The organism is Sodalis sp. RH20 (assembly GCF_047324205.1).
GTDB lineage: Bacteria > Pseudomonadota > Gammaproteobacteria > Enterobacterales > Enterobacteriaceae > Acerihabitans.
Genome location: NZ_CP178733.1, coordinates 57,672 through 115,342 on the forward strand (window position 1 = coordinate 57,672; position 57,671 = coordinate 115,342).

The 57,671-nt window shown below is 59.3% G+C and carries 50 protein-coding genes and 1 pseudogene (2 of these 51 cut by a window edge); 15 read left to right on the plus strand and 36 right to left on the minus strand.

Annotated elements, in window-relative coordinates:
• From cho to urtA, 10 genes and pseudogenes are all read right to left on the minus strand, one after another.
• Positions 1–779, minus strand: partial view of an excinuclease Cho gene (cho, locus tag ACL2XM_RS00280; RefSeq protein WP_410013796.1) — the 5' portion only. The gene continues 85 nt to the left of window position 1, outside the view; the window shows 779 of its 864 coding nt (coding positions 1–779); the start codon lies at positions 777–779; the stop codon falls past the left edge of the window.
• 105 nt (positions 780–884) lie between these two features.
• Complete coding sequence (locus tag ACL2XM_RS00285; RefSeq protein ID WP_413721293.1) at positions 885–1,670, minus strand: energy-coupling factor ABC transporter ATP-binding protein; 786 nt, start codon at positions 1,668–1,670, stop codon at positions 885–887.
• A gap of 29 nt (positions 1,671–1,699) precedes the next feature.
• On the minus strand, positions 1,700–2,563 hold the full coding sequence (gene cbiQ / locus ACL2XM_RS00290) for a cobalt ECF transporter T component CbiQ (protein ID WP_413721292.1): 864 nt from the start codon (positions 2,561–2,563) through the stop codon (positions 1,700–1,702).
• A 3-nt stretch (positions 2,564–2,566) separates the two neighbouring features.
• Positions 2,567–3,646 carry a cobalt transporter CbiM gene (gene cbiM, locus ACL2XM_RS00295; protein ID WP_413721291.1) on the minus strand — a complete coding sequence of 360 codons (1,080 nt, stop codon included), beginning with the start codon at positions 3,644–3,646 and terminating at the stop codon, positions 2,567–2,569.
• 319 nt (positions 3,647–3,965) lie between these two features.
• A pseudogene (gene nikR / locus ACL2XM_RS00300) lies at positions 3,966–4,370 on the minus strand (nickel-responsive transcriptional regulator NikR); the annotation flags it as partial.
• 78 nt (positions 4,371–4,448) lie between these two features.
• Positions 4,449–5,147, minus strand: a complete 699-nt coding sequence (gene urtE, locus ACL2XM_RS00305; RefSeq protein WP_410016740.1) for an urea ABC transporter ATP-binding subunit UrtE — start codon at positions 5,145–5,147, stop codon at positions 4,449–4,451.
• A gap of 85 nt (positions 5,148–5,232) precedes the next feature.
• A complete protein-coding gene (urtD, locus tag ACL2XM_RS00310) occupies positions 5,233–6,030 on the minus strand; it encodes an urea ABC transporter ATP-binding protein UrtD (protein WP_410013800.1) in 798 nt (265 codons plus the stop codon).
• Positions 6,027–7,103 (minus strand): urea ABC transporter permease subunit UrtC, encoded by a 1,077-nt coding sequence (urtC, locus tag ACL2XM_RS00315; protein ID WP_410013801.1) that lies wholly within the window; start codon positions 7,101–7,103, stop codon positions 6,027–6,029. The genes urtD and urtC overlap by 4 nt, the downstream gene beginning before the upstream one ends.
• Positions 7,103–8,689 carry an urea ABC transporter permease subunit UrtB gene (gene urtB / locus ACL2XM_RS00320; protein WP_413732069.1) on the minus strand — a complete coding sequence of 529 codons (1,587 nt, stop codon included), beginning with the start codon at positions 8,687–8,689 and terminating at the stop codon, positions 7,103–7,105. The genes urtC and urtB overlap by 1 nt, the downstream gene beginning before the upstream one ends.
• Positions 8,690–8,834: 145 nt before the next feature.
• Positions 8,835–10,103 carry an urea ABC transporter substrate-binding protein gene (gene urtA / locus ACL2XM_RS00325; protein ID WP_413721289.1) on the minus strand — a complete coding sequence of 423 codons (1,269 nt, stop codon included), beginning with the start codon at positions 10,101–10,103 and terminating at the stop codon, positions 8,835–8,837.
• 437 nt (positions 10,104–10,540) lie between these two features.
• Here urtA and ACL2XM_RS00330 point away from each other — a divergent pair, with 437 nt between their 5' ends.
• Positions 10,541–11,050, plus strand: coding sequence for a ferritin-like domain-containing protein (locus ACL2XM_RS00330; protein WP_410013804.1), 510 nt, complete (start codon positions 10,541–10,543; stop codon positions 11,048–11,050).
• Positions 11,051–11,367: 317 nt separating this feature from the next.
• Here the strand turns inward: ACL2XM_RS00330 and ACL2XM_RS00335 are convergent, their stop codons facing one another.
• Positions 11,368–11,865, minus strand: coding sequence for a ferritin-like domain-containing protein (locus tag ACL2XM_RS00335; protein ID WP_410013805.1), 498 nt, complete (start codon positions 11,863–11,865; stop codon positions 11,368–11,370).
• 393 nt (positions 11,866–12,258) lie between these two features.
• Positions 12,259–13,380, minus strand: a complete 1,122-nt coding sequence (locus ACL2XM_RS00340; RefSeq protein WP_410013806.1) for an NADH:flavin oxidoreductase — start codon at positions 13,378–13,380, stop codon at positions 12,259–12,261.
• A gap of 102 nt (positions 13,381–13,482) precedes the next feature.
• On the opposite strand from ACL2XM_RS00340, the gene ACL2XM_RS00345 reads away from it, so the two are divergent.
• Complete coding sequence (locus ACL2XM_RS00345) at positions 13,483–13,899, plus strand: winged helix-turn-helix transcriptional regulator (RefSeq protein ID WP_410013807.1); 417 nt, start codon at positions 13,483–13,485, stop codon at positions 13,897–13,899.
• A gap of 49 nt (positions 13,900–13,948) precedes the next feature.
• Here ACL2XM_RS00345 and epmB read toward each other — a convergent pair whose 3' ends face one another.
• The 4 genes from epmB to ACL2XM_RS00365 all read right to left on the minus strand — a co-directional run bounded on the left by epmB (position 13,949) and on the right by ACL2XM_RS00365 (position 17,553).
• Complete coding sequence (gene epmB / locus ACL2XM_RS00350) at positions 13,949–14,971, minus strand: EF-P beta-lysylation protein EpmB (protein WP_410013808.1); 1,023 nt, start codon at positions 14,969–14,971, stop codon at positions 13,949–13,951.
• Between the two features lie 366 nt (positions 14,972–15,337).
• A complete protein-coding gene (locus ACL2XM_RS00355) occupies positions 15,338–16,126 on the minus strand; it encodes a fatty acid desaturase family protein (RefSeq protein ID WP_410013809.1) in 789 nt (262 codons plus the stop codon).
• A 445-nt stretch (positions 16,127–16,571) separates the two neighbouring features.
• Positions 16,572–17,021 carry a DUF421 domain-containing protein gene (locus ACL2XM_RS00360; protein WP_410013810.1) on the minus strand — a complete coding sequence of 150 codons (450 nt, stop codon included), beginning with the start codon at positions 17,019–17,021 and terminating at the stop codon, positions 16,572–16,574.
• Positions 17,022–17,031: 10 nt separating this feature from the next.
• The gene (locus tag ACL2XM_RS00365; protein ID WP_410013811.1) at positions 17,032–17,553 is read right to left on the minus strand and encodes a hypothetical protein; all 522 of its coding nucleotides are present in this window, start codon (positions 17,551–17,553) and stop codon (positions 17,032–17,034) included.
• Between the two features lie 355 nt (positions 17,554–17,908).
• On the opposite strand from ACL2XM_RS00365, the gene ACL2XM_RS00370 reads away from it, so the two are divergent.
• A complete protein-coding gene (locus tag ACL2XM_RS00370) occupies positions 17,909–18,235 on the plus strand; it encodes a glucose PTS transporter subunit EIIB (RefSeq protein ID WP_413721287.1) in 327 nt (108 codons plus the stop codon).
• Between the two features lie 62 nt (positions 18,236–18,297).
• On the opposite strand, the gene ACL2XM_RS00375 is transcribed toward ACL2XM_RS00370, so the two are convergent.
• The 4 genes from ACL2XM_RS00375 to ACL2XM_RS00390 form a co-directional block, all read right to left on the minus strand.
• Positions 18,298–19,950 carry an ABC transporter permease gene (locus ACL2XM_RS00375; protein ID WP_413732070.1) on the minus strand — a complete coding sequence of 551 codons (1,653 nt, stop codon included), beginning with the start codon at positions 19,948–19,950 and terminating at the stop codon, positions 18,298–18,300.
• 8 nt (positions 19,951–19,958) lie between these two features.
• Positions 19,959–20,891 (minus strand): ABC transporter substrate-binding protein, encoded by a 933-nt coding sequence (locus tag ACL2XM_RS00380; protein ID WP_410016741.1) that lies wholly within the window; start codon positions 20,889–20,891, stop codon positions 19,959–19,961.
• A 71-nt stretch (positions 20,892–20,962) separates the two neighbouring features.
• A complete protein-coding gene (locus ACL2XM_RS00385) occupies positions 20,963–21,655 on the minus strand; it encodes an ABC transporter ATP-binding protein (protein WP_413732071.1) in 693 nt (230 codons plus the stop codon).
• A 297-nt stretch (positions 21,656–21,952) separates the two neighbouring features.
• The gene (locus ACL2XM_RS00390; RefSeq protein ID WP_413732072.1) at positions 21,953–23,233 is read right to left on the minus strand and encodes a Gfo/Idh/MocA family protein; all 1,281 of its coding nucleotides are present in this window, start codon (positions 23,231–23,233) and stop codon (positions 21,953–21,955) included.
• 158 nt (positions 23,234–23,391) lie between these two features.
• Between ACL2XM_RS00390 and ACL2XM_RS00395 the strand changes: the two genes are divergently transcribed.
• Positions 23,392–24,960: a hypothetical protein gene (locus tag ACL2XM_RS00395; RefSeq protein WP_410013816.1), complete on the plus strand. Its 1,569-nt coding sequence runs from the start codon at positions 23,392–23,394 to the stop codon at positions 24,958–24,960.
• Positions 24,961–25,267: 307 nt separating this feature from the next.
• Here ACL2XM_RS00395 and ACL2XM_RS00400 read toward each other — a convergent pair whose 3' ends face one another.
• Positions 25,268–25,615 carry a helix-turn-helix domain-containing protein gene (locus tag ACL2XM_RS00400; protein WP_413727788.1) on the minus strand — a complete coding sequence of 116 codons (348 nt, stop codon included), beginning with the start codon at positions 25,613–25,615 and terminating at the stop codon, positions 25,268–25,270.
• Between the two features lie 613 nt (positions 25,616–26,228).
• Here ACL2XM_RS00400 and ACL2XM_RS00405 point away from each other — a divergent pair.
• Positions 26,229–26,867 carry an RpiB/LacA/LacB family sugar-phosphate isomerase gene (locus tag ACL2XM_RS00405; RefSeq protein WP_410013818.1) on the plus strand — a complete coding sequence of 213 codons (639 nt, stop codon included), beginning with the start codon at positions 26,229–26,231 and terminating at the stop codon, positions 26,865–26,867.
• A 77-nt stretch (positions 26,868–26,944) separates the two neighbouring features.
• Complete coding sequence (locus ACL2XM_RS00410; protein ID WP_413732073.1) at positions 26,945–27,274, plus strand: DHCW motif cupin fold protein; 330 nt, start codon at positions 26,945–26,947, stop codon at positions 27,272–27,274.
• Positions 27,275–27,288: 14 nt separating this feature from the next.
• Here the strand turns inward: ACL2XM_RS00410 and ACL2XM_RS00415 are convergent, their stop codons facing one another.
• Together ACL2XM_RS00415 and ACL2XM_RS00420 are read right to left on the minus strand one after the other, a co-directional pair.
• Positions 27,289–28,383 (minus strand): LacI family DNA-binding transcriptional regulator, encoded by a 1,095-nt coding sequence (locus ACL2XM_RS00415; RefSeq protein WP_413732074.1) that lies wholly within the window; start codon positions 28,381–28,383, stop codon positions 27,289–27,291.
• Between the two features lie 81 nt (positions 28,384–28,464).
• Positions 28,465–29,040 carry a S1 family peptidase gene (locus ACL2XM_RS00420; RefSeq protein WP_413732076.1) on the minus strand — a complete coding sequence of 192 codons (576 nt, stop codon included), beginning with the start codon at positions 29,038–29,040 and terminating at the stop codon, positions 28,465–28,467.
• A gap of 499 nt (positions 29,041–29,539) precedes the next feature.
• Between ACL2XM_RS00420 and ACL2XM_RS00425 the strand changes: the two genes are divergently transcribed.
• The gene (locus ACL2XM_RS00425) at positions 29,540–29,740 is read left to right on the plus strand and encodes a hypothetical protein (RefSeq protein ID WP_410013822.1); all 201 of its coding nucleotides are present in this window, start codon (positions 29,540–29,542) and stop codon (positions 29,738–29,740) included.
• A 1,023-nt stretch (positions 29,741–30,763) separates the two neighbouring features.
• Here ACL2XM_RS00425 and fucO read toward each other — a convergent pair.
• Complete coding sequence (gene fucO / locus ACL2XM_RS00430) at positions 30,764–31,915, minus strand: lactaldehyde reductase (protein WP_413721278.1); 1,152 nt, start codon at positions 31,913–31,915, stop codon at positions 30,764–30,766.
• Between the two features lie 491 nt (positions 31,916–32,406).
• Here fucO and treA point away from each other — a divergent pair, with 491 nt between their 5' ends.
• Positions 32,407–34,059, plus strand: coding sequence for an alpha,alpha-trehalase TreA (gene treA / locus ACL2XM_RS00435; protein WP_413732078.1), 1,653 nt, complete (start codon positions 32,407–32,409; stop codon positions 34,057–34,059).
• Positions 34,060–34,125: 66 nt separating this feature from the next.
• Here treA and ACL2XM_RS00440 read toward each other — a convergent pair whose 3' ends face one another.
• Both ACL2XM_RS00440 and ACL2XM_RS00445 read right to left on the minus strand, forming a co-directional pair.
• Positions 34,126–34,929 carry an SDR family oxidoreductase gene (locus ACL2XM_RS00440; RefSeq protein ID WP_413732079.1) on the minus strand — a complete coding sequence of 268 codons (804 nt, stop codon included), beginning with the start codon at positions 34,927–34,929 and terminating at the stop codon, positions 34,126–34,128.
• Positions 34,930–34,956: 27 nt separating this feature from the next.
• Positions 34,957–35,778 (minus strand): alpha/beta fold hydrolase, encoded by an 822-nt coding sequence (locus tag ACL2XM_RS00445; protein ID WP_413727792.1) that lies wholly within the window; start codon positions 35,776–35,778, stop codon positions 34,957–34,959.
• 127 nt (positions 35,779–35,905) lie between these two features.
• On the opposite strand from ACL2XM_RS00445, the gene ACL2XM_RS00450 reads away from it, so the two are divergent.
• The 3 genes from ACL2XM_RS00450 to ompC all read left to right on the plus strand — a co-directional run bounded on the left by ACL2XM_RS00450 (position 35,906) and on the right by ompC (position 39,661).
• On the plus strand, positions 35,906–36,556 hold the full coding sequence (locus ACL2XM_RS00450; RefSeq protein ID WP_413732080.1) for a TetR/AcrR family transcriptional regulator: 651 nt from the start codon (positions 35,906–35,908) through the stop codon (positions 36,554–36,556).
• Between the two features lie 326 nt (positions 36,557–36,882).
• Positions 36,883–38,448: an MFS transporter gene (locus ACL2XM_RS00455; protein ID WP_410013825.1), complete on the plus strand. Its 1,566-nt coding sequence runs from the start codon at positions 36,883–36,885 to the stop codon at positions 38,446–38,448.
• A gap of 124 nt (positions 38,449–38,572) precedes the next feature.
• A complete protein-coding gene (gene ompC, locus ACL2XM_RS00460) occupies positions 38,573–39,661 on the plus strand; it encodes a porin OmpC (protein WP_410013826.1) in 1,089 nt (362 codons plus the stop codon).
• Between the two features lie 91 nt (positions 39,662–39,752).
• Here ompC and ACL2XM_RS00465 read toward each other — a convergent pair whose 3' ends face one another.
• The 3 genes from ACL2XM_RS00465 to ACL2XM_RS00475 are packed head-to-tail and all read right to left on the minus strand — an operon-like array spanning position 39,753 to position 43,916.
• Complete coding sequence (locus ACL2XM_RS00465) at positions 39,753–41,165, minus strand: efflux transporter outer membrane subunit (protein WP_413732082.1); 1,413 nt, start codon at positions 41,163–41,165, stop codon at positions 39,753–39,755.
• Positions 41,165–42,274 carry an HlyD family secretion protein gene (locus ACL2XM_RS00470; RefSeq protein ID WP_410013828.1) on the minus strand — a complete coding sequence of 370 codons (1,110 nt, stop codon included), beginning with the start codon at positions 42,272–42,274 and terminating at the stop codon, positions 41,165–41,167. The genes ACL2XM_RS00465 and ACL2XM_RS00470 overlap by 1 nt, the downstream gene beginning before the upstream one ends.
• A gap of 10 nt (positions 42,275–42,284) precedes the next feature.
• Positions 42,285–43,916: an MFS transporter gene (locus ACL2XM_RS00475; RefSeq protein ID WP_410013829.1), complete on the minus strand. Its 1,632-nt coding sequence runs from the start codon at positions 43,914–43,916 to the stop codon at positions 42,285–42,287.
• A 374-nt stretch (positions 43,917–44,290) separates the two neighbouring features.
• On the opposite strand from ACL2XM_RS00475, the gene ACL2XM_RS00480 reads away from it, so the two are divergent.
• Positions 44,291–46,447: a putative bifunctional diguanylate cyclase/phosphodiesterase gene (locus ACL2XM_RS00480; protein ID WP_413729576.1), complete on the plus strand. Its 2,157-nt coding sequence runs from the start codon at positions 44,291–44,293 to the stop codon at positions 46,445–46,447.
• A 47-nt stretch (positions 46,448–46,494) separates the two neighbouring features.
• Here ACL2XM_RS00480 and ACL2XM_RS00485 read toward each other — a convergent pair whose 3' ends face one another.
• The 7 genes from ACL2XM_RS00485 to ACL2XM_RS00515 form a co-directional block, all read right to left on the minus strand.
• Positions 46,495–48,348: a hypothetical protein gene (locus tag ACL2XM_RS00485; RefSeq protein ID WP_413732084.1), complete on the minus strand. Its 1,854-nt coding sequence runs from the start codon at positions 48,346–48,348 to the stop codon at positions 46,495–46,497.
• A gap of 207 nt (positions 48,349–48,555) precedes the next feature.
• Positions 48,556–49,692, minus strand: coding sequence for an ROK family protein (locus ACL2XM_RS00490; RefSeq protein WP_413732086.1), 1,137 nt, complete (start codon positions 49,690–49,692; stop codon positions 48,556–48,558).
• Positions 49,693–49,764: 72 nt separating this feature from the next.
• Positions 49,765–50,922, minus strand: coding sequence for an N-acetylglucosamine-6-phosphate deacetylase (locus ACL2XM_RS00495; RefSeq protein WP_413732087.1), 1,158 nt, complete (start codon positions 50,920–50,922; stop codon positions 49,765–49,767).
• Positions 50,915–51,688 carry a glucosamine-6-phosphate deaminase gene (locus ACL2XM_RS00500; protein WP_413721271.1) on the minus strand — a complete coding sequence of 258 codons (774 nt, stop codon included), beginning with the start codon at positions 51,686–51,688 and terminating at the stop codon, positions 50,915–50,917. The genes ACL2XM_RS00495 and ACL2XM_RS00500 overlap by 8 nt, the downstream gene beginning before the upstream one ends.
• Positions 51,689–51,698: 10 nt before the next feature.
• A complete protein-coding gene (locus ACL2XM_RS00505) occupies positions 51,699–53,228 on the minus strand; it encodes a sodium:solute symporter family protein (RefSeq protein WP_410013835.1) in 1,530 nt (509 codons plus the stop codon).
• Positions 53,229–53,477: 249 nt separating this feature from the next.
• On the minus strand, positions 53,478–54,356 hold the full coding sequence (locus ACL2XM_RS00510; protein WP_410013836.1) for a nitrilase family protein: 879 nt from the start codon (positions 54,354–54,356) through the stop codon (positions 53,478–53,480).
• 52 nt (positions 54,357–54,408) lie between these two features.
• Complete coding sequence (locus tag ACL2XM_RS00515) at positions 54,409–55,179, minus strand: glutamine amidotransferase (RefSeq protein WP_410013837.1); 771 nt, start codon at positions 55,177–55,179, stop codon at positions 54,409–54,411.
• Between the two features lie 339 nt (positions 55,180–55,518).
• On the opposite strand from ACL2XM_RS00515, the gene ACL2XM_RS00520 reads away from it, so the two are divergent.
• The 3 genes in view from ACL2XM_RS00520 to ACL2XM_RS00530 are tightly spaced (at most 60 nt apart) and all read left to right on the plus strand, a layout consistent with a single transcriptional unit that may run on beyond the window.
• Positions 55,519–56,229, plus strand: a complete 711-nt coding sequence (locus ACL2XM_RS00520) for a M24 family metallopeptidase (RefSeq protein WP_410013838.1) — start codon at positions 55,519–55,521, stop codon at positions 56,227–56,229.
• A 60-nt stretch (positions 56,230–56,289) separates the two neighbouring features.
• Complete coding sequence (locus tag ACL2XM_RS00525) at positions 56,290–57,078, plus strand: ABC transporter ATP-binding protein (RefSeq protein ID WP_413732088.1); 789 nt, start codon at positions 56,290–56,292, stop codon at positions 57,076–57,078.
• Positions 57,062–57,671, plus strand: the 5' portion of a protein-coding gene (locus ACL2XM_RS00530) for an ABC transporter permease (RefSeq protein ID WP_410013840.1). The gene runs 194 nt beyond the window's last position; the window shows 610 of its 804 coding nt (coding positions 1–610); its start codon is at positions 57,062–57,064; the stop codon falls past the right edge of the window. The genes ACL2XM_RS00525 and ACL2XM_RS00530 overlap by 17 nt, the downstream gene beginning before the upstream one ends.

A 57,671-nucleotide genomic window follows, 5' to 3' on the forward strand; every position in this document is an offset into this window, starting at 1 on the left:
ACGGTGCTCAGGCCCGCCGCTTCGCCAAGGCTTGCCACCGAACCGAGATAGAACCAATTGTTGACCACGTGGATTTGCCGCCGATCGCCGCTGTGTTCCACCAGGCCGATGGCGCCGGCGTAAGGCCATGCCACGATGCGCATCTGCTGCAGCGCGTCCATCAGGCGCAGCTGGTGTTCCTCCGGGCTTTCTTTACCGCAGCAGGCGCCCGCGCAGCGCCCGAGATGGAACCGGAAGCAGGCGCGTCCGTGGCTGAGTTTTTCCAGGCCGAGCAGGCTGTAACATAATAATTCGCTGTCGCCGATATCCAGCAGGGTTTGCTGGGCGGCGCGGCGGCTGGAAAACAGGCCGTACAAATCCGGCGTGCGGGCAAAATCGATCTCCTTGGCCGAGACGATGACGGGCATGCCGCGCGCCAGGTGAATCGAGCACAGCTGGCGACTGCGCCGCAGCCGTTTATTGTGCAGCGGCTGGAGCGCCTTGATCATCTGGGCCTCAAGCAGCAGGGCGCCGATTTCCCCGGCGGTGAGGTGGTAGCTGATGCGCCGCGATTGCCGCAGCATGCGCGCTTCTTCGGCGGTGCGCAGATGCGACATGACCCGGCTGCGGATATTGACGCTTTTGCCGATATACAGCGGCATCACGTCGCTGTCGCTATGAAAGACATACACGCCGGGCGCGGCGGGCAGGCCGTCGATATACTGACGCAAATGTTCGGGATACTGATAGGCCTCGGCGGGGTCGAACTCCCTGCGGGTGGCGGACAGACGCTTATACACTGACTGAACTCTTATTACTGTTGTTTTATACAGCATAACAGGTTATTTTTTAACACGACAGCGCAAAATAACGTCTGATCGTTATTTTATGCGGCATTATGCGGGTTATAACCGGTGAAGGTGATCATCCTCCTGCCGGTGACGGAGCAAATGACATTCCCGCAGCAGTTGCCGGTCGGCTAAAATGTCCGCGGTCGGCCCCTGGGCCGCAAGACGCCCTTCGCGCAGCACAAAACACCGATCGGCGATGTCCGGGACAATGGCCAGATCGTGGGTGGCGGTGATAAGCGTACGCCCGCGGCTCTCGCGCAGGAATTGCACCATATTGCCCTGGCTTGCCGGGTCCAGGCCGCTGCAGGGTTCGTCGAGCAATAACACCTCGGGTTCGATAATCAATACCGACGCCAGGGCGACGCGTTTTTTTTCGCCGCCGGACAACCGATGGGGCGAACGGTGGCGCAGATGCGTGATGCCGAATTGCTCCAGCATGGCGTCGATACGCCCGGCGATGCGCGGTTTATCCCACCCCAGTTGCAACGGGCCGAAGGCCAGCTCGTCATAGACCGTCGGGTTAAACAATTGCACATCGGAATTCTGGAACACCAGTCCCACCCGGCGCCTGAAGGCGTAAGCCTCCTCGTCCCCGCGCAGGGCGGGTTCATCGAGCGCCCGGCCGAACGCGCGCACGCTGCCCGCGTTGGGGAAATAAAGCCCGTCCAGCAGGCGCAGCAGGGTGGACTTGCCCGAGCCGTTGGCGCCGAGCAGGGCGATACGCTGGCCCGCCCGGACCTGAAGCGTGATCTCCCGTAGCGCGGGCAGCGACTGGTAGGCATAGCTGACCTGCTGTAAATCATAGACCGGCGGCGTGGTTAACGATGGGGCCTGGTTCATGCGTATTGCTCCTGTTCCCGGGGCGTCATTCAGGGTAGCCGCAGCCACTGGCAGCTAAATCCGGCCAGCGCCAGCAGCATAAACACCGGCACCGCGCGCCAGTCCTGTTTTTGCAGACACAAATCGTCCATTAGCCTGATTTCACCGCGAAAGCCGCGCGACAGCATGGCCAGATGAACCTCCTGGCTGAGATACAACGAGCGCTCCAGCAGGCTGCCGGCCGCATTGACCGCCAGCCGGCGGCGCTCGCCGGCGGGCAGGGGGCCGACCATCCGGCTGGCGCGCGCTTCAAACAGGGCGACCGCGCCGCTGAGCAGCACAAAAATATAGCGATGGGTCATGCCGAGGATCATCACCGCCACTTTTGGCACCCGCAGCGATCGCAAGGCCTTGAGCAGGCGGGGCCAGGGGGTGGTCAATACCAGCAGCAGCGCCAGGGTGGCCGACGTTTCGGCCCTGCCGATCAGCAGCAGGGCCACGCGCAGCCCTTGCGCGGTGACGGTAAGCGACGTGAAGGGCAGGGCGAAGAGCGGCGCGCCGGGTACCATAAACAGCGCCGGCAGCGCCAGCACGCCGGTAAACAGCAAAACGCCGAGCCATACCTGGCGCAGCAGCCTGGCCAGCGATAGCGCCGAAAGCCGCGCCATGATCGTCGCCGCCAGCAGCAGGCCGGCCAGGGCCAGCAGCGAATGCACGGCGACGGCGGTGATAATCAGCGCGCCAAGGCCCATCAGCTTCACGCGCGGGTCCAGCCTTTGCAGCCAGCCCGGCCGGTCGGCCATTGTCTGGGCGTCATCGGCATGCGCCATGGCCGCCAGCAGGCCCGCCAGCAGGCGCGCGATAAAATGCCGGCTTCCCGGCGCGCGCCGGTGGCTGAAGGAGGGTTCGCGCACCGTTTAACGGTGACCCGAGGACGGCCGCCAGGCCGCGGCGCGCGTCAGGCGCGCCAGCAGATAAAACGCCAGCAGGATAAGCCCGCTGCCCATAATGGCCGACAGCACATACCCGACGCGGGCGTTTTGCATAAATGCCGGGGCATAGTCCGGCATCGGCGCTGACCAGAGCGCCTCCAGGCGCTGCATGCCGGCCGGCGCGCCCTGCGGCGGGGCGATATTGCCCGAGGCGCGGGTGATTTCGGCCCTGGCGCCGGCATCCTGGAAGTCGGCGGCGCCCCATTCCCCCCAGGCGGTGCCGGCGGCCAGCAGGCCGAGCGGGCTGATGATCATCACCACCGCCATGCCCAGCCACAGCGCGCGCACCGGCCGCCAGCCGGAAAGGCGCGCGGGCACGCACGCGCCGCCGGCGGTGGCGCGCAGCAGGTCGGGGTTGGCTTTTTGCAGATAAGCGACAATACCGCCGGTCACCACGGCCTCCGCCAGACCGGCAAAGGTCAGGTGACCCAGCAGCATGGCCGGCACCGCCACCGACAGCGGATAGGGCGCATACAGCGGCGCTCCGGCGGCGTCGGTAAACAGCAGGGGCTGGATGCCGAACTCCACCGCCGCCAGCAGCGCGGCGATATTAATGGCGCAGTAGCCGGCCACCGTGGCCGCCACCACCCGCCGCCGGGCGGTAATGGCCGACCCGGCGGCAATCAGGCGGTAAAGGCCGTAGGCCGCCAGCGGACCGACGATGGCCATATTCAGGCAATTGGCGCCGAGCGCGGTAATGCCGCCGTCGCCGAAAAATACCGCCTGGATAAACAACGCCATCGAGACGGCCAGTACCGCCGCCCACGGACCCAGCACGATGGCCGCCACCGCCATGCCCACCGCGTGCCCGGTGGTGCCGCCCGGCAGCGGCAGGTTAAACATCATGATGACAAAACAAAACGCCGATACCACCGCCAGCAATGGCACCAGGCGGGTATGCAGCAGGCGTTGCACGCGTTTTTGCGCCACCCACCAGAAAGGGGCGGCGATCAGGAAGGCAACGGCGCAGGTGGACGGGCTGAGATAACCATCGGGAATATGCATCGGATAACCCTGTGTTCAGGCCGCGCGCATAGCGAACAGGGCGGCCGGGGGGCAAAACTTTCGTGGAAATCAGTATGCCTCCGCCGTTCATACTTTTCCATAAAAAATCATACCGGGTTCATTGATCGAGCACAATTAACCGTCAACTTTCCCGCCGGCCGCTAAGCGCCCGCCACGGTTCCCTACCCTAAACCGGACGGCTGTCCTAAACGTGTTTATGGGGATGCCGGTGATCTTTATCACGATCATGGCCGCTTGCATGACGGTGATCGGCGGTTGTCACGGCATCGGCCGGGATCATTGCGGCGTTTTGCGTGGTGGCGGCGTCCAGCGGGATCAGGTTAATGCTGCCGTGGCGCACCCCGGTCTGGGCGATCACCGATTGGGCAAAATCGGTTAATATCCCCAGCGGCCCGCGCAGGATGGCGGTCTCCACGCACTCGTCGTGGCTGAGATGGGCATGCATGGTGGATACGGTCAGTTCGTGATGATCGTGCTGCAGTTCGGTCAGGCGGGTGGCCAGTTGCCGCTCATGGTGATCGTAAACGTAACTGAGCACCGCGATAAAGGCCGCCCCGGGGTTGGCGGTGGCCGCCTGCTGGCCCAGGTCGCGCCGCAGCATATCGCGGAACGCCTCCGAGCGGCTGCTGTAGCCGCGCAGCCGCATCAGTTCGTCCAGCTCGGCCGCCAGCCGGTCGTCGAGGGAAATGGTTAATCGCTGCATAGGGCATTCCGGGTATCGGGGAAAACCACAGTGTGGAACATTTTTACCGCCAGGCAAAGGATATCGGCAGGTTTAGCCTCAGATAGTCACCAGACCGCGCACCCCGTCGGTTTCCATATCCGCGCCCAGGCCACGCTGCACGATCTGCCCACGCGACATCACCAGGTAGCTGTCCGCCAGGGCGGCGGCGAAATCATAAAACTGCTCCACCAGCAGGATCGCCATATCGCCGCGCGCCGCAAGGGTTTTGATCACCACGCCGATCTCCTTGATCACCGACGGCTGGATGCCTTCGGTAGGTTCGTCGAGGATCAGCAACTGCGGCTGGCAGGCCAGCGCGCGCGCAATCGCCAACTGCTGCTGCTGGCCGCCGGACAAATCGCCGCCGCGCCGGTTTTTCATCTGCGCCAGCACCGGGAACAGCTCGTAGACCGAGGCCGGCGGCGCTTTGGCGCGCGCGCCGGAAAAACGCGACAGGCCGAGCAGGATATTTTCCTCCACCGTCATGCGCGGAAATATTTCCCGTCCCTGCGGCACATAGGCAATACCGGCCTGCACACGCTGGTGGGGGCGGCGCTGGTTGATAAGCTCTCCCTGCCAGCGAATGCGGCCGGTTTTGGCCGGCAGCAGGCCCATCAGGCATTTGAGCAGGGTCGTCTTGCCGACGCCGTTGCGCCCGAGCAGGCAGGTTACCTGACCGATTTGCGCCTCGAACGACAGGCCGCGCAGGATATGGCTGCCGCCGTAAAACTGATTTAACTCTTCCACCTGTAGCATTATGTTCCCCTGCGTATGAGTAACCCTGGCCTGATAACCGGCGCCGATGCGCGATATCCTCCCGCGCATCATCACGCTCATCAGCTCACCGCCCCAGGTAGACTTCAATCACCTGCTCGTTGGCCTGCACTTCGCGCAGCGACCCCTCGGCCAGCACCTGCCCCTGGTGCAGCACGGTGACATGATCGGCGATGGTTTCCACAAAACCCATATCATGCTCCACCACCATGAGCGAATGTTTACCGGCAAGCGAGCGGAACAGCTCGGCGGTATAGGCGGTTTCAGCATCGGTCATGCCGGCGGCCGGCTCGTCAAGCAGCAGCAGGTGCGGGTCTTGCACCAAGAGCATGCCGATTTCAAGAAACTGTTTTTGGCCGTGGGACAGCAGGCCCGCCGGGCGCCGGCGCAGCGGTGCGAGACGCAGCGTGGCGAGCATGGCGTCGATGCGATCGCGCTGTTCATCGCTCAGCTTATGGCGCAGGCAGGCCCAAACCGATTTATCGGTTTTCAGCGCCAGCTCCAGGTTTTCAAATACCGTCAGCGCCTCGAATACCGTCGGCTTCTGGAATTTACGGCCGATGCCGGCCTGGGCGATTTGCACCGGGCTAAGCCGCGCCAGGTCGATATGCTGATCGTAAATGGCGCTGCCGCTCTGCGGACGGGTTTTACCGGTAATCACATCCATCAGGGTGGTTTTTCCCGCGCCGTTGGGGCCGATAATGCAGCGCAATTCGCCCACGCCTATCTGCAGCGACAGGTCGGTAAGGGCGCGGAAACCGTCGAAGCTGACGTTGATATTGTCCAGCGTCAACACCGGATCGCGCCGCAGGCGATGGATATCGGCGGGATAGGCCTGCGTCAGCAGGTCGTCCGGCGCGTTCATTCGGGCCGCCTTTTGCGCAGCAGGCCGATAACGCCCTGCGGCAACAGCAGCGTCACCAGGATAAACATCAGCCCCAGGAACAATTGCCAGTACTCCGGCATGGCCATGGTAAACCAGCTCTTGGCGCCGTTGACGATGCCGGCGCCGAGCAGCGGCCCCACCAGCGTGCCGCGGCCGCCCAGCGCCACCCATATGGCCGCCTCGATGGAGTTGGTTGGCGACATTTCACCCGGGTTGATGATACCCACCTGCGGCACGTACAGGGCGCCCGCCAGGCCGCACAGCACCGCCGACAGCGTCCAGACGAACAGCTTGAACCCCTTCGGGTCGTAGCCGCAGAATATCAGCCGGTTTTCCGCATCGCGCACCGCCGTCAGCACCCGGCCGAATTTACTGCGCGCCAGGGCGAATCCCAGCAGCAGGCTCGCCGCCAGTAGCAGCACGGTGACCAGGAACAGGCCCACCCGGGTGGTGGTGGCGGTTACCTGGAATCCCAATAAGGTGGTAAAACCGGTAAAACCGTTATTGCCGCCGAAGCCGGTTTCGTTGCGAAAAAACAGCAGCATCGCGGCATAGGTCAGCGCCTGGGTCATAATGGAAAAATAGACCCCTTTGATTTTGGAGCGAAAGGAAAAGTAGCCGAACACCAACGCCAGCAGGCCGGGGGCCAGCATAATCAGGCATAGCGCCCAGGCAAAGTGCTGGGTGCCGGCCCAGAACCAGGGCAGCTCGCTCCACGATAAAAAGGACATAAACGCCGGCAGGCCGTCTCCCGCGGCCTGGCGCATCAGGTACATGCCCATGGCGTAACCGCCGAGGGCAAAAAACAGCCCATGCCCGAGGGACAGCAGCCCGGCATAACCCCAGACCAGATCCAGCGCGATGGCCACCACGGCGTAGCACAGGATTTTGCCCACCAGGGTCAGGGTATAGGTGGAGATATTCAGCGGATGCGCCGCGGGCAGCAGGGCCAGCAGCGGCAGGATAACCAGCGCGATAAAAACCAGCGCGCCCAGGATCATGGCGGTGCGGGGCGCCTTTTGCAGGCCGGTGAGGGTTAAGGGTTGGCTCATCAGTCAATGACCCTGCCTTTGACGGCGAACAGTCCCTGGGGACGTTTTTGGATAAACAGCACGATAAGCGCCAGGATCAGGATCTTGCCCAGCACGGCGCCGATTTCGGGTTCGAGGATTTTGTTGACGATGCCCAGCCCGAACGCCGCCGCCACGGTGCCCGCCAACTGGCCGACCCCGCCCAGCACCACCACCAGGAACGAATCGATAATATATCCCTGGCCCAGCTCGGGGCCGACGTTGCCAAGCTGGGACAACGCCACGCCGCCCAGGCCGGCAATGCCGGAACCCAGGCCGAAGGCCAGCATATCCACCCGGCCGGTGGGCACGCCGCAGCAGGCGGCCATGGCCCGGTTCTGGGTTACCGCGCGGATATGCATGCCCAGCCGGGTTGTGTTCAGCAGCAGCCAGCACAGCGCCAGCACGCACAGCACGAACAAGATGACCGCCAGGCGGTTGTAGGGCAGCACCAGGTTAGGCAGCAGCTGGATGCCGCCGGAGAGCCAGCCGGGGTTGGCGACGCTGACGTTTTGCGCGCCGAACAGCATGCGCACCCCCTGGATCAGCACCAGGCTGATGCCCCAGGTCGCCAGCAGCGTTTCCAGCGGGCGACCGTATAAATGACGGATTACGGTGCGTTCAAGCAGCATGCCGATAACGCCGGTAACGGCGAAGGCCGCCGGCAGGGCCGCCAGCGGGTAGAGCGGCAGCAGTCCCGGCGCGTAGTGCTCCATAAGCTGCTGCACCAGATAAGTGGCGTAGGCGCCCAGCATCAGCATCTCGCCGTGCGCCATGTTAATCACCCCCAGCAGGCCGTAGGTAATGGCCAGGCCCAGCGCCGCCAGCAGCAGTATCGAGCCCAGGGACAAGCCGGTAAACGCCTGTCCGAGCAGGTCGCCTATCATCAGCCGGCGCTGAACCTGCTTGAGGCTTTTCAGCGCCGCCGCGCGTACTTGGGCCTCGGGTTCGGCGCTCTCCTGCGTCAGCGCCTGCAGACGTACCTGGACATCGGGATCGCCCGATTCGCCGAGCAGCGTGACCGCCTGCAGCCGCACCTCGGGCCGGGGATCGGCCAGTTGCAGATTGGCCAGGGCAATCTGCAGCGCGTCATGCACCCGCGGGTCTTTTTCCAGCGGTAAACGGGCCTGCAGCAGCGGCAACTGGTCGGCCTGCGCTTCGCGCTGGAGCGCAGTGGCGGCCTGTAGCCGTATGCGGGCATCGTCGCTGACCAACTGGTGAACGGACAAGGCGGTGGCGATAAGGTTGCGCAGGCGGTTATTCAGCCAGACTTTCTTGACGCCGCCGGTGGGCGCGGCGTCGCCTTCCATCGGCGTCAGCGTGGTGCCCTGCTGGATAAAGGGTTTGCCGGCGGCGTCGATCACCATGGTCTCCTGGCGCAATGCCTGCAGCAGCGGCAGACGGGCGGCATCCGGCGCGCTTGACCACGCCTGGAGTAATTTCGCCTGATCGGCGCGGCTGGCCGCCGCAAAATCGGCGGCGGGGCCGGCCAGAGCCAAGGCCGGCAGACATAGGCATAAGGCCACGCCGAGGCCGAACCTTCGCAATAATAATGATAGATAGCGCATATTTTTCGTCCCGTGCTGCGTCAAAAACAGAGGGCGCCTCTGCCGCCTCAGGCGTTTGAAGTGGGTAGGGCGGGCGCGAAGAGTAGAGCGCGGCCCGGCCCCGGTTTCCGTGTTTACACCTGGCCCGCCCTATCCGTAAGCCCTTTTACTGGGTGCTTTTGACCGGATGATCGGGTTTTTTATCGTTGCCGGCGATAAAGGGACTCCAGGGCTGCGCGCGCACCGGCCCTTCGGTTTGCCATACCACGTTAAACTGGCCGTCGGACTCGATCTCGCCAATCATCACCGGTTTATGCAGATGGTGATTGGTCTGATCCATGGTCAGGGTAAAGCCGGACGGGGCGGCGAAGGTTTGCCCGGCCATCGCCGCGCGCACCTTATCCACATCGGTGGACTTGGCCTTCTCCACCGCCTGCGCCCACATATGGATGCCGACATAGGTGGCTTCCATCGGGTCGTTGGTGACCACGGTATCGGCGTTGGGCAGATGGTGGGACTTGGCGTAGGCTTTCCATTGCGCGACGAATTTCTTATTGGTGGGATTATCCACCGACTGGAAATAGTTCCAGGCCGCCAGGTTGCCGACCAGCGGTTTGGTGTCGATGCCGCGCAGTTCCTCCTCGCCCACCGAAAAGGCTATTACCGGCACATCGGTCGCCTTGATGCCCTGGTTGGCCAGCTCTTTATAAAAAGGAACGTTGGAATCGCCGTTGATGGTGGAAATCACCGCGGTTTTACCGCCGGCGGAGAATTTCTTGATATTGGCCACGATGGTCTGGTAATCGCTATATCCGAACGGGGTATAGACTTCCTCGATATCTTTATCCGCCACGCCCTTAGAATGCAGGAAGGCCCGCAGAATTTTATTGGTCGTACGCGGATAAACATAATCGGTGCCGAGCAGGAAGAAGCGCTTGGCGCCGCCGCCGTCATCGCTCATCAGGTATTCCACCGCCGGGATAGCCTGTTGGTTGGGGGCCGCGCCGGTATAAAACACGTTGGGCGACATTTCCTCGCCTTCATATTGCACCGGGTAAAACAGCAAGCCGTTCAGCTCCTCAAATACCGGCAACACCGATTTGCGCGAGACCGAGGTCCAGCAGCCGAACACCACCGCCACCTTGTCCTGGGTCAGCAACTGCCGGGCCTTTTCCGCGAACAAGGGCCAGTTCGACGCCGGATCAACCACGACCGGCTCCAGCTTTTTACCCAGCACTCCACCCTGGGCATTGATTTCGTCAATGGTCATCAGCGCCACGTCTTTTAACGGCGTTTCCGAGATAGCCATGGTGCCGGATAAGGAATGCATCACGCCGACTTTAATCGTGTCGGCAGCCAGCGCCCCCCAGCTGATCCCCATGCCGATAACCGTGGCGGAGAGGGCGAAGGCTTTCAGTAATTTACGTCGTTGCATGCAATTCACTCCTGAATTTATGAGGATTAACAATGGCCGGCGGGACAGAATGGTTCAAAGCAATCCCCGTGCCAGTTGCGGCGTCGCGGCCCGGCGGCGTTTGCCCGGCTTTTCCCGCGCCGGCGGCGGCGCCTTGCACCAAATACGGGCGCGCGTGCGGCATGGCGGGGCGCCTGGCGCCTTTTCAGGCGGATCACGCACGTTCAGGATTATTTCAGGGCGGCAGGGATCGCCAAAACCGTGCAGAGTCCTTTCTTAGCGACCTTGCGCGCGCATGCCGCGGAGCGAAGGCAAGACGTGCGCGGGGTTTGCGCGCTTCGCTCAATTTATAGCCATGTCACTGGCGCGTTTCATAAGGGAAGCTAAACTGAAAAGGCTATTCGATAACCGATAATTTTCTTATTTCCGCAATGCCGTTATTGATTGAGAGGTGAAAAATGGCCGATTTACATGACAATTATCTGGACTGGCTGCGTGATGCCCATGCCATGGAAGAACAGGCCGAAAGCATGCTGAAACGCATGGCGGGGCGTCTTGAGCACTACCCGGCGCTGGAGGCCCGCATTAAACAGCATATTGATGAAACCATCGAGCAGCAGCGTCTGGTGGAAAGCGTTATTAAACGTTATGATTCATCCAGTTCGACATTTAAGGATATGGCGGGCAAAGTGGCGGCCATGGGCCAGGCGATGGGCGGCATGTTTGCCAGCGATGAAGTGATCAAAGGCGGCATTAGCGGCTATACCTTCGAAAATTTTGAAATTGCCTCCTATACCGCGCTTATCGCCGCGGCACAGGCGGTGGGCGATACCGAAGGGCAACGTATTTTCACGCAGATCCTGGAACAGGAGAAAGCGATGGCCGCCTGGCTGCTGGAACATCTGCCGGAAACCACCCGGCAATTCCTGGCGCGTTCGCAGGCGCCGCATACGGAAGCTAAAAAATAATGGCTTATCCGGCACGATAACGGCCTTAGGCGCGGGCAATTATTGCCGGCGTAACCCATACTGCGCTTACGGTGCGGCGCATCGGGTCCCGGAGAATTTTTTTCGCCACTCATCGGGACAACCGGGCCTGAATATTCCAGGCATCGCGCCGTAAAATACGCTCTTTATGTTGGTTAAAATGCAAAAAACCCGGCAATAAATACCGGGTTTTTGCGCTGATGATATTTACTCAACCTTAAATGAGCATATTAATGCTATGACCATACAGGGTGAAATGTATTATAAAAATACTTACCTTGTTAACATGCTGATATGGGTTATTTTTTACCGGCATCCGTATTTACTTTAACACTGGCCAGCTTGGATAATTTGATGTCGGTATCTTTTTCTTCCTGCAGCGTTTCGGCCAGCAGGGTTTTAGCCTCGGTATACCCCAGCAGCCCCGCCAGGGTGGCTAACGTGCCGTAGGTGGCGATTTCATAATGTTCAACTTTTTGCGCCGCGGCAATAAGACCGGCATCACGTACCGGGCCTTTTTCAACCTCGTCGATAATTTCCTGGCCTTCTTCCACTAATCCTTCCATTGCCATGCATTTCATACGCTTAATCTTGATATTCGGTGTGACTTCCACCAGTTTATCAATACGCTCGATTTGCCCATGCGTTTGTTCCAGATGAAGCTTAAAGCCATCAATCAGCTGAGGATCGGTAGCGGCCCGGGCCATTTTCGGCAAAGCGCGGGTGATTTGCTTTTCAGCGCTGTATACATCTGAAAGGGCATGGATAAAGAGGTCTTCAAGAGTCTTGATATTCATCGGGCTCACCATCACGTTGTTAGGATTATAGGTATAATCAGCGATGTTAACTTAGTCGGCTGATAATAATAAGCCTAGTATACCGTTGCGAATTAGACAAACCATGAGCGGCGGCCATGGCGATATTTTATATAAAAGTTTATTGTTGCGATTAATATCAAAAGGTTGGCGGGAACAGCCGCATATTATAGGGCTTGTGCGGCGGTAAAAATGGGCGGCATTTATCAGATTAAATTCCCTGGATAAAATACAGAAATGTTCTACCCGATATGCCGGGGTATTAATGCGGCGCGGGTGTTATAAACGACAACAATAAAGGCATAGCGCAGGCATCTTTGCCGGGCGGGGACCGGAAACAACTGGTCGGTCCCCGCGCAACCGCGGGGCCGCCCGCTAAAATAATTCGCCCAACGCCGCGGGGGTGAAATCCGCCATATTCCCCGTATCGCCGGCGCGCACCTTGGCCGCCCAGTGCGGGTCGCTTATCAACGCACGCCCGACCGCTATCAGGTCAAACTCATTGCGCTCCAGCCGCCCGATGAGATTATCCAATCCGACCGGGCTGGCGTTTTCCCCGCTAAAGCTGCCGATAAAATCCCCGGACAAACCCACGGAACCCACGCTGATGGTGGCGGCGCCGGTCAATTTTTTCGCCCAGCCGGCGAAGTTAAGCCCGTTTTCCCCATCCTGCTCCGGGAATTCAGGTTGCCAGAAACGCCGTTGCGAGCAGTGCAGCACGTCGGCGCCCGCTTCCACCAGCGGTACCAGCCAATCGGCCATCGCGTCCGGGGTGGTCGCCAGCCTGGCGGCATAATCCTGCTGTTTCCACTGGCTGACGCGCAGGATAATCGGATATTCAGGCCCGACCGCCGCGCGCATTTCCTTTAATACCTCGGCGGCAAAACGGGCGCGCTCTTTAATGGTGGCACCGCCGAAACGATCCGTACGCCGGTTGGTGCCGGACCAGAAGAACTGATCGATGAGATAGCCATGGGCGCCGTGGATCTCAAAAGTATCGAAACCCAGCCGCTTGGCATCGGCAGCCGCCCGGGCATAGGCGGCAAGGGTATCGGCAATGGCCTCGTCGCTCATGATCTCGCCGCGGGGCATATCCGGCGCCGCCAGGCCTGAAGGACTCTCCACCGGCACATCGGGCACCCATTCGGTCTGGAAACTGGCCACCGCGCCCACATGCCACAGCTGCGGTCCCATTTTACCGCCGGCGGCGTGGACTTCATCGATTACCCGTTGCCAGCCGGCCAGCGCGTCCTGGCCATGGAAAAACGGCACGTTCGGATCGTTCCTGGCCGCCGGCCGGTCGATTGCCGTACCTTCCGACAGGATCAGCCCCACATCGGCTTCGGCGCGGCGGCGGTAGTAGGCGGCTACGTTATCCCCCGGCACTCCGTCAGGTGAAAACGAGCGGGTCATGGGGGCCATGACGATACGGTTTTTCAATACCAGCGATTTTATTCGCAAAGGCTGGAACAGGATATCGACTTGCGGTGCGCGCATACAGATCATCTCCGGTTAACGTGAAGCTTTTGATGGTATATTATGTATACTGCGAGTCAATCAGGCACTTTGACGCTACCAGGTAGCCAAAAGGAAACCACCATGTCGGAAGTTGAAGACACCGCCATCCGCTATGCCGGCGACAGCGCCGTGCCGGGAGAGCACTGTCCGGTTTTTTCCGCGGCGCATTGCCCAAGCCGCATGCTGCTCGACCAGATTGCGGATAAGTGGTCGGTGCTGATCCTGGCCGCCCTGTGCGCCGGGCCGTTGCGTTTCAACGTTATCAAACGCCGTCTTGATGGTATTACGCAAAAGGCGCTGACCCAGAGTTTGCGGCGTCTGGAGCGCAACGGCATCGTGGCGCGGCGCGTTATTACCGCCTCGCCCATCGCGGTGGAGTATCAAATCACGCCCCTGGGTCATACGCTAAAACAGCCTTTCCAGGCGCTGCACCAATGGACGGTGGAGTACCTGCCCGAAGTGGAGCGCGCGCGGGCCACGTTCGACCACAATAGCTAATACGCGCCGCCGCAGGGCGGATTGATAACATCTTCATGCGCGCGTCTGTTCAGGACGGCGGCGTGAGAGACAGCGGTATCTTGCTGGGCATTCCGCTGATTTCGCGCGTCAGCCGGGGCACCAGATAGCCGGAAACCTTGGTGGATAGCGTACTGACAATGCGCCTGGCTTCGTCGTCGCCCACCATAAAATGCGCCGCGCCCGCGACCTTATCCAGCGCAAAAAGATAGTAGGGCAGGATACCGGCGTTAAACAGCCGGTTGCTTAACGCCGCCAGGATATCGGCGCTGTCATTGACGCCGCGCAGCAGGACGCTCTGGTTAAGCAGTGTCACCCCGGCGTTGCGCAGCCTGCCCATGGCGCCGTCAACGTCGGCGTCGATCTCATTGGCATGGTTGATATGCGTCACCATAATCGCCTGCAGCCGCGAAGCGGCCAGCATCCGGCATAATTGCTCCGTAATGCGCGCCGGTATCACCACCGCCAGCCTGCTGTGGATGCGCAGGCGCCGGATATGGGGAATGGCCTGGAGTTCGTCGGCCAGCCAGGCCAGTTCATGATCCCTGGCCATCAGCGGATCGCCGCCGGAAAAGATAATTTCATCGATCTGCGGATGCGCCCGGATATAGGCTAAGGCGTTACGCCAGTTAGCCTTGTTACCGCTGTTTTCCGGGTAGGGGAAATGGCGGCGAAAGCAATACCGGCAGTTGATGGCGCAGCCGCCTTTCACCAGCAACAGCGCCCGGTTGCGGTATTTATGCAACAGCCCCGGCATCACGCAGTCATGCTCGCCGAGCGGGTCGGCGACATAGCCCGGCGTGACGATAAATTCGTCCGCCGCGGTGATAACCTGCCGCAGCAAGGGGTCGTGTTCATTACCCTTTTCCATGCGGTTGACAAAACCGCGTGGCACCCGCAGCGGGAAAAGACGGCGCGCCGGCCGGCCTTGCCGCAGACGGGGATTATCGCTTAGCCCCAGTAATGATAATAATTCATCAGGATCCGAAATAACCTCGGATAATTGTTTTTGCCAGTCGTCCGCGGAAGATATGGCCTTAAAAGGTCTATTCACTGTTTTTTCTTTATATGTAAGCTAACGATTTATTAGTTATTGTAATTAATGAATTGGGTTAATTAACGGATGGCCGCGAAAAAAATCCCCGCATGGGTTATATCACCGCGCCATAACGGTTCAAGATGGCCCGGCCACTACGGCGGTGACCGCGTTTTTCAGCGTGGGGATAAGTCATGGCCGGCCATCTTAATTTTCTTTTAGATTAACGTGTTTTTTTAACGATGGAAAGTCGTCTTTATTAGCGGATGAGATGAACCCACGCCAAACTATAGGAATTTGGTTCAAAATATGCAGCAATATAAATTCCTATTTATTTACGACTGGGCTTTATGGGCGCCGGCGACATCGCCGCGCGTATACGGCTTATCGGCGACGCGGGCGTGGCCAGGCCTGCCTGATGATATGCCGGTAAAACGCCGGGTAGGAATCGCTGTAATAACGCAGGTCCCCCTTAATTTGCCGGTGCACCCGCGCCAGTTGTTCCATGGGTAATGAGGGGAAGCGGTGGTGTTCAACGTGATAATTATTGCCGTTGGTATACCAGCTGATCAGCGGATGGGCCTGGATGGTGCGGGTATTGTCGCAAACCCGCACGCTGGACTTATCGCAGCCGTAATGTTCGGGTAATTCTATTAAGCTATGGATGGGGGCGGCGAAAAACAGCAGAGGAAGCAGCCAGCACTGGATAAAAATATCACTGCCGGCCGCCAGCGATGCGCCGGCGGCGGTAAAAAAAATCCCGCCCATCAGAAGATATTCGTTGCGCAGGATGTGGGGGTTACTGGTCGCGATTTTTACCGGAAAGGGACGTCTTTTTACGGCGTGGATAAACTTCATTAATTGTGAATAAAAATGATTTAACATAAAAAAAATGCTAATCCTATCCCACAGCCGCGGCGGGGAGCGTAGATCGTGTTTAAAAAATTCCTCGTCATCCGCCCGGCCGAGCGCCCGGTGATGAAACAGATGACTGTCGCGATAGGCTGAATATGAGACCAGCATCGGCAATCCCAGCAGAAATCCGGCGCCATGATTGGCTTTTCTGGAGCGGAAACCGGTATGGTGCAGCGCCTGATGCTGCAATTCCACGCCATGGGCAAATCCCATCCCCAGCAGCAATTGCAGGAGCAGCCGGATGGGCCAGCGGTCCACGGACACAATGCCGTAAACGCATAAGCCTAACCAGCAGGCCCATAATGAGAACTTCGCTGAATAAATAACAAACCATTTAATAGGCTTGCTTTTATACTCTCTTAATATTGCATGCGATATTGCGTTTTTATCCATAAAACGTTTCCCCCGGCGATCACGGATGTTATTAAATGACAAAATAACATCAGAAATAATTTAAAATATTAAACAGGCAGCGATATGAGGACGAGAATACGGTTGCCAGAAGTTATATAACAATATATATTCGCCGGCTGTCAATACGCTATGATGAAAATTATTTAGCATGACTGATTGATAAAAAGTTAATTTTATTTAAATATAATAAAATTATAAAAATAATATTTATACGTGGCTATGCCGCCGTGAGTCACGGCGGGGTGAGATAAACGCGGCGGGAGAGGGATATTAGCCGGCGGCCACGGATTTATGACTCTTTTTTCGGAATAATGGTGATTTTGCCGTTTTGCTCCAAAATGGCATAACGAATCTGGTCCAGGTCCAGGATGCCGTCCGATTTGCGCGCGCTGGTCAGCAGATCGTCATGGGAAATCTTGGTCCGCTTGAGGCGCAGCTCCAGCACCTTGCCGTCATCCACCAGCAGCAGCGGCGGCCCGTCGGCGGCCAGCCAGACAATATGGTATTTATCCTTCAGCCAGGAAAGCACCAAATCAAGGCTTATCAGGGTAACGATGGAAATCGTGGCGCCGATCACCGAAAAATCCTCGCCCAGGATCGCCTGTTGGCAGGCTTCGCTGATAATCAGCAGCAAAATAAAATCGAAACTGTTCATTTCAAGCAACGTGCGTCTGCCCGATATGCGAAAGACCACGATCAGGATCAGGTAAATAAAGGCCGCTCTTAATACCATATCCATGATGTTCTCCCTAAGGATAAACTAATTGGTTAAACGTTATTTTTTCATTATCGGAAAGTGCGATGGTATTGGTGAAGTAGCCCATTTTATTTGGTTTTAGGGTGACGTAAATACTGTGCCAGCCGTCTTTTTTGGCGATCGGCTGGGTTAATGTCAGGGCGTTATCGTTGATAATCGAAACATCGGGGGTGGGTTGGATAAACTCGATATCGTAATTATCGAGGATATCGCCGCGCAGGACGGCGGTAAGCTGGTTTTCTTTATTGATTTTTATGCGGATTATAAAATGAGTCTCCGTGCTGTTACGGGCGAAGCGGTCATATTCAAGGATCATATTGCCCCCGGCTGATTGCGCGGATGCATTGCTGAGTACGCCTTGGGAAAACAGTCCCAGGCAGGCCGCGGCAATAAAAATAAACAGCAGCACAAAGCCGAGATTCTGCATTCTCCAGGCGAAAAGCTGGAAGCGCATATTTTCCTTGACCGGATAATGCCTGCTGCGATAGTCGTCGGGTAAGTGGTCGTTATCCATTTCCGTTACCTCGAAAGCCGATAGATAAAGAAGATAGCCAGGTTACCTGCTCGTTTAACCTTCTGAAAAGTATAGGCGTAAAAAAATAACGGCGGCTGAAAATAACGCCTGCGGGCGAGATGCGCGCGGCGCGGCAGGGCCCGGCAGCCGGCGCCAGACGGCGGAAAACGTATGGGGATCACATTTTTCCAAGCCGGTGGCGATAAAAGAGGAATGGGATATGAATCACGCTTTGCGCCAACCCGGCATCGCGGTAGGATATGCCGGTGCAGCAGTGGTTTTTCCGGGTATGTGCGGCGGGTTACGGATTCACGTCCGCCTTGTGCCTGTCGATATCTTTTATAAGGATACCAGAATGGTCAATATCAAAGAGTTTATGCGTGTTTTTAAAGAAAAATTGACGCACCAGCATAACGTTGCCCCGCGTGATCCGGATATTGCCTCTTTGATTAGCGCCTTGGGCGAGCAGGAAAACATTGTGGATGTCGATGCCTGTATTACTCGGCTGCGGGTTAAGGTCAAGGATCTGGGCAAGGTCAATACCGGCCAGATCCAGCATCTGGGCGCGCTCGGCGTCGTGGTTATCGGCCAGGAGGTGCAGGCTATCTTCGGCCGCCAGTCCGATAACCTGCGCCGTGAGCTGGCGGAACGCTTCGGCCTGGAAAGCAGCCAGGAAAAGTAAGCCCCGCTTTCACCCCTTCATATTCCCGCGCGGCGGCGGGCGGGACGTTGCCCCACGCAGGCCTAGCGGCGCGGACGCTGTAACAGCGCCAGCGCCGTCAGCATGACCACCATGCTTAACAGCATGGCGATACTGGCCATGGCCATGCCGTCGCCTACCGAACCTTGCTCGAACTGGCGCCAGATAAATACCGATACCGTTTGCACCCCGGGCGGCGCCAGCAACAGCGAGGTCACCAGTTCCCTGGACGCGACGGCAAATACCATCAGCATCGCGGCCAGCAGCGCGGGAAATACCAGCGGCAGCACGATATAGCGCAATGCCCGCGCGGCGCTGGCGCCGTGCACCCTGGCCGCCGGCTCCAGGCTGGATCCGAGCTGGCGCAGCGCGGCTCCCGTATAGCGCACCGGGTAAGGCAACAGCAGGCAACTGTAGGCCAGCAGTAGGATAACCCAACTATCATAAGGCGTTACCGGCCAGAAACGCCGGTTCCAGGCCAGGATCAGGCCGACGCCCACCACCACGCCCGGCAGCGCGGCCGGCAGCAGCGACAGCGCGTCGATACAGGCCGTGGCGCGGCCTCGGGTGCTGTTGATAAGCCAGGCCACCATCAATCCCACCAGACCGGTAAACAGCGCGGTGCCGAGCGCCAGGCCCAGGCTGGTGGCCAGTGCGTCGGCCGCCTCGCCGTGCTGCGCGAAGAGATTGCCGAAATGGCGCAGCGTCAGGTTGGCCGGCGTCAGTCCGCCGGATACCGTGGCGGAAAACGCGGTGGCCAGCATGGCGGCCACCGGGGCCGCCACCGCCAGGCCGGCGATCAGGCTGAACAGCACCACCACCGGCCAGCGCCATACGCCGAGCGGCCGCGAGGCGATAGCCGCCGGTTTTCCGCCGGTGATGGCCACGTCACGGCCGCCGGACAGGGTGCGCTGGATGCCGTAAGCCGCCAGCGCCAGCGCCACCAGTAATAACGAAAGCAGCGATGCCGAGGTTAAATCAATGGGCCAGTCCGCCAGGCGCCGCTCGATGCCGACGGTCAGCACCGGCGCACCGGCGCGCATGCCCAGGGCGGCGGGCACGCCGTATTCCTCGATGGCCAGGGTAAACGCCAGCAGCAGGCCGGCGAAAATGGCCGGCAGCGCCAGCGGCAGGGTGACCAGGCAAAACGCCCGCCACGGCCCCGCGCCGTGTACCCGCGCCACGTCCGCCAGACGGTGGCCGCCCGCGGCCATGGCGCGCGACACCGCAAAATAGACCACCGGGAAAATCGTCAGCGTCATGACCAGCACCATGCCGGCGCGGCTGAACAGGAGCCGATCCAATTGCAGGCCGGTCAGTTGCTCAAGGTAACCGCGCCGCTGCAACGCCAGCATCCAGGATAAGCCGGCGATATAGGGCGGCGTCAGGAACGGCACCAGGATCAGCACATCCCAGACCCGCGCCAGCGGCACGGCAAACAACCCGCGCAGCGCGCCCAGGGGAATGCCCAGCAGGGCGCAGGCCAGCGCCACGCCCAGGCCGGTTTGCAGCGTGCCGCCGAGCAGCGCGGGCACCTGCGGGTCCTGCCACAGGGCCGGGACCGCGCCAAACGCATGCGCCAGCGAGCCGGCGGCCAGCTGGGGAAAAATGGCCTGCAGCAGCACAAACAGCGCCGGCAGCGCCACCAGCACCAGTAATGCCGCCAGGGTCAGCAGCGGCAGGAAAAAAGCGCGCATCGCAAAGCCTAGCGCTGGCCGAACAGTTTGGCGAACCGGTCGAGCACCTTGTCACGCGTGGCGGGCTGGGCGCCCTGCGCCGGCAGCAGCCGCAAATCGCTGAACAGCGGGCGTTTGGCGCTGATATCGCTGCGCGCGGGCATCAGCCAGGCTTCTGCCACCAACTGTTGCCCCTCCGGGGAGAGCGCATAATCGATAAAAGCCCTGGCCTGATCGGGCTGCGTGCTGGTTTTCAGGATCATCATCGGACGCGGGGCGATCACCGTGCCGCTGGAGGGAAAAATCACTTTCACCGACTCGCCCTCCTGCACGCTGTTATAGGCGACATAGTCCACCGCGCCGAACACCGCCGCCCTGGCGCCCTGCAGTACCGGCGTCAGCGCCTGGGCATTGGGCCCGGCGATAATCATTCCGTTGTCCTTTAACTGTCCGAACAATGTCCAGGCTTTCTCGCCCAGGGCATTTTGCAGGCCCATCAGCAAATCCAGCGAGGCGCCGGACAGCGCCGGATCGGGGGTGGTCACCTTATCCCTGAATGCCGGCTGCGCCAGGTCTTGCCAGTCATGCGGCTCCGGCGTACCGCTGGCGCTGTTCCAGACGATACCGAGGGCGGAGATGCCCTGCGCCACATAATAGCCGGTTTTAAACTGCGCCGGCACGCTGGCGGCGTTCGGGCTGCCGTAGGCCAGCAGCCATCCCCGTTGTTGCAGTTCTTCCGCGGTATCCCATGAAGCGGAAATCAGGACATCGGCGCGCGGGTTGGCCTGTTCGGCCTCCAGGCGGGCCATGACTTTACCGGTGGTGGCCTGAAAAACATCGACCTTGGTCCCCGATTGCCGCTCATAGCCGGCCGCCAGCTTTTTGGCCAGGGAGCCGGGACCGGCGGTATAGAGGGTCAGCGCCCGGGCGTCGGCGGCCATAAGGGTGGCGGCGGCAATCATGATGGATAAAGCTCCTGTGCTGATACGGCTTAATAAAAGGTGGGTGGTCTGCTGCATGTGTTTTCCCCGGTTCAAGTGGCGTGATAATTGACGATGCGCCCCTGCGCCATATGCGCGATATGCTGGGCAAGCTGTTGTGCTTCACCGCGATCGTGGGTGACGTAAACGGCGGTAATGCTGAGCTGCCGGAGCAGGCGGGCCATTTCGCCGCATAACGTTTCGCGCAGTTCGCGGTCGAGATTCGATAGCGGTTCGTCGAACAGCAGGACCCGGGGCTCGGCCACGATGGCCCGGGCCAGGGCCACCCGCTGCTGCTGGCCGCCGGACAGCTCCGACGGCTTGCGTCCGGCGAAGGCGGCCAGGCCGACCCGCTCCAGCGCGGTGTCGACCCGCAGCCGGCGTTCGGCGCGCGCCACCCGGCGCATGCACAGCGGGAAAGCGACATTTTGCGCCACGCTCATATGCGGCCACAGGGCATAGTCCTGAAACACCATGCCGATATCGCGTTGTTCGGGAAGAATACAGACGCTGTGGCTCGCCATCAGCCGCGGGCCGAAATGGATCTCGCCGCGCGCGGGCTGCAGCAGGCCGGCCAGTAATTTCAGCAGAGTGCTTTTACCGCATCCGGAGGGTCCGAGCAGGGCCAGGGTCGTGCCCGCGGGCACATGCAGATGGATATCCTCTAATACGCGCTTGCCGCCAAACTGATGGCTGAGTCCGCTGATGACGATTGGCGTGCCGTCGTTAGCGCTGAGGTTGCGCATGCCGGGCCCCCGGGCGAAACGTCAGGCAAACGGCCGGCGCGCTGCGGCTGGCGGCGGGGATGCTACGGCAATGGCGCTTGGGGGAAAATAGGGCGCGGGACAAACCTTCCGGCGCTGACCGTCGACCGGAAGTTCGCCCCTGCGCTAAGGACAGGCGGGCGTACATAGTATTATCCTCTTTGGGACTTTATCTTCGCTGGAGTATAGAGAGGGAATATGACGGTTTTATTGCCGCAACGGTAAAAACGCCATCCAGGCTTTATCGTTGCGGCCGATAAACGGCAGGGTCCGGCCGGGCTACAGTTTTACCGCCAGATCGCGAATATGTACCGGCAGTTCAGTGCGCAGCGAGCGGTTGGCGGCAATGCCGGTCAGGATGGACATGGCGCCGTCGCGGTAGCTGGCCGCGCGTTTCAGCGGGTCCGGCGCCGGCGCGCCGAACACATCCGCCAGCATAACCTTATCGCCGCCGCCGTGGCCGCCGGCCAGGAAATCCACCGGGACGTCATAAGGCGCGGCGAACAACGGAAATACCCGTATAGAGCAGCTCTCGATAGCGCCTTCCAGCTCTTTTTCGCCGCCGCTGTTCACATAAGACGTTTCCACCAGTTTCATCTCCAGCCGGCCCCGGCTGCCGTTGAACACCACGTTCAGCCCTTCCCACGGCAGGTAGGCGTTCAGGGAATAGGTCATGATGGCCTTGTTTTTATAGCGCACCATCACGCCCATGACATCCTCGATACTGATGCCGTCGTCGAAAACGCTTTTGTCGCGATAATAACCGTCCTCATGTTCGGCGTTGAGGTAAAGCTCGCGCAGCGGTTCGCTTTGATCCATGTGCAGGGCGAAGGGATCTTCGGCCGCCGCCTCGCTCCCGAAGGCGCGGGAATAAAATTGCCCCACCCCCCGGCTTTCGGCGTTATCCTTGCCGTAAAAACGCAGATCTCCCTGGGCATACACCGTTTCCGGCTCGCTGTTCAGCCAAAAGTTGACCAGGTCGAAATGGTGGGTGGATTTATGCACCAGCAAGCCGCCGCTGTTGCGTTTATCACGGTGCCAGCGGCGGAAATAATCGGCGCCGTGCCGGGTATTCAGCAGCCACTCGAAATGCACCGAAAACACCTCGCCGATAGCGCCGCCGGCAAGCAGTTCGCGGATTTTGCTGTGATGCGGGGCATAGCGGTAGTTAAAGGTCACGCGCAGGCTCTTGCCGGTACGGTTAATGGCGTCGATAATCGCCTGGCATTTTTCCTCGTCGATGGTCATCGGTTTTTCGCTGATAACGTCGCACCCCAATTCCATGGCGCGCACGATATAACGATGGTGGGTGCGGTCGATAGAGGTGACGATGACGGTATCCGGCCGGGTTTCGGTTATCATGCGATCAAACTCCAGCGCGGTATACATCGGCACGCCGTCGTGGCCAGCGGCGCCGATTAACCGGTTGGCGTATTCCATTCGCGTGCGGTTGGTATCGCAAAAGGCGACAAACGCGCCCCGGGTGCGGTATTCCCCGGCGATAGCCTGCAGATAAAGCCCAGCCCGGCCGCCGGTGCCGACCAATGCATATTTTTTCATGTTATCGTTCTCCCGTATTCCTGGTATTACAGTACATGAGGTCTTGTCTTCTGGTGATTCAACGCTGGAAGTCCGGCCTGTTGACAGGCTAAAGCGGATGCTTTATACCCGCTGGACCGGCCTTGCTGTCTTCGCGCCGCTTGATTAGGGAAAATACCGTGCCGCAACGTCTGCTGGAAATTAACTCCCCGCTTATCTGGCACTGGCCGCATTTCCTGGAAATGGCGGCGGTGATGGAAAAATACCGCTTCACCGGCCTGGTGATTCACCAGCAAAATATCCTGGCGCTGCTGGCCCCGCCCCCGGCCCATTACCAGGGCGCGGATAAAGCCAATCTGCAGCATGAATGGGAAGGCGCGTTGCTCTACCTGCGGCGCGTGAGCGCCTATTGCCGGGCGCGGCGGCTGACGGTGTGGCTGCAGGGCGAGGCCTTTCCGCAGGACGGCCGCATCGAGCATAAATTTCCCGAACTGTCCCTGGCGGACGACGCCGGCCAGGGGGAAAAATTCCTGTATTATTTTTATACCGATGTGGTCAGCGCGTCGCTTGCGCAACTGCCGCTGTTTGACGGACTGATCCTCAGCCTGCAAACGCCGGCGTTTAATGAAACGCAGTGGCACGCGCCGCTGCAATCCCTTCACCTGCAGCTGCGGCGGCAAAATAAAAAACTGGTCCTGCGTGATTACACCGATGACAGCTGGCCCCGCCGGCAGTTGCAGCAAACGCTGGCGCGGCTGCCGCCCGATGTGCGCGCTTCGCTGAAGGCCACGGCGGTGGACTATCGCCCCGGCTTTGCCAATAATCCGGCCATCGGCGCCTTTGAGCAGCGCAAGATATGGCTTGATATTGATTTGTGGGGCATTGATTACGGCTGGACCTTGCTGCCCTGCCTGCTGATTGATGAAATCCAGGGCCGGCTGGGGTGGGTGCAAGCGGTGGTTGGCGAGCGGCTGGAGGCCGTCAGCGTGCGTATCAGCTGGGAATGGGTCAACAACGGCTCGCTCCTGGACTCGGTCAATGAAAGCAATCTTTATGGCCTGGCGCGCATGATAAGCGGCGCGCCGCCGGTCGCCGCGGCCACGTTGTTCGACGACTGGCTCGAGACCCGCGGGGTGCGCCCGCCGGACAGCCTCCAGCGCCAGAAACTGCGGCAGCTGTTTTTTACCAGCTATGACTGGATGTGCAAGGCGCCTTATCTGCTGGGGCGGATAATGCATCGCCACAGCCAGATCCCGCAGGATATGGATGACGCGCTGCGGCTGATCCACTCCGACGCCCGCGGCGCCAACTGGAGCCAGTCTTTCCAGCCGCTGTTTCCGGCTGACGATAACGCCGCGGGCCTGGCGCAGCGGGAGCTTAGCCGTCTTGAACGGCAGCAGGCGGAGTTCCTGGCACGTCATCTGCGGCATATGGCACAGGCGCTTTTGCAGGAAGCCGCTTTGCCGGCCGCCTGGACACGTGACCTGGCGGCGGCCTGGGAACGGGCGGACTGGTATTCGCGCCTGTTCGGCCACGTCCGGCAACTGATCGAGCTGCACTGGTTTATCCATCAATACGGCTGCAGCCGCGCGCTGCGCGCCGAGCTGGATGATGCCGTCGCCGCCGCGGAGCGCTGCGCGGAAAAAACCGATCGCTGGCTTGACGAGAGCGCCGATGCCCATCCCTTTTACCTCCGCATGATGATGAATCCGGCCCGGCTGTATGCCCTGGCGCATCCGGGGCGTTGATATTGCCCCGACGTGAAGAGGCTAAACGCCTGGCGGGATAAAACCTACCGGCATAATGTCGCCGCCGGCCCGTGCGCCAGGATAAATGGGAAAAATGTGAGGGGGTTCATAAAGTGTTGCGCGTAAATGTGACGATAATCACGCGCGGCGGCGGCAGCAAGGTGATGTCGGCCTGTTAACAGGGGATAAAGCGTGCGCTGGATCACAACCACGCTAAAGGCGCGGAAAACCCGGCCCGTGCCGGCAGAGGCGGTAGCTCCCCGTCGTTGCGCGCCGCGCCGGCGGCGGCAAGAAAGGTCGCGCGTCCTCAGGGCCGCGCCGCAGGGGGACTAAGCCGCCAGCCGCTATCCGCCCAGGTAAACACCATCGGCACCGGCGAAGGCGGGTAGTCGTCATCGGCAAGCAAATGGACCGAGAGCGTCGTGTCGCGATCCGTTAACCGGTTGGTGGCATACAGGATGCGCAGATTGACATCGGCGTCGCGGGGCAGGCGGCGATCGTTGCGTTCCCACTGGGTAATAAAGGCTATTTCCACGCCCAGTTCATGGCCGAGCGACTGGCGGGATAAATTCATCTCATGACGCAGGAAACGCATTTCAGACGACACCAGGGGACCGCGGCGGTTAATTAACTCCAGGGCGATTAAACGATGCAAATCCGCCCCATCCTGAATGGCGGTAGATGTTCTTGTTCCAGTATCTTTATGCTTATAACCGTTAGTTAGCCAGACATTTGATAGTCCACAATCTATATATCGAAACATAAATTTTCCTTGTAATAGAGCATCCTGGTTACTTATGACTTATAAACAAAGATAGTTCTCTTGGCAATACCCGGATAATTCATTGATACATGGCATTTAATAGAAAAGGGATGATATAAAAATAATTTTTTAAATTCAGTGAGCGCTGGGGAAGTATTGTCATTAAAGGGGATAAAGAACCCAAAAACGGCGGTCGCGGTTGTTGCCAATGGGAGGGTATTGTAATTATTTTCATTAATTAAATTATAATTACCTCATAAGCTAATTTGTGCCGGGCCGGACGCCGCGCGATGACCGGCGCTTTGCGTGACGGCAACGAGGTTTTTGCCGGCGCCGGGATGCCATAATCTAAAATAAAACGGCATTTCATTTTATTGAATAGTGATGCCGGTTTCTTTATCATAACGCCAGGCGGTCAGGTCGCCCGGCTGGCCGCCAAGCGAAGACCGCAGGACATCAAGGCATTCTCGCCTCATCCTTTTCACTGACTACGGATAACGCTTTTATGAAAATCGCACTGATTAACGAAAACAGCCAGGCTGCTAAAAATGAGCTTATCGCCGCCACCCTGACCAAGGTGGTCGAGCCGCTGGGTCACCAGGTGTTTAACTACGGCATGTATTCCGCCGACGATAAGGCGACGCTGACCTACGTTCAGAACGGCATCCTGGCCGCGATATTGCTGAACTCCGGCGCGGCGGATTATGTCGTGACGGGCTGCGGAACCGGCGCCGGCGCCATGCTGGCCTGCAATTCCTTCCCGGGTGTGATCTGCGGCCTGGCCATTGATCCCGCCGACGGCTATATGTTTGCCCAGATTAACGACGGCAATGCCATCTCCCTGCCGTTTGCCAAGGGATTCGGCTGGGGCGCGGAGCTGAACCTGCAGTATATTTTCGAAAAATTGTTTGAAACCGCCGGCGGCCAGGGGTATCCCAAGGAGCGCGTGGTGCCGGAACAGCGGAATAAAAAGATCCTGGATGCGGTGAAAGCGGTGAGCTATCGCGATTTGCTGTCCATCCTGGCCGATCTCGATCAGGATTTGCTGAAGGGCGCCGTCGCCGGGGCTAAATTCAAGGAATATTTCTTTGCCAACTGCCGGGATAAAGCCATTGCCGGCTATATCGAAACACTGGTAGCGTAACGACAGCCCGCCCATCCGGGGCGGGCCGCGGGCGAAATCCGCCTGAAAACGCTTATCCAGGCCCGGGGCTTGACGTCATGCAGATAAAAGATATTCCCTTCGGCACCACGGATTGGTCGCGCGTGGACCCCACGCACCATGCCGGCGAGCGCGGGGAAGCCCTCTGGCGTACCTGTCATTTCGGCGATATCCGCGTGCGTATGGTGGAATATTCCGCCGGTTACCTGGCCGATCACTGGTGTGTCAAAGGGCATATCCTGTTATGCCTCACCGGCGAGTTGCATACCGAACTGGCGGACGGGCGTATTTTTACGCTGACGCCGGGCAGCAGTTACCAGGTGGCGGATAATGCGGAAGCGCACCGGTCCTATACCGACCGGGGCGCCACCCTGTTTATCGTCGACTGACGGCGCGGGCCGCGTTATCGCGCGTCAATCAGCGGACCGGTGCTATCCCGATCCACCAGCGTAAAACCGACATCCATGGCCACGGGCGGTGCGCCGTTGGGGTCTTTTAACCGCTCGAGCAAGGCCGCCGCCGCGCGCTGGCCGATATACGCGCCGTCGATTTTAACCGTCGACAGCGCCGGAAAGGTATGGGCGGCAAAATTCATATCGCCGAACCCCATGACCGCGATGTGGCCGGGTATGGCGATCCCCCGGCTGGCGGCCTCGGTCAAGACGCCGTGCGCCAGGGTATCCGAGGTGCACACCAGGATAAGCGGCCGTCGTATCCCGGCGGATGCGGCCTGGGCCACCGCCGGGCGTTGCAGCAGATGCAGTAGGTTTACCAGGCCTTGCCGCCCCTGTTCCAGGGTGGGCAAACCGTGGAACGTCTGGCGGTCGAGCGGGGCGATGCCCTGCTGGGCCAACTGGCGGATAAAACTGTTGCTGCGCCGCATGCCGCGCGGGTCGTCTACCTCGATCAGGGCAAAATCGCGGTAGCCCTGCGCCAGCAGGTGCTGCGCTTCACGCTGGCCTATGGTCTCATGGGAAAACCCCACCAGCATATCAATGGGATCGTCGGTCATGTCCCAGGTTTCCACCACCGGGATGCCGGTGGCGCGCAGGCGTTTGCGGCTGACCTCGGTATGGATGGTGCCGGTGAGGATAATGCCGTCGGGGCGGCGGCTGAGCACCACTTCCAGCAGTTCCTGCTCCTGGGCGGCCTGATAGCCGGAAATGCCCAGCAATACCTGGTAATTTGCCTGCGCCAGCCTGGCGGCGATGGCCTGGAAGGTGTCGGCGAATATCGGGTTGGTGAGCATGGGCACGACCACCGCCACCAGGCGCGTGCGATTGGACGCCAGCGAACCGGCGATCTGGTTGCGTACGTAGCCGGTTTCTTCGATCACCCGCAGTACCTTGAGCCGGGTGGCGTCCTTGACCTGATTGGGCTGGTTCATCACGCGGGAGACGGTAATTGGCGCCACGCCGGCGAGTTTAGCCACATCAAAGAGGGTTACGCCGTGGGTGGAGCGCGCGGTGACGGGGCGGGGGTTTTTAGGCTTGGGCATGATATGGCTCGGCAAGGAGAACGCCGACAATGCTACAACGGCGCGGGGATACGAGCAAATCAAAGCGACCCGCCGGGGCGATTATGCCGTGCGGTGTGTCGCGCGCTTTTCTTCCACCCAGGTGTCGATGGACTGCCAGGGGATAAACACCGATACGCCCAGGCGTTTATTATAGGCTATCACCACGCCCACCACAGCGTCGTCATCGCCGTATACCGGCCCGCCGCTCATGCCCTGGACCACGCCGGAGGTGGAGGCGAAGGCGGGACAGCCGTCGTAATGATCCTGGTAGGAGGCAATGCCGCGCGATGATACCGGCAGCGTGCTCAGCGCCGAATAACCGTACATGCGTACATTTTCACCGGCCACCGCCGGGCGAAAATCCACCCGGCCCTTGCCGGCGCGGATCAGGGCGATATCACAGACCTCGTGGTAGGCCACCACGTCCATTATCATGATTTTGGCCACATGCCTGGCGGTGAGGCTGTAGCCGTCGCCGATGGGAAAGCTGGTGCCGACCGCGCCGGCCAGCGCCGGGATGCCGATAAAACGCATATCGGCTTTAGCGCGGGTGTCTTTATCATAGCCATATTTTCCGTACGAGCAGCCGGTCAATAAAAATAACGCCGCTAATAGCAGAATGGGGTGTTTTATCATAATTAATCCTGTTGCAATATATATTGATATAAATAATTAAATTTGCTTAATAATTGATATGGTGCTTCTATTTTACAGGTGAAGTAACTCTATTTCTGGCGGGGAAGGATACCGAATTACATCAGGGTGATGGGTAATTAAATCACTATAAAATAATTATCGTTATAATACATTGTCAAGGGCGTGGATGTAATAGGAGTATGGTTTTTTTTGACGATTATTTATTATGCTTTGATCACTTTTCCTATATCCTCCTTCATCAAATGGGATGTGTTACATTCGCGCGCGGCGAGCGGGTTTATCCGCAGAGGCGCGAGCGGCGGCGTCTGGGGGAGCGGTATTGCCTTATGGGGTATAAGATTAGGTGAAAAAGTGCTTTCACGCGGTGGTGATTTATGGTTATAACAGTACAACTGTCATATACAGTCGGTAGGGTAGCGTTTCAGGGTTAACCGGCCCTGGAAGGTCAGGCTTCTTGTCCACAGCCAGGAGAATCGAGATGATTGTCGATCGTTTAAAGCGTCTGTTTGTCACCCAGCCTGAAGAGCCGGTCAGCGATATGTTTACCGGATCCGAGACGGATGCCCTGTTTAGCGCCATGGGCTGCGAGAATATGCCGGTGTATATCCCGGCCGACGTTTGGCAGCGGGTGAGCGATATGGAATACCGGATCCATTCTGATCACGCGCAGCGGATCTAGCCTGCCGTATTTTCCCTTGCACACGTCTGCTTTTAGATGGGTGTTGGCGGGTATACCGTGCCATGGGGCCTCGGGCGGGCGGGAAAACCACGCCCGATTCGACCCCATTGGCACGGTCTCCCTTTAACACGTCTGCGTTGAATTCAGTGTTGGCGGGCATACCGCGCCATGGGGCCTCGGTCGGGCGGGAAAACCACGCCCGATTCGACCCCATTGGCACGGTCTCCCTTTAACACGTCTGCTTTGAGATGGGTGTTGGCGGGCATACCGCGCCATGGGGCCTCGGTCGGGCGGGGAAACCACGCCCGATTCGACCCCATCGGCACGCTCTCCCTTGAACACGTCTGCGTTGAGTTCGGCGTTGGCGGGCATACCGCGCCATGGGGCCTCGGTCGGGCGGGAAAAGCACGCCCGATTCAACCCCATTGGCACGGTCTCCCTTTAACACGTCTGCGTTGAGTTCGGTGTTGGCGGGCCTACCGTGCCATGGGGCGCTCGGTCGGGCGGGAAAAGCACGCCCGATTCGACCCCATCGGCACGCTCTCCCTTGAACACGTCTGCGTTGAGTTCGGCGTTGGCGGGCATACCGCGCCATGGGGCCTCGGTCGGGCGGAAAAGCACGCCCGATTCGACCCCATCGGCACGCTCTCCCTTGAACATGTTTGCTTTGAGATGGGTGTTGGCGGGCATACCGCGCCATGGGGCGCTCGGTCGGGCGGGAAAAGCACGCCCGATTCGACCCCATTGGCACGCTCTCCCTTGAACACGGCTGCTTTGAGATGAGTGTTGGCGGGCATACCGTGCCATGAGGCCTCGGTCGGGCGGGAAAAGCACGCCCGATTCGACCCCATCGGCACGCTCTCCCTTGAACACGTCTGCGTTGAGTTCGGCGTTGGCGGGCATACCGTGCCATGGGGCCTCGGTCGGGCGGAAAAGCACGCCCGATTCGACCCCATCGGCACGGTCTCCCTTGAACACGTCTGCATTGAGCCCGGTGTTGGTGGGCGGCGGTTTCAGGCGCGGTTAGAAAATCGCTTGATACAGTTGTTCAATATCGGCAATCGAGGCGGCGCGGGGATTGCCGCCGGTGCAAACATCCGCGAAGGCCGCTTTGGCCAGTTGCGCGATATCTTCTTTTTTCACGCCCAGATCCCGCAGCGACGCGGGAATGCCCACATCATGACACAGCTGTTTGACCGCATTGATGGCGGCGGCGCGCGCCTGGGCGATATCCATGGTCTTCGCTGCTTCAACGCCCATCGCCACGGCGATATGGCGGAATTTTTCCCCGGTGTGCGCCGCGTTATAGGCCATGATGGTGGGCAGCAGTACCGCGTTCGCCACTCCATGCGGCGTATCATAAAACGCGCCCAGCGGATGTGCCATGCCATGCACCAGCCCAAGGCCGACATTGGAAAATCCCATGCCGGCGACATATTGACCCAGCGCCATATCCTCTACGCCACGCGCGTTGCCTTGTACGGAATCACGCAGGGACCGCGCAATGATTTCTATGGCCTTGAGATGGAACATATCGGTGAGTTCCCACGCCGCGAGGGTGGTATAGCCTTCTATGGCATGGGTCAGGGCGTCAATGCCGGTGGCGGCTTTCAGGCTGGCGGGCATGCTGGCCATCATATCGGGGTCGATAATCGCCACCAGCGGAATATCATGCGGATCAACACAGACAAATTTGCGCCGGTTTTCCCGATCGGTGATAACATAATTGATGGTGACCTCGGCGGCGGTGCCGGCGGTGGTGGGCACCGCCAGGATCGGCACACAGGGTTTTTTGGTGGCCGCGACGCCTTCCAGGCTGCGGACATCGGCAAATTCGGGATTATTGATGATAATGCCGATGGCCTTGCAGGTATCCTGCGGCGACCCGCCGCCAATGGCTATCAGATAATCCGCCCCGGCGGCCTTAAAAGCGGCAACGCCTTTATGGACTATCTCTATGGTGGGGTTCGCCACCACCTCATCATAAATCTGGAAGGGCAGTCCGGCATGTTTAAGGAGATCGGTTACGCGGGTGGCCACTTCAAAGCGGATGAGATCTTTATCGGTAACCACCAGGGCTTTGTGGTAGCCGCGGGTGCGCGCTTCGTCAATGATATGGGTGATGGCGCCTTTACCGAAATAAGAGGTTTGATTAAGGATCATTCTATTAGCCATAATAAATAACCTTTGTTATAGCGGAGGGTAAGTTAATATTTTCACCTGCGGTCGTGGACGACAAGTGTTATTAAATGCTTCACTTCACATTAACGGTGAATTAAAAAAAGCATCAGGAATAATGAAATATTTTTCACCTGGAAATATATTGGCTTTGTTATTAATGCTAAATGCCGGGAGCGAATGTAATTATCCTGTTATTGGCGCGGAAAGGGTGTTCCCGCGCGCGCGCGGCGGCCGGTTTACGCGGCGGTGGACGCCTGGGCGTTACGATAATTCCGAATATGGCCGTGAAACGGGCTAACCAGCTAATTTCACCGGCTAATTTGCCTCCCCGGCCCCAGCTTATGGCGTGAGTGGCTATAGTTATAAATCAGCTACGGGTTATGCTAAGGCTGACCGTGGCCAGTTTAGCCGGATGGCGTATAAAAATGGAGAGTTAACCTATGATTACACGCTCTTTCAGGTGGGCCTGGAGAAGATTTCTAACCATGGGCATGTCGCTGGGTACCGCGTCAGGCCGGGTTTTTTCAACGGCGCTGGCAAAAAAAAATAAATATAATATCAACGTACGCCAGGGACCGGATGCCTTACTGGGGCAGTTGTACATCGATGTGCAGACGGCAAAATTATTTTCCGATCAGAAGACCTTTGCCGATGCGGTGCCGCGCCGTACCCCGGCGGCCATATTATCCGATTATCAGGCGAAAAAGCGGCGCAAGAACTTCAAGTTGCGGACGTTTGTCGAGAAAAATTTTATATTCCCCACCGACCGGGTGAAATATGTGCCGCCTAACGGGCAAACCCTGCGCGAGCATATCACCACCCTGTGGCCGGTGCTGACCCGCAATACCTCCACCGTGAGGCCCTATGATTCGCTGCTGCCGCTGCCGAAGGACTACGTCGTGCCGGGCGGACGCTTTCGCGAAGTCTATTATTGGGACAGTTATTTTACCATGCTCGGCCTGGCCGAATGCGATAAGTGGGAGCTGGTGGTGGATATGACCGATAATTTCTCCCATGAAATCGATACCTATGGGCGCATTCCCAACGGTAACCGCAGTTATTACCTGAGCCGCTCGCAGCCGCCGTTTTTTGCCCTGATGGTGGATTTGCTGGCGAGCAGGGAAGGGGACGGCATCTATCAAAACTATTTGCCGCAGCTGAAAAAAGAATACCAGTACTGGATGGAGGGAGGCGACGCGCTGGAGAACGGCGCCGCCGCCGAACGGGTGGTGCGCATGAAAGACGGCGCGCTGCTTAACCGTTATTGGGATGATCTGGATACGCCGCGCACCGAGTCCTATATGGACGATATCGTGACCGCCAGCGAGGCCACGGATCGCCCGGCGGGGGAAGTATACCGGGACCTGCGGGCTGGGGCGGCATCGGGGTGGGATTTCAGCTCGCGCTGGTTCGATGATCCGCTGGCGCTGTCGTCTATCCGCACGACGTCCATCCTGCCGGTGGATCTGAACGCGCTGCTCTTCCATCTGGAGCAGACGCTCGCCAAGGCCAGCCTGCTGAGCGGCAACCATGATGCCGCCAGCTATTACAGCCAGCGGGCGGAGCGCCGTAAGCAGGCGATTAACCTGCACCTGTGGAACGAGGAGGGCGGGTATTACGCCGACTTCGACTGGCGCCAGGATAAGCTGCGCGATCAGCTGACCGCCGCCATGGTTTTCCCCTTGTATAACAAGGTAGCGCCGCTGGAGCGCGCCACCCGCACCGCCCAGACGATACGCGATCAGCTGCTCAAACAGGGCGGGCTGATTACCACCACCAATGTTTCCGGCCAGCAATGGGACGCGCCGAACGGCTGGGCGCCGCTGCAATGGGTCGCGGTGGAGGGGTTGCGCAATTATGGTCTGGAAGAGCTGGCGGAAGATATTGCCACCCGTTTCCTGGGCAACGTGCAGCGGCTGTTCAACAATCAGCATAAGCTGGTGGAGAAATACGTGGTGGAAGGCAGCGGCCTCGGCGGAGGCGGGGGCGGCGAGTATCCGCTGCAGGACGGTTTTGGCTGGACCAACGGCGTCACCCTTAAGCTGCTGGATATGTATAACGACAAGATGCCGGACTATACGGATACCGCCAGCCAGGCTGAGGCCACGCTGGAACCGGCCGCCGCCGTCGGCGCCTGATAACGCCCGGTTCCCTGCAAGCCGGCGGGGAAGGTGGCGCGACCGAAGCGCCGCCTTGGGGTTTTTTCAGATCTGATTGTCCCAGGCCGCCAGTTGTTGAGCTTTCAGCATATCCTCCACCGCCTGGGGCACCACGTTACGGAATTTTCCGTTGTCGGCGGGGACGATTTCAATCATGCGATCAATCATTTCCCGCGCATCGAGATGGCCAAATGGCGATGCCAGCGCCTCGTCGAACTGCGCGCGCAGGTCGGCTCGCCGGGTAATATTGTTCGTGTCGTCGAGCCAGCGGAAGGCCGTATCGGCCATGGTCTCGTTAAAACCGGTATAATAGGCGCCTGGATTGATGGTCTGGACTTTGATGCCGTGCGCGGCCAATTCCTGCTGCATCGCCTCGGCAATGGATTCCAGCGCATGCTTGGTCGAAGCGTAAACGCCCCAATTGGCGGGTGAGAACAGCCCGCTCATCGATGAGGTGAAGACAACCTTTGCGTGCTTGTTCTGCCTGATCCACTTTTTGACGAAGCTTTGCGTCAGCGCGAGCGGAAGAAAAACGTTGACCTCGTAGTTATGGCGAACGAGATCGAGCGGAATTTCGAAAACCGGACCGCCCTCGCCCATGCCTGCATTATTCCAAAGCACGTCGATGTCGAAGCTTTGGGCGTAGGCCATGTCATGCGCGTCGAGGAGATCAAGCTTTTCCACCCGCAGATTGGCTAGTCCCAGAGCCTTGGCTTTTTCGCGCAACGGCGTTACCTGCGGCGAGCATTGCACGGTGGCGATAACCTGGTGGCCGTTGCGCGCCAAGCCGATGGCGGCCGCTTCGCCGAAACCGGAGCCGGCGCCGGTAATAAGAATGGTCTTGTACATATTATGAGGTCCTTACTTTGCAGGTGGTTAGGGTTGTGACGCTTGTCTGACGCGCGCCGAGATGGCGTTTTTGGGCAATGCTGAAATAAAGGTTCTGATCAATGCGGCGATTTCCCCGGGCGATTCCAGGGGGGATAGATGTCCGGTGCCCGCCAGCACGCGCATCCTGGCCTGGGGGATACGCGGTAGCAGTTCCGTCTCGAGCGTGGAGACGCTGTCGACCCGATCGCATTCACCCGCAATGACCAGGACCGGCACCGTAATCGCGCTTACCGCGGCCGAAATGTCCTCTTGGCTGGAGTGGCGCGGCCAGGCGATTTTTGCCGCCGCGCCGCCGCGCAGACTGTCTTCGATAACCTGACGCCGCTGGCCTTCGGTGAGAGGCTTTGCCGTAAGCACCTGGTCGATGGTGGCGGCAACCGAGGCCGCGGACGCGTACGCCGCCTCCATGCCGACGAGCATCTCGGGCGGCAACCCGAGCGGCGTGGGTGGCGAAGGAGCGACCAGCACCAGCCCGGCCAGTCCCTCCGGCTGGCGCGACGCGATCAATTGAGCGATCTTACCGCCCATGGAGTGCCCAACCAGCACGAAATCCGACAAACCACGCGCCCTGATCACCCGTTCAACGTCATCGGCGAAATCGGTCAGCGCATAATTCTCCCGCGGCGCATCCGACAAACCCCAACCGCGCAAATCGACGGCGAGGGTGCGCCAGGCGTTTGCCAGGGCGGCGATGACGTGGCGCCAGGTTCGGGACGACCCGCCCCAATAATGCAGGAAGATAAGCGTCGGGTCACTTTTGCCCTGTTCCTCGACATGGATATAGATCTCCCCGTTTACGGCTGTCATGGCGTCTCCCGTCTGGATGTTCAAGAAAGCGTTTTGCCCGCATACGTACCGGTTTGACGTAGGGCGTGGTCATCCTTAGTGAAATCTGCTAATATCCAACATCTGTCACTTTTTGTAAATCTAACATATGTCTGATTTTGATGCAAGTCCCCCCAAGGAAAAACGAACGCGCCGTCCCGTGCAGGAACGGTCGCTGGAACGCATGACCCGGGTCATCGAGGCGGCGGAGCGCATGCTCGAGCAACTGGGCCCGGAAAAAACCTCGATCCCCGCCCTTGCTGCCCTGGCGGAAGTACCTAGGGCCAGCATCTATCCCTTCTTTCCTGATAAGTACGCACTGTTCGCGCATATCTCGCAGATCCATATGCGCCGCCTTGCCGACGCCATCGCGGATTCGGACGCCGCCCGCGCCCGTACGCTTAGCGCGTGGGTGCGCAGAGTGATAGATATTTGCGTGGAGTATTACAACGCCCATCCGGTGGCGAGCGTGCTGTTGCTGAATGGTTCTTTTAGCGATACCGACCGTGCCGCCCATGCCGTCAAGAACGCATCAATCGGACGCTTGTTGCGCGACACGGCCGCGCGCTTGGGCGAACTGCAGGCATTGCCGGCGTCGCCCGACGTTGCGACCCTCGCCGTTGAAATTGGCTTCGCTTGCCTGAAGTTCGGCTATGTCCAAGACGGCCGCATCAATAACGCGGTGCGAAACGAAGCCCTGCGGGCGGTCATGGCCTATCTGGACCGCTGGCGGGACGACGTTAAGTCCACGGGGAACTGACGGGCAGGGCGGCGGCGGTTCGCCGCCACATCCAGGCGGCGGGCAGGAACCCGGCGGCCTGGATGCCCGCGGAATAAAGGGCGCCGCGCCGCCGTTATTCCCATTGCCGTTAAATAAAATGATGTTTTATTAAAAATAAACTATTTTTTTATATCTTTGACCTCGATCGTTATTCTCTTCGTTTTTCTGCCACTGGACGCAACGTTCTGGCAACCGCAGAAAGGTTTTCATTGTTGGTTGGTTCTATCTTGAACCGCGTTATAACCGGCAGATTCAAGTGTTCTTCAACCTTTGTCTAACCAGATACAATCCTGGACATCACAGCAATGAAAATACGTTCCATAGGTTTACCGCAATACCTGGCTTATGGCTCCGGCGATTTCCTGGGCGCGGGCACCACCGCCCTGACCGCCGCCTGGCTGCTTTATTTCTACACCACGTTTTGCGGCCTCTCGCCCATCGAGGCCACCTTTATCTTTGCCTGCGCCCGGGTGCTGGACGCCGTGGTCAGCCCGCTGATGGGCTACCTGACCGATAACTTCGGCGGCACCTGGCTGGGCAAGCGTTTCGGCCGCCGTAAGTTTTTTATCCTGCTCGGCATTCCCTGCGTGTTCAGCTACTGCCTGATGTGGGTCGGCGGCATGGGCTACGGTTATTACCTGCTGACCTATCTGCTGTTCGACGTGGTCTACACCATGATCCTGGTGCCCTACGAAACCCTGGTGCCGGAAATGACCGACGATTTTAAACAAAAATCCAAGTTCTCCGGCGCGCGCATCGCCCTGGCGCAGCTGTCCGCCATCCTGGCCGCCTTTTTGCCCGGCATCCTGCTGTCGCATTTCGGCAAGGACAACGCCATTTCCTTTTTCTACGCCAGCGTGGTGTTCGCGGTGATCTGCGCGCTGGTGCTGACCCTGGTCTACCTGTTTACCTGGGAGCGGCCGGCGGCGCTGAAATCGGAGGCGGTATTAAAGCTTGAGCGTGAAAAACAGCAGCTGACCCTGGGACAAAGCCTGCGGCGCCTGCATATCGAACTGTCCTCCACGCTGCGCGTGCGCATCTTTCGCCAGCATCTGGGCCTGTACCTCGGCGGCTACATCGCCCAGGACGTGTTCAACGCGGTGTTTACCTATTATGTGGTGTTCGTGCTGATGCAAAGCGCCACCGTGGCCTCCAACCTGATGGGGGTGATGGCGATCCTGCAGTTCGTGGCGGTGATCGGCATGATCCCGCTGTGCATCCGCTTCGGACCGGCGCCGTCCTACCGGCTGGTGGTCACCCTGTTCGGCCTGAGCGCGCTCTCCTACGGCGTGCTGTACTACGCCGGCCTGAGCGACACGTTCTCGCTGCTGCTGCTGGTATCGGCCGTGGCCGGCCTTGGCCGGGGCGGCATCAACTATGTGCCCTGGAATATCTACACCTATATCGCCGATGTGGACGAGGCGATCACCGCCCAGCGGCGCGAGGGCATCTTCGCCGGCATCATGACGCTGACGCGCAAGGCGTCCCAGGCCGGGGCGGTAATGCTGGTGGGGGTGTTCCTGCAGCTGTCGGGGTTCGTTTCCGGGCAGAAAGTGCAGTTGCCGCAGGTAAGCCACGCCATCCTGGCCATCCTGTGCATCGGCACGGTGCTGGTGCTGACCGCGGGTTTCATTATTTCCCTGCGCTTTAAGCTGAACCTGAAAACCCACCGCATCCTGCAGCTGGAAACGCAGAAAATGCGCGCGGCCAATCATCCGCTGCCGCAGCAGATCACGCCGGAGGCACGGGCCACCGTGGAGACGCTGACCGGCATGAAATACGAATCGCTGTGGGGCAATAACAACATCGGCTACCTTAACCGCCATAAAGGTGCGCCGGAAAAAGCCGTACCGCAGGAGCATGCCGTTTAAACGCTGAAAAAGAAAAGCCATAAACAATAATTGGCCGCACCGGCCAAGGGATAAATATGGACGTAACACAGCAATTCACTATTTGAATTTTATTTTAAATTAATTAATTGAGGGTTGGAATAAAATGAAATCTTCTGTTCTGTGGTGGGTTTTACCGTTGGTTTTTATTGCCGGCAACGGCAACGCGGCCGAGATTGTCAATAAAGACGGCAACAAGCTCGATCTGTATGGCAAGGTCGATACGCTGCATATGTTTAGCGATAATCCGGGCATCGATGGCGATCAAACCTATTTCCGTTTTGGCTTTCGCGGCCAGACCGAGATTAATTCGTCCCTGACGGGTTACGGCCAGTGGGAATACCAGGTCAACGCCAACCAGGCGGAAAGCAGCACCAGCACCAGCGTCACCCGCCTCGGGTTCGCCGGCCTGCGCACCCAGCAGTACGGGTCGGTGGATTACGGGCGTAACTTCGGGGTGCTGTACGATCTGGGCGCCTGGACCGATGTGATCCCCGAATTTGGCGGCGACGCTTACGGCATTGACAATTTTATGTTTAAACGCACCAGCAACCTGCTGACCTATCGCAATAACGTCCTGATCGACGGCCTGAAGCTCACCGCCCAGTACCAGGGCAAGAACGGCAGCGCCACCGAAACCAATAACGGCCGCGATGCCCTGCGCCAGAACGGCGAAGGCTACGGCGCGGCGCTGATTTATGACTTTGGCGCGGGTATCAGCGCCGGCGCTACGTTTGCCACGTCCGATCGAACCGAGGGACAAAATAACCTGGCCTACGGCCATGGCGATAAAGCCGACGCCTATCGCGGTGCCCTGAAATATGACGCCCACCAGATCTACCTGGCGGCCACCTATACCGAAACCTATAACGCGACGCCGTTCGGCAGCAGCAGCCACAGCGTGTATGGTTTTGCCAACCGGGCCCAGGTGGTGGAACTGTTGGCGCAATATCAATTCACCAACGGCCTGGCGCCGATCGTCAGTTATTTGCAAACCCGCAGTAAGGATATCGAAGGCTATGGTAATCAGGATACGCTGAAATACCTGGCCGTCGGCGGCGCTTATTTCTTCAATAAACGCATGTCCACGGACGTTATCTACAAAGTCAATTTACTGAAAAATAACGACTTCACCAAAAACAGCGGTATCAATACCGACGATGTGCTGGCGGTGGCGCTGATTTATTATTTCTGATTAATCAGTTAGGCGTTGGCCCAAAGCGATGGGCCAACGCCGCGCGCGCCCCGAGTCTTCCCTCAGGCGGCGAACCGCATTCACTTCTGCCCTAGCGCGGCTCCAGGTTATCGCCGTCCACCCGCCAGCCGCCCCCAAGGGAACGGTAAAGATCAATTTGCGCCAGCAGCACGTTGTTGCGCAACTGTATTACGCTGACCTGGGTGGCGAACAGGGTACGCTGGGCATCCAGTTCTTCCAGGTAAGACGCGTAGCCGTTGCGGTAGCGATTATGGGCGATGCGCAACGCCTCGCTGACCACGTCCTCCTGCCGCCGGGTTTCCGTCAGCTGTTCCTCTAGCCGCGTGATGGCGTCCAGACTATTGTTCACTTCGCTGAACGCCGATCGCACCACTTTTTCGTAATTGTAGAGGGCCTGGTTGCGGGTGGCGGCGCTGATATCCACCTGGGCGTTCAGGGCCTCGCGGTTGAGCAGCGGCGCCAGTACGCTGCCGCCGATGCTCCACAGCCGGAAAGGATTATCGATAAGCTTTTCCAGGGCATTGTCCTGCAGGGTGCCGGAGGCGGTCAGGTTAAGCGAGGGCAGCAAAGCGGCGCGGGCGGAGCTTAGCGTCGCGTCGGCGGCAATCAGCTGCCGTTCGGCCTGGATGATATCGGGACGCCGTCGCATCAGCTCCGAGGGCAGCAGGGTGGGCAAGGGCAGGGGGCGCAGCCGGCCGGCATCGTCGCCGCGCGGGATGGCGCCGGGATTAGCGCCCAAGAGAATGCTTAGCGCGTTTTCCTGTTCCGTTATCTGATGCGACAGCTGCGGTATCTGGGCGCTGGCGGCCTGGTATTCCGCCTGCGCCTGCACGTATTCCAGCCGCGATGAATAGCCGGTTTCAAACTGCCTGCGCGCCAGTTTCAGCGAATTGCGCCGTGATTCCAGGGTGGCGCGGGTTAACGCCAGTTGCCGGTCCAGCGCGTACAGCGTCAGATATCCCGAGGCGACGGACGAGGCCACCGTCAGCATGGCCGCCGCCGCCGCGGCCTGCTGCGCTTCCAGGCTTGCGCGCGCGGCGGCGGCGGTAGCGGACCGCCGTCCCCAGAGATCTACGTCATAACCCGCCTGCAGCGTGCCCTGGTAGACCGTGCTATAGACCGGCAGGCCGGTGGCCGACGACAGCACCCGGGCGCGGGTGCCGTCGACGCCGGCGTCCAGCGACGGCAGGCGATCGCCGTTGGCCGCGCGCAGCCGGGCGCGATATTCGTCAACCCGGGCGCGGGCGGTGAGGATATCGGTATTATTGCGCAGAGCCTGTTCAACCAGCCGGCTTAATACCGGATCGTTAAATTCCCGCCACCAGCGCGCCTCCACCGGCGCCGCCGGGCCCACCTTTTCGCGCCACTGCGCCGGGATAAGCAGGCTTGACTGCGCCGCCGGCTCGCGCCCAGGGTGGCAGGCGCACAGCAGCAGGAGCAGGCAGGGCGCGGATAAACGCAGCAGGAGGGGTTTCGCCGGCATCAGCGTACCTCGCCTTGCTGGTTTTCGGCATTCAGGGTATTGATGCTGACTTCCACCGACATGCCGGGACGCAACCGCCGGTAAAGAGGGCCATCATCGTGGATTTTTATCCGCACCGGGATGCGCTGGGCGATTTTGACAAAGTTGCCGGTGGCGTTATCCGCCGTAATGGCGCTGAATTCCGACCCGGCGGCGGGCGAAATATTTTCCACCTCGCCGCTAAGGCTGGCGTAGTCCAGCGCATCCACCCGGATACTGACCGGTTGTCCCAGCCGGATGGCGGCCATTTGCGTTTCCTTCATATTGGCGATCACCCACATCTGCTCGGGCACCAGCGACGTCAGGTGGGTGCCGGCGCTGACATACGCGCCCTGCCTGACCGAGATCTGGCCCAATTGCCCATCGCGCGGCGCGACAATGCGGGTATTGGCCAAATCAATCTGCGCCAGTTCCAGCGCCGCCTGCGAGCTGGCGACATCGGCCTCCAGCGACGCGCGGTTGACGATGACCGTCTGCAAATCCTGCCGGGACATCTCCAGCGCCGCCGTGGCCTGGGCGATATCCGCCCTGGCCTGGCTGTAGCTGGCGCGCGAGGCGTCGCGCTCGCGCACGGATAACGAGCCGTCGGACATCAGGTCCTCGACGCGCTTTAAATCCAGGCGCGCTTTTTCCGCCTGCGCCTGGGCGTTGACCACCGCCGCCTGGTTGCGCGCAATCGCCGCCTCGCTGCTGCGCCGTTGCTGAATATTATTGGCCAGCGCGGCCCGTTTCATATCCCGCTGCGCCATGGCCTGATGCACCCGTTGCCGGTAAATGCGCTCGTCAATGGTCATCAGGAGATCGCCTTTGCGCACCCAGGCAAAATCCTGTACCGCGACCTGGGTGATATAGCCGCTGAGCTGCGGGCTGATGACGGTAACCTGGCCGCGAACATACGCATTGTCCGTGGTCTGCACCTGGCGGGTAAACGGCGGCAACTGCCAGGCGTAGAGGATGACCAGCACGCCGACAATGGCGATCGCCACCGCCACCAGGGTGGTCAGGATACGGGCATAGCTGCTTTTTTCCTTTTCCGGCGCCGTGGCCGGGCCGTCGGGTTGCTGACTCATTGTTGCTCCATTAATGGTTAACCTGGCGCCGGGCCTGCATCCGCAGCCGGAACAGTCGCCATAAAATCCAGACCAGCGTTGCCAGCGCAATGGCCGCGGTCAGCATATACACATCGTTATAGGCCAGCGTATTGGCTTCCCGGGTGGCGACGGCCTGTAATTGCGCCAGTCCCTGCGCGCTTAACAAATCGCTGTCGTTAAGCACGCCGCCATAGGCGGCGCTATAGCTGCCGACCCGCTCGGCCACCAGGGGATTTTGCAGGCTTAGCTGCTCTGCTATCTGGCTGGAATGAAACTTTTCGCGTATGACCTGGAATGTGCCGAGCAGCGCTGATCCCAGCAGCCCGCCCAGGTTCTGGCTCATGCCGAACAGCACTGAAAAGCTCACCAGGTTGCGCGGCTCGGCCACCACGCCGCCGATGCCGGCCAGCAGCGCCGGGGCCAGGAAAAAGGCGCTGCTGAAACCGAGTAAAAACTGGCTGATATACAGATTATCCGGTCGCGTCAGGCTGTTGGACTGCGCGTCCATCAGCGAGGCGAAGGTCATCAACACGAGAGCGATAATAATAGGGCGGCTGAGATTTTTGGGATTAATCGTCAGGGCGCTGATGACGATGCCGGCCACAATACCCGCCAGGATCGCCAGGGACAAACCGCGCATCTGATCGTTGAGCAGGCCGATTTGCTGCAGGTAGCCGATGGCGCCAGTGTTTTGCTCGGCCAGCACGATACGGATCAGCAACATGATAAGCCCAAGGCGCACGATACTGCCGCTGCTGAGCCAGCGGATATTCAGCAACGGATTGCGGCGGTTGCGTTCCACCAGGATGGCGCCGGTAATCAGCGCTACGGCCAGCGCCAGCGAAACGCCAATCCAGGGCGCGGATAACCACCAGTCGATGCGGCCAAGGGAAAGCACCGCGCAGATAAGCCCCATGCCGGGCGCCAGCAGTATAAACGTCAGAAAGTCTTTTTTCTCAAACACCTTGATGCGATCGCTGGGCGGCAGCTTAAGCAACAGCACGCCGCCGAGCGACAGCAGGGCCAGCCCCAGCTCGAACAGATAAAGGCCACGCCATTCATTAAGGGCCAGCAGTTCCGAGGAGAACAGCCGCGCCAGCGGAATCGCCACCTGCGACGCTCCGATGCCGATGGTCAGGCCCTTCAGGCGGTGCCTGGCCGGAAAAGCCTGAATTTGGTAGTAAATCGACAGCGAACTCAGCGCCGCGCCCACCATGCCGTGCGCGGCGCGCACCATGATGGCGGAATTAAGATCGTTCACAAACAGGTGAAAAAACGCCACTAAGACATACAGCACCAAAAAGGCTTCGGTAAATACCCGCAGGCCATACTGCTGGCGAAATTTCACCAAGAGCAGGTTTATCGACACATTGGTCATCAGATAAACCGCCGGCAGCCAGGCAATCTCGTTGGAGTAAGCGCCAAAAGTGCCTTGCAGGTTGCTCAGGTTGGCCGTCACCAACGCATTGCCCAGCCCGCCGGTAATTGAAACCAGCACGCCGACGATGCCGTACGCAATGCGTTTTGGCACGGGGTGCAGCGGGGTCGAGGGCGAACCGGGAAGCGCGGGCTTCTCATGCGGCAGCCATTCGCGCGGGGCGTAGGGATCTTTTTTTGCCATGGTCCTCCGGCCGCGTTGTGAATGATTGAGAGTAAACAACAAAATTTCTTATCATTAGATAGCAAATTAAACCTAGCATGACATATTGGCGGTTCCTAGCGGGCTGGCATGATTTTCTTCATTTCGGGGTGTTTTTCGTGAAGCCGTCTAATACCGCGGCATTGAGTCATTTGCGCCGCATTCCGCCGGCGCTGTCTATACTTAACAAGAAAAATAGGCGCGAAATGGTGTGGTATCTGACGAATCGGAGCGAGCCGTCACAACGCTTACGCGACAATGACTCAAGCGTTGCCTTCATCATGCCGATATAACCCTGATGCATGAAATAATTTATTTTTTAATTATTATTTTTGACGTGATTCGCAGAGGCACACATGAATGATTCGCCGTCGGATAGGGAAGAGGAAAAGCGTCTTGCCGTGCTGGAAGAATATGGCATCCATTCCACATTATCGGAAATAGGCTTTAACCGGTTAGTACACCTTACCGCCAATATTTTTAAAGTGCCTGTTGTGCTCATTTCGCTGATCGAAGCCGAACGCCAGCTGTTTGCCGCCAGTATCGGCATCGCCTCCTGCGAAACGCCGCGCGATATCTCGTTTTGCGCCCACGTCATTCGCCGGCACGATATCATGGTGATTCCGGATACCCATAAGGATCCGCAGTTCCGGGATAATCCTCTGGTGACCGGGGAGCCTTTTATCCGTTTTTACGCCGGTATTCCGTTACGCAATCAGGATGGGGTCGCCCTCGGCACGCTGTGTATTATCGACCGCGTGCCCCGGCCGGGGCTGAGCGCGGGCGATAGGCAAAATATGCACGACCTGGCCGCGCTGGTTATGGACCGGCTGGAAATGCGCCGTCTGGAACGCGCGCGCAACGCCAGCCAGTTTCGTTTCGAAAATATTGCCCATACGTCCCCCGACGCCATTGTCTGCGCCGACGATAAAGGCATCATCACCTTTTGGAACGCGGCGGCGGGCAAACTGTTGGGGTATAGCAGCGAACAGATTATCGGATGCAACGTCAGCGTGCTGGTGCCGGACGGCCTGGTCGGCCGTCTGCAGCGCCTGGCCGGCGCCGGCGACGGCACACAGCGCGGCAGCACCCTGGAACTGAAAGTGCGCTCCGCCGACGGCGTCTGGATCCCGGTGGAACTGTCCGCGTCTTCGTGGGTGGACCACGATCGCGTCACCTTTGGCGCCATCCTGCGCGATATCACCGAACGGCGCCGCAACGAAGAGCGCTTGTTCCAACTGGCGCATATGGATCACCTTACCGGGCTGGCCAACCGTACCCTGCTGGGCTTATGTCTTGAGCAAACCCTTAGGGACGAGGACGCCGCCATCATCATGCTGGTGGACCTGGACGGCTTTAAGGACGTTAACGATAACCTGGGCCATGCGGGCGGGGACGCGGTGCTGGTGGACGTGGGTTTCAAGCTGCAAAACTGCGTGCGCTCGGGCGACGTGGTCGCGCGTATGGGCGGCGACGAATTCGCCCTGTTGCTTCCCGGACTGTCCGATGCCAAGAGGGCGGCGGAAATCGCCGATCATATCATTGATGAAATCAACAAGATTGTCACCATCGACGGCCAGCCGGTCAATATCGGCGCCAGCGTCGGCATTGTGCTGTATCCCGTCCACGGTCTGACCATCCAGGAACTGCTGACCAGCGCCGATTTGGCGCTTTACCAGGCCAAGGCCGACGGCCGCCACTGCCGCCGTTTTTTTACCCGGGAGCTGCGTGAATTATCACAGGCCAAGCGCTCTTACCAGGGGGAACTGGGCAGGGCATACGATCGGGATGAATTCGAACTGTTTTACCAGCCGCAGGTGAGGCTGGCCGATAACGCCATCGTCGGCGCGGAAGCCCTGCTGCGCTGGCGCCATCCGGAGAAGGGGTTGCTGGGTCCGGCGGTATTTATTCCGGCGCTGGAGTCCGGTCCCTGGGCCGAGCGCGTCGGAGAATGGGTGATCAGGACCGCCTGCCGCCAGGCGGCGGCCTGGCGCGATCGGGGCGTAACCGAGTTTCGCATGGGCGTGAATCTGTTCAGCGCCCAGTTCAGGACCGGCACGCTGGCGCAACAGGTACGCGCCATCCTGCAGGAAACCGGCTTACCCCCGCAGGCGCTGGAATTGGAAATTACGGAAAATATCATCCTGCGCCACGATGAACATATGCTGAAGCCGCTAAGGGAACTGCGCGCGTACGGCGTCGGCATCGCTTTTGACGACTACGGCACCGGCTATGCTTCTCTGAGCATGCTGAAACATTACCCGGTGACCCGCCTGAAGGTGGACCAAACCTTTGTGCGCGCCATGGTGGATTCTCCCCCCGACGCCGCCATCGTCCGCGCTATCCTGTACCTGGGCAGCAGCTTTAAGCTGGAGGTGATCGCCGAGGGCGTGGAAACGCTTGAACAATGCGAACGCCTGAAGAAAAAAGGCTGCCTGGAAGCGCAGGGTTTTCTGTTCGGCAAACCGATGCCGGCCGATGATTTCGCCGAACGCCTGGGACTGGTGCGCTGAGGTGACGTCAAAAGCGCGCGTGTTTGCTGGCGCAGGGCATAAGGACGTTAAGCCTTTATATCTCGATAATAAGGCAGGCTGTCTTGCAGGGTCTGGGTATCGTTTTTCAGATGCGTCAGCAGTAAGTGCGTTAAGCTGAAAATCCGCCAATGATTGTCGAGACCGGTGGGGGGATTTCCGCTGCTATGCGCATGTAACCGCGTGTCCGGCCGGGATGGAGGGTACAGTTCACGGTTGTAAAGCGTGCAAAGCCGGCAAAAATAGCATTGATGAGCGGTGTTGTAGTCTATTGTCTCTGATGCGTTGACATGAAAATGCATGGCGGGTGTTCCAGGACCTGAATGTTGCGCCAACTGCTGGCGCAGCCGGAAATCGAGCGACAGCATATCGGCGAATTCGGATTTTATACGGTTTATCTGTGATTCTATATTCAGCATTTTGCCTAAAGCAGGGTTAATGCGCGGCATGTCGCTTCCGGCCATCACCACTTTCGGGTCGATAGTTAAGGCTGCTGTAATGTCCTCCCATGAAATGTTTTTCATGGGCGGGTCACCTGGGTTGTCGGCGGTTATCGCATGATGCGCCAGACTGTCGAGCAGGGTATCATTATCCTTTTTCAGCATTGATAACAGGGTATGGGTTAATTTAAAAACCCCAGAGTTTAAATCGCGATGGCGGTCATGATATTCTGTCGCGGAAGTGCAAGGCTGTGGATTGCGCTTCAATCCTTGGAAAAAATTATTGTAATGCGTCCAGAACACGCAAATATTGCATTTGTCGGGATGTTGCATATCGGCATCCTGGAGAGTGAATGTATGCACGTGGCCATCAGCGTGGGCGGTCAACGGGGACTTCCCCATTAGCCGGCGAAGACCGGTATTTTGCGCCAGCGTCTTATTTAATTCTTCGAGCAGCTTAATGATATGGTCTTTTATCTGCCATGTTTTTTCCAGATATGACGGGCTAATGGTGAGGACCTCATAGAGATGCGCTGCAACATCCGGACTGGGGCGGGTTGCAGTTTTGTTTGCCGTTTCCTGCGAGTCAGGTAGGCCCGCAATGCGAACCCCGGCAAGGGAACGGATAACGTCGAGCAGTTTATCGCTGTCTTCTCTGATGAGGTGATGCAGTACGGATGCGAGTGTTAAAAGAACGGTGTCGCTATTTTGGCGTTGGCCGTCCTGATCTAGGTTAAGCACGCCCGATTGCGCCTTTGCGGTTTCCATTGCGGTCAGTAATTGATGGTAGGTAGCCCAAAGCGCGCATATCTGGCATTGATGAGGCGTGGCGGAATGTGCTGACGTAATCTCACTGGCGTGCAGATGATGTTCTTGTCTGTGTGCCTGCGCCTCATCTGCTAGCTGAATCAGTCTGCGTAATTGGCCATTGCGTAAAATCTCCTTGGCTAATTTTTCTTTTATCGTTCCTAATTCCTGCTTAACCGGCCAGATATCCTCCTGGTTTTTTGTTTGCAGCGGATTTATAGGGAGGGTACGCCCTGCGGGCAGAGCGCTATCGGCAGGACAATAGCGAGGCGGAGCGCCTGAATCTGGCGGTTGGCGATTGTTAATCGCCACCAGTCCGCCAGAGAAGGTATTGCCTTCAATCCTATGCCTTTTGACGGGGGGGCGATTGACTTGAGAATCGTTTTCCGCTCTGGCTGTGGCCGGCCTGCCGTTTTTACGGATAGGGATAAGGGCTGGCAGCTCTCTTCGTGGATTGTGTATTTTCCACGGCATCGTATTTTCAAATAATGGCCCCTTGGCAAGTAATGACCGTCCGGCGATGGTTTTATTATATTCTTCGATATCCCGATGTTTAACGACACCGGAAATAAAACCAAGGGACGAGGATATTCCTCTCATCGAAAATTCTACCTTTTCGTAGCGGTAAAAACGCATCAGCTATTTATTTGATAAATAGTATATGCTAATTATTTTTGGGGATTATTAAAGTACCGGTCTATCACAAAATTGATACATCCCCATTATATTGACTGCCGCATCTTAAATAACTGAAGCTATACCAATTAACAATGAACATTAAACCCGTTGCCTTGCCGCACCGGCGGTTAATCCGGTGTTGCTTTGCGGCGGCGCGTACCGCCGCTACAAATTAATGCGCTCGAAGCGTTGGATCATGGCCAGCGCCAGTCCCTGGGCCGGGTCATAGCTATGGGAGAGAAAGCGGATTTGCGTATGGCCGTAGGCAAAAGAGAGGGTGGTACGGCGCGCCGTGGCCAATACCTGTTCGGTAAACAGCGACGAGGCATTATAGGCGCAGTCGATAAGCAGGGTGCGCGGGTTGACCAGATGGATAATCTGGCTGAGCGCCTTGCCGAGCAATTCGCCCGCCCGGCCGATAACCTGTTCCACTACCTGCGGCGCCGCCGCGCGATTGGCCCACTGCAGCCCCGGCTGCAGCTGATCCAGCTGCGCGTTAATGGCCCTGAGTGCGATTAACGATTCCAGGCAGCCGCGTTGTCCGCAGGTGCAAAGCGGCCCGTCGGCGGCGACGTTCAGGTGCCCGACTTCGCCCGCGGTCCAGCTGCCGCCATAATAAACGCCCTGTTCGGTCAGCAGCGCGCCGCCGATGCCCTCGGCGATCCGCAGGTAAAAACCGGGTTCGGCTCCCGGCTGCCGGGTGCCTTGCTGGCGCGATACCAGCGCCGCCGCCTTGACGATATTCATCACGCCGACCGGTATCGGCACGGTTTCGCCCAGGGTCGCCAGGAGGTCGACCTGTTGCCAGCCCAGATGCGACGATACGTGCATCACGCCGGCAAGCGGATCGATAATACCGGGAAAGCCCACGCCGATGCCGATAAGCTCGGGATAACGCCGGTGCATCCATTGGACGATGCGCGTGATTTCCGCCAATACCGGGCCGGGGGCGACGGTATCGATAGCCAGCGTTTGCTGCTCGATGACCTCGGAAAAATAGTCATAGACCGCCCAGTGCAATTGCTGGCGCTCGACCATAATGCCCGCCGCCTTCATTTTATCCGGCAGCAGCGCAATATGGATTTTGGGGCGGCCGATGGCGTTGGATTGGGCCACGCCCAGTTCGGCAACGTAGCCCCGCGCGATAAAATCATCCACGATCAGCGAAATGGTATTTTTGCTTAACGACAGCGCGCGGGCAATATCCAGGCGCGAACTGACGCGCTGTTGCCGCAAGAAAGACAGGACATGCTTTTCATTGTACTGGCGCAGCAGCGCGGGTCCTTTTCCTGGCTCTTTCATAGGCTGGCTTACCCTAACCTCCGGCTGAATATCAGCGGGCATTATGGCATAACCATTGATGCCCGGAAAAACCTATTCATCCCGCCAGACGCATTCTCCCCGCTGATAAACGGCCAGCACGGACAATCCGCCGCGCCGGTCTTCGTCAAGCGCCACTGCGTCCAGCGGGGCGCCAACCGCCAGACCATGCCGCGTCGGCAGGTTAAGCAGCGCCGAGGGACGTACCGACGCCATCTCCCACGCCTCGCGGCGCGTGGCCAGGCCCAGGCGGAGCAGATTATTCACCCCGTACAGTAATGAGCGCGCCGATCCCGCCAGCAACCGCGGGTTATCGGCCATCGCCAGGCGCCCCGTGTCGCTCAGGATCACCTCGCCGCCGATATGCAGCCGGTAGCGTCCGGGCGGCATGCCGGCCAGGCTGGTGGCGTCGCTCACCAGGATGCCGCGTTCACCTTTGACGCGCATAAAAACCTTCATGACCGACGCCGGCAAATGTTCGCCGTCGCCAATCATGGCGCACCACAGCCGGTCCTGCGCCAGTTGCTCCCAGATATAGTTGGGGTGGCGCGGCAGCAGCAAATGCGCCCCGTTGCCCAAATGGGTGGACAGCGTGGCGCCGGCCTCGACCGCCGCGTCTATCTGTAACGCGTCGGCGGCGGTATGACCTAAGGCGACCACCACCCCGGCTTGCGCGCAGCGGCGGATAAATCCAGGGGCCTGCGGCCATTCGGGCGACAGGGTCAGCAGGCGTATATCGCCCTGCGCCGCGCGCTGGAAGCGTTGAAACAGCGTCCAGTCCGGTGCTTTGACAAAACGTTTGTCATGCGCGCCGCGTGGTCCGTCCTCGGGAGAAAGAAACGGCCCTTCCAGATGGATTCCGGCCACGCTTTGCCCGACCGGGGCAAAGCGCCGGCGGGCATTGGCAATCGCCGCCGCCATCCCGGCGATCTGCTCATCGCCGTTGGTGATGACCGTGGGCAGGAAGGTGGTGACGCCCTGTTGCCATAATTCCCGGGTGACCTCCAGTACCGCCTGTTCATCAATCGGGCAACGGTTAAAATCAACCCCCGCATAACCGTTGACCTGCAAATCCACCAAACCGGGCGCCAGGATGGGCAGGCTATCATCCTGCGGCAGCGGCCGTATTTCACGGATCAGCCCGCCGGCGGCGTGGATCTCGATGCTGGTTAACTCCCGGTAATCCCTGCCGCGGATACAAACCTTATCCATGCGTTAGCTCTCCATACGCGTCTACGTCGGTAAACAGTGAACAGGCGGGGTGGGTACGCAGAACGGTGGCGGGGCAGGCGGTGGTTACCGGCAACGCCAGCATGGCGCGCACCGCCGCGCGTTTGCTGCTGCCCGGCACCATGCAAAACAGGCGCGATGCCGCCATCAGGGTGGGCATGGTCAGGGTCAGCGCGTGGGTGGGAACCGCGTTTATCTCGCCGAAGCAGCCGTCGTTGACCTGCTGCTGGCGGCAGACCGGGTCCAGCGCCACCACTTTCATGACGGCGGGATCGTGAAAATCCGCCACCGGCGGATCGTTAAACGCCAGATGGCCGTTTTCTCCCACCCCCAGGCAAACCATATCCACCGGCGCGCGGCTAATCAGCGCGGCATATTCGCGGCACACACGGCCTGCGTCGCCCGTCGGGATCAGATGGACTTGCCCGGGGCGGACGATATCGAACAGATGCCGCTTAAGATAGTGGCTAAAGCGCTGCGGTGAATCGGCGGGCAGGCCGATATATTCATCCATATGAAACGCCGTCACCCGCGACCAGTCTATATCCCCGGCCGCCGCCAGGGTGGCCAGGAACTCATTTTGCGAAGGGGCGGCGGCAAAAATAATCCTGACGTTATCCTGGGCGCTCAGGCGGTTACGCAGGCAGGCGGCGGCGGCCTCGCCGGCGTGGCGTCCCATTTGCCGGCGATCGGCAAACACCTGGACGGATAAATTCTCGCACCGACGGTTCAGTAGCGGCAATGACATACCAAGCTCCTTAGTTTTGGCCGGATTCGGGTTTACGCAGGTTGTGGATGGGTTCGGCAGCCTGCGCCGTGCCCTGATCCTGGTTTAACGCGGCCAGCAGAATGTCCACCTGCGGGCTGACCGGACTACGCCGCAACATCCCCGCCAGCGTATAGACAATCAACGAGGTGAAGACCGGGATGGCGACGATTTGCGTGGTGCTCATGCCCGGCACGACGAATTTTACCGCGAAAAATGCCGCCACCCCGGCCGCCCATGAGGCAATGGCCGCCGTCGGGCCGCATTTTCTGAACCAGGGCAGCAGGCCGAGCAGCATGGGGATCGAGATGGGGCCGACCAGGCCGCCGAACCAGACGATAAGCAGGGTCAGCACGCCGCCGAACCGGCTGGCGTTAACCGCGATAAGCAGGGTGGTCAGGATAAACAGCACCACGGTTACCCGCGCCACCACCAGGGAAGACTGGCCGTTGCCGAACCGGCGCGGAAACAAAACCGGCAGGATATCGCGCGTGACCACGGCGGTAATGGCGTTGGAGTCCGATGAGGTCATCGACAGGGTATGGGTAAACATCGCCACCAGCACCAGACCTATCAGGCCGTTGGGTAAGAGCTGCATCGCCATGATGGAGTAGGATTGCGTCGGATCGGCGATATGGGGGAACAGTACCGGCGCCGCCCACATGGGATAAAACAGCACCAGCGGCCATACCAGGTACAACACCGAGGACAGCAGGGCGGCCTTGTGCGCGTCCCGCCCGCGGGGCGAGGCGATAAACCGCTGCGCCAGGTTCCAGGTGCCGCCGTTGTAGCTGAGGGTGTAGATGACAAAATAGGCCAGCATAAAGCCGAGCGTGTAGGGCTCGCGGATAATATCGGTATGGGCCGGCGGCAATTGGTTCCAGACGGTGAGCAGTTCGTGCGCGCCGCCCAGATGGGCCGCCACCGCCACCACCATCACGATGGCCGCGATAAACTGCACGATAAACTGGCCGAAGTCGTTGCAGGCATCGGCCCATAACCCGCCCATCACGGTATAAAACAGGCATAATGCGCCGGATATCGCGATGCCGTATACCGGCGCGAGCCCGGTGAAGACATTAATGATAATGGCGATGGCCGCCCACTTGGCGCCGACATCAAAGGTTTTCAGCAGCACGCCGCTCCAGGCCAGCAGCTGTTGCGTCGGCACATTGTAGCGCGTGGCGAGATATTCCATCGGCGATTCGATATGCATATGGATGCGCAGCCGCGCCCAGCGCGGGGCGAAAATAAACGAGCCGATAAACACCGCAATGGAAATGGGCAGCGCCCACCAGAAATAAATGGTGATGCCATAGCTGTAGGCCACCGCGGCGTAAGCCACGAACACCGCCGCGCTATAACCCGACATATGATGTGAAATGCCGGAAAGCCACCAGGGCATTTTACCGCCGGCGGCAAAAAAGTCCTTGGTGCTGCCCACTTTGCGCATGGCCCAAAGCGTGATCGCCACAATCATCAGCGCATACAGCGCCATGACCACATAATCTGTTCCGTTCATAGCTCACTCCGGTAGCGGGTGGGGTTAGCGCAACGAGGCAGCGTGACCGCCCAGCGCGACATATAATCCTTAATTAGGACTAATTGATTAAATTTTTATTTGGAATCTTCTCATTGATAGCTAGATTAATCCTAAATAATGACTAATTGACGTTAGCATAGCTTGAGAAGCCCGAAAGAGAGTTATATCACATTTATCTGCCGGCGCAGGAGGCGGGCCATAGGACTTTGATATGACCCGCCGCCGCGGCTAAAAATTGCCCGGTTGATGGGACGTTCCGAGCATCTGATCATACACATCGGTGCGGCGGTCGCGCAGCACCTGGTTAAAGGCGTTCCAGTTGCGATGACGTTTGGCATCGGCCAGGTTAATGGTCGCCATGATGATATCGGTATCCGTGGCACTGGCCGGTCCCGCCACCGGCCAGCCGGTATAGCCGACAATCAGGCTCTGGCCGATAAAAGGCTGATGGCGTTCCACGCCTACCCGATCCGCCGCCGCTACAAATACCGAATTGGTATGCGCCGCCGCCATGCAGATGATATTGGCCATGGCCTCGCGGTTGGGATCCTGGCCCGGGATCGGCACCCAATTGGTGGGGACGCAGACAATCTCGGCACCCTGCAATGCCGCCAGGCGGAAGCTTTCCGGAAACCAGCAGTCATAACAGATATGGCACCCCAAGGTGCCGATGCGGGTTTTGAATACCGGGAAACCCAGGTTGCCCGGCGCGAAATAAATAGCTTCATCCCCCCACAGATGCACTTTGCGATAGCGGCCGATAAACCCTTCCGGCCCGATGATAGCGGCGGCGTTATACAGCAGTTCGCCCTCGCGCTCGGTGATGCCGGCGACAATATACACCCCCAGCCTGCGGGCGCAGTCGATCCAGGCGCGGCAGGAAGGGCCGTCTGGCAGCGCTTCTCCCAGCGCGAAGGCTTCGTCGCGGGTGGCGAACACATAGCCGGTATTGCACAGCTCGGGCAACACCATCAGATTCGCCCCCCGCGCCGCCGCCTGTTCGATCATGGCGATGGAGGTGTTGACGTTGCGCACGGTCTCGCCAAAAACCGGCTCCATTTGCAAGCAGGCTACGGTGACTAAGGCTTCATTCGGTTTAGGCGCCATGGCGGCCTCCGGAGGATAATGTCGGTAACGAGGATCCCTGCTAATCGGCGGATTAACGGGTGGTCAGCCAGCCCAGCATGTTGAGCAACAGCTGTTTATAACCGGGCCAGTCGATAAAATTCTGCGGCAGCCAATGGGGGCTGATATCCGAGGTCCAGACCAGCGTGCGCCCGCGCCCGTGGGCACCGGTCACCAGCAGCGGGTGTCCGCCCAGCTCATCCGGCAGGCGCGCCAACACATCGCTGCCGTCCTTGGGCACCACCTCGTTGGCGCCCAGCAGCAGCGGCCAATCGCCGGTAATATTGTTAAATAGCGCATGTCCCTGCTTTCGCGGGTCGATAACCGGACGGAACCCCTGCGGCACCTCGATGCGGTCGTCATAAGGCAGGCATTCCACCGGCAGCGCCTGCTCCACGGCGGTGCGGTGCCAGCGCGCCTTGCCGTCGATGCCCTGGAAGCTCAGGTAGCCGCCGAACATGGCCAGGGCACCGCCGGCGGCAGTCCAGTCGCGCAGTACGTCAAGACGATTGGCCACCGTTTTACCGTGCAGCCAGACATCCGGATGCAGCAGCAGCGAGTTGGCGCCGATATCCGACAGCAAGATGGCGTCATAACGGCTAAGCTCTTGCCCGGTAAAAGGGAATTCCTCCACCGCCACGTGCGCCGGCATATGGGTCAGGGCAAATTCCGTACCGGCCAGCGCCGCGATGATCGCCTTGGCGCCCGAATGAAAGGTGACGCTGCCGAACTGATCAAATCCCTTGAAATGGGTCGCTGACGACACCCATGTCTCTCCCACTAATAATATCTGTTTCCGACTCATGTTATTACCCTCCACAGGCATGGATCATTTTTGTGCGGCCCGCCCCTTTTTAGCGCAGCATTTAAGAGAAGTTGAACCGTTTCAATTAATTAAATTGTCATTTTTATCATGTTATATCAAGCATAAATTTATTTATAAAACGATATTGACATATAAAGATTGAACCGTTTCAATATGGATTGAATCGCTAAACATTGATCATTCTCCCGCCGGTGTATTGATGATGAACACGGGAGGCTATAATCAGTGCACCGGGGATCCACGCCCGGATATTGCCATGTTCCCCCGACGCCGCCATATTTCCATGCCGGTCATGTTTGCTAACAGGATGCCGCTATCATGCCTTTATCGCCACCGCCGATGAAACCCCTCTGGACCTATCGTCCCGGGCCGGATATCGCCCTTGAGGCCCCGGCCGGGCTGCGCCAGGCGCAACTTTTGGCGAAAGCGGCCGCCCAGGCGGGCCTGGCCGCGGTCCGGCCGGGCGTATCGGAGTCCGCCGTGGAGGAAACCATACATGCCTATCTGCGCGATCAGGGCGCGGCGGGCATCTGGACCATTACCAACGTCGGCCTGGGCGAGAACGCCAAAGTCTGTTTCCCGACCCAGGGACCGGGCGCGCAGGCCGCGGCGGCGCGCGACGTACTGATGGTGGATGTGCATCCCATTACCGCCGAGGGCTTCTGGGGCGACTGCACCCGCTGTCGCGTCGTGGGCGATTATCCCGAGGCGGTGGACGCGCTGCGGGCGCTGGAACATATCCACCGCGATACCCTGGCGTTATGCCGGCCCGGCATGCCGGCCGCAGAGCTGTTCGGCCTGAGTCACCAACGCCTGACGCGGGAAGGATTTATCCTGCTGGATTTGCTGGGTAATATTGGCCATTCCCTGACGGCCGGCGCCGCCTATACCCTGGGTTTTATCGATGCCGGCAACGACACGCCCATGTGGGGAGCCTGGGCTGTGGAACCCTTTGCCCGGCGCGGCGACGTAGCGGTCAAGGTCGAGGACGTGGTCTGGTTCGGCCGTGAGCGATGCGAGGTTTTGTAACGGAAACCGAACAGATTCTATAGTGCGCTATCCGCGAAGGGATAGCCCAGAGGCAACGTCATGACAGTTCCCAAGTTATCGATTCAACAGGTTACGCGGCGCTTCGGCGCGATGACCGCCCTGGCGCCCACCGATCTGGACGTACGCGCGGGCGAGTTTGTCTGCGTGGTCGGCCCGTCCGGCTGCGGTAAAAGCACGTTGTTCAATCTGGTGTCCGGCGTACTGACACCTGACAGCGGTAAGATCCTGATAGACGGCGACGATGTTACCGGCCGCAGCGGCCATGTCGGCTATATGCTGCAAAAAGACCTGCTGCTGCCCTGGATGACGGTTATCGACAATATCGTCTTGGGCGCCATCCTTAAAGGAGGCGCGACGCGGGACCAGCGCGCGGCGGGGGTGGCCCTGGCGGAGCGCTATGGCCTGGGCGAATTCATCAATCACTATCCGGCGGCGTTGTCCGGCGGCATGCGCCAGCGGGTGGCGCTGATGCGCACCCTGGCGATGCGGCATGACGTGATGCTGCTCGACGAGCCGTTCGGCGCGCTGGATTCCCAGACCCGCCTGGCGATGCAGCAATGGCTGCTGACGGTCTGGGCGGAGCAGCACCGCACCGTGGTGTTTGTTACCCATGATATCGACGAGGCGATTTTTATGGCGGACCGGGTCGTGGTGATGACGCCCCGTCCCGGCCGTGTCCAGCAGGTTTTCAGCGTGGATATCCCGCGTCCGCGTCCGCTGTCCTGCCTTACCAGCCCCGCATTCACCCAGTTGAAACGACACATCCTGGATCTGATTTACACTGAACAACCGGCACAGGAAGCGCTTATCCATGATCAACATCCGTAAGCTGTTATTGCCGCTGGGCGGCCCGCTCGTGGCACTGCTGCTGGTGCTGGCGGTCTGGGACACGGCGGTGCGTTATTATCAGATTCCCGCGTATGTCCTGCCCTCGCCGCAGCTCACCTGGCAGCACGCCTTATCGGACTGGTCGGTGCTCTGGATCGGGTTCCAGGCCACCTTCACCACCTTTTTGCTGGGGTTTGTCCTGGGCGCCGGCGCCGGATTCGTCTTTGCCGTGCTGATGGATGCGATCCCCGGCGTGAAAAGCGTGCTGTATCCAATTTTGATCGCCAGCCAGGCGGTGCCGGTTATCGCGATTTCCGCCGCGCTGACGATCTGGCTGGGCTTCGGCCTGGCGCCGAAACTGGTGATTGTGGCGCTGGTGGTATTTTTTCCGGTGGTGGTCAACGTGCTCGACGGGCTGAACTCCGTGGATAAGGATATGCTTAATCTGGTACGATCCATGGGCGGTTCCCGCCTGAGCATCTTCCGCTACGTTAAGCTGCCGGCCACCTATACGCCGCTGTTTTCCGCCCTGAAGCTGTCCGCCACCTTCAGCGTCACCGGGGCGGTTATCGGCGAGTGGACCGCGTCCACCA

Bases quoted from the DNA above. Each gene is read 5' to 3' on its own strand.
- urtD (WP_410013800.1), bottom strand. From the start codon at position 6,030: ATGAACGCGCCGGACGACCTGCTGACGCAGGCCTATCCCGCCGATATC.
- ACL2XM_RS00450 (WP_413732080.1), top strand. From the start codon at position 35,906: ATGTCTGATTTTGATGCAAGTCCCCCCAAGGAAAAACGAACGCGCCGT.
- urtB (WP_413732069.1), bottom strand. From the start codon at position 8,689: ATGCGCTATCTATCATTATTATTGCGAAGGTTCGGCCTCGGCGTGGCC.
- ACL2XM_RS00405 (WP_410013818.1), top strand. From the start codon at position 26,229: ATGAAAATCGCACTGATTAACGAAAACAGCCAGGCTGCTAAAAATGAG.
- urtA (WP_413721289.1), bottom strand. From the start codon at position 10,103: ATGCAACGACGTAAATTACTGAAAGCCTTCGCCCTCTCCGCCACGGTT.
- ACL2XM_RS00415 (WP_413732074.1), bottom strand. From the start codon at position 28,383: ATGCCCAAGCCTAAAAACCCCCGCCCCGTCACCGCGCGCTCCACCCAC.
- ACL2XM_RS00410 (WP_413732073.1), top strand. From the start codon at position 26,945: ATGCAGATAAAAGATATTCCCTTCGGCACCACGGATTGGTCGCGCGTG.
- ACL2XM_RS00525 (WP_413732088.1), top strand. From the start codon at position 56,290: ATGACAGTTCCCAAGTTATCGATTCAACAGGTTACGCGGCGCTTCGGC.
- ACL2XM_RS00440 (WP_413732079.1), bottom strand. From the start codon at position 34,929: ATGTACAAGACCATTCTTATTACCGGCGCCGGCTCCGGTTTCGGCGAA.
- ACL2XM_RS00360 (WP_410013810.1), bottom strand. From the start codon at position 17,021: ATGGATATGGTATTAAGAGCGGCCTTTATTTACCTGATCCTGATCGTG.
- ompC (WP_410013826.1), top strand. From the start codon at position 38,573: ATGAAATCTTCTGTTCTGTGGTGGGTTTTACCGTTGGTTTTTATTGCC.
- ACL2XM_RS00370 (WP_413721287.1), top strand. From the start codon at position 17,909: ATGGTCAATATCAAAGAGTTTATGCGTGTTTTTAAAGAAAAATTGACG.
- cbiM (WP_413721291.1), bottom strand. From the start codon at position 3,646: ATGCATATTCCCGATGGTTATCTCAGCCCGTCCACCTGCGCCGTTGCC.
- fucO (WP_413721278.1), bottom strand. From the start codon at position 31,915: ATGGCTAATAGAATGATCCTTAATCAAACCTCTTATTTCGGTAAAGGC.
- ACL2XM_RS00420 (WP_413732076.1), bottom strand. From the start codon at position 29,040: ATGATAAAACACCCCATTCTGCTATTAGCGGCGTTATTTTTATTGACC.
- ACL2XM_RS00285 (WP_413721293.1), bottom strand. From the start codon at position 1,670: ATGAACCAGGCCCCATCGTTAACCACGCCGCCGGTCTATGATTTACAG.
- ACL2XM_RS00445 (WP_413727792.1), bottom strand. From the start codon at position 35,778: ATGACAGCCGTAAACGGGGAGATCTATATCCATGTCGAGGAACAGGGC.
- treA (WP_413732078.1), top strand. From the start codon at position 32,407: ATGGGCATGTCGCTGGGTACCGCGTCAGGCCGGGTTTTTTCAACGGCG.
- ACL2XM_RS00425 (WP_410013822.1), top strand. From the start codon at position 29,540: ATGATTGTCGATCGTTTAAAGCGTCTGTTTGTCACCCAGCCTGAAGAG.
- ACL2XM_RS00345 (WP_410013807.1), top strand. From the start codon at position 13,483: ATGTCGGAAGTTGAAGACACCGCCATCCGCTATGCCGGCGACAGCGCC.
- ACL2XM_RS00470 (WP_410013828.1), bottom strand. From the start codon at position 42,274: ATGAGTCAGCAACCCGACGGCCCGGCCACGGCGCCGGAAAAGGAAAAA.
- urtC (WP_410013801.1), bottom strand. From the start codon at position 7,103: ATGAGCCAACCCTTAACCCTCACCGGCCTGCAAAAGGCGCCCCGCACC.
- ACL2XM_RS00375 (WP_413732070.1), bottom strand. From the start codon at position 19,950: ATGCGCGCTTTTTTCCTGCCGCTGCTGACCCTGGCGGCATTACTGGTG.
- ACL2XM_RS00340 (WP_410013806.1), bottom strand. From the start codon at position 13,380: ATGCGCGCACCGCAAGTCGATATCCTGTTCCAGCCTTTGCGAATAAAA.
- ACL2XM_RS00490 (WP_413732086.1), bottom strand. From the start codon at position 49,692: ATGAAAGAGCCAGGAAAAGGACCCGCGCTGCTGCGCCAGTACAATGAA.
- ACL2XM_RS00390 (WP_413732072.1), bottom strand. From the start codon at position 23,233: ATGAAAAAATATGCATTGGTCGGCACCGGCGGCCGGGCTGGGCTTTAT.
- ACL2XM_RS00335 (WP_410013805.1), bottom strand. From the start codon at position 11,865: ATGAATATCAAGACTCTTGAAGACCTCTTTATCCATGCCCTTTCAGAT.
- ACL2XM_RS00485 (WP_413732084.1), bottom strand. From the start codon at position 48,348: ATGCGTTTTTACCGCTACGAAAAGGTAGAATTTTCGATGAGAGGAATA.
- ACL2XM_RS00475 (WP_410013829.1), bottom strand. From the start codon at position 43,916: ATGGCAAAAAAAGATCCCTACGCCCCGCGCGAATGGCTGCCGCATGAG.
- ACL2XM_RS00330 (WP_410013804.1), top strand. From the start codon at position 10,541: ATGGCCGATTTACATGACAATTATCTGGACTGGCTGCGTGATGCCCAT.
- ACL2XM_RS00465 (WP_413732082.1), bottom strand. From the start codon at position 41,165: ATGCCGGCGAAACCCCTCCTGCTGCGTTTATCCGCGCCCTGCCTGCTC.
- ACL2XM_RS00520 (WP_410013838.1), top strand. From the start codon at position 55,519: ATGCCTTTATCGCCACCGCCGATGAAACCCCTCTGGACCTATCGTCCC.
- ACL2XM_RS00365 (WP_410013811.1), bottom strand. From the start codon at position 17,553: ATGGATAACGACCACTTACCCGACGACTATCGCAGCAGGCATTATCCG.
- ACL2XM_RS00380 (WP_410016741.1), bottom strand. From the start codon at position 20,891: ATGATTGCCGCCGCCACCCTTATGGCCGCCGACGCCCGGGCGCTGACC.
- ACL2XM_RS00480 (WP_413729576.1), top strand. From the start codon at position 44,291: ATGAATGATTCGCCGTCGGATAGGGAAGAGGAAAAGCGTCTTGCCGTG.
- ACL2XM_RS00505 (WP_410013835.1), bottom strand. From the start codon at position 53,228: ATGAACGGAACAGATTATGTGGTCATGGCGCTGTATGCGCTGATGATT.
- urtE (WP_410016740.1), bottom strand. From the start codon at position 5,147: ATGCTACAGGTGGAAGAGTTAAATCAGTTTTACGGCGGCAGCCATATC.
- ACL2XM_RS00515 (WP_410013837.1), bottom strand. From the start codon at position 55,179: ATGAGTCGGAAACAGATATTATTAGTGGGAGAGACATGGGTGTCGTCA.
- ACL2XM_RS00500 (WP_413721271.1), bottom strand. From the start codon at position 51,688: ATGTCATTGCCGCTACTGAACCGTCGGTGCGAGAATTTATCCGTCCAG.
- ACL2XM_RS00495 (WP_413732087.1), bottom strand. From the start codon at position 50,922: ATGGATAAGGTTTGTATCCGCGGCAGGGATTACCGGGAGTTAACCAGC.
- ACL2XM_RS00385 (WP_413732071.1), bottom strand. From the start codon at position 21,655: ATGCGCAACCTCAGCGCTAACGACGGCACGCCAATCGTCATCAGCGGA.
- ACL2XM_RS00510 (WP_410013836.1), bottom strand. From the start codon at position 54,356: ATGGCGCCTAAACCGAATGAAGCCTTAGTCACCGTAGCCTGCTTGCAA.
- ACL2XM_RS00455 (WP_410013825.1), top strand. From the start codon at position 36,883: ATGAAAATACGTTCCATAGGTTTACCGCAATACCTGGCTTATGGCTCC.